We start from the raw sequence: 57,671 nt of genomic DNA, 5'->3' as shown, positions 1-57,671 counted from the left end.
CCATAAATGCCAGTAACCGTTGTCGACAGAAGAAGCGGGATACCATAGTCCTCTAGACACTGAACAATGTTTCGCGTAAGCCCACCTGGATACGGCATTCGCTCAACTACTGCCACAACCTCGACACCCTCAAGGGTTAGTCTTCTGGCCATTATCAACCCAATATCCCCCGAACCAAGTACAACTGCACGTCTTGACGGCAGATAGTTCTCCAGATTGACAAATCTCTGTGCCAGTCCAGCTGGCAGAACCCCAGAAGGTCTATCTCCTTGTATCAGCAATGACCCAAATGGTCTCTCTCTTGCACCGGTCGAAATCACGAGAGCCCTTGACTCTATTTTGAAGGCACCTTGTGGTGACAACACCAAAGCTTCCTTCCTCCGGACATCAATTTCCCGAACATATGATTCACCTATCACATCTACCCTTTCCTGACTCATCTCACTCTGTAGTCGAGCTGCAAACTCCGGACCAGTAAGTTCTTCATGATAAAACTGAAGTCCAAAACCATTGTGAATGCACTGATTCAAGACGCCGCCAACTACTGCCTCTCTTTCGAGCAGGGTTACTTTGACACCCTGTTTCGCTGCGCTGAAGGCACCGGCCATTCCTGCGGCTCCCCCGCCAATTACAAGTACGTCTGTGATGAGTCTCTTCATTGTCTCACCTTCTCGCTTACTATCCAGCTTCTTTCATTGTTCTGTCTAATCTCCGACAGGTCTTTTTTCAGCTCTCTGGCCAGAATTCTGGCAATACTTGAACTGCAAAATCCGCCTTGACATCTACCAAAACCAGCTCTTGTTCTAAACTTAATTCCATCCACAGTCCTCGCTCCATCTCTTATTGCCTGAATCACCTCTGTCTCAGATACCTCGTTGCACTGGCATACAATCCTTCCATAGGCGGGATCCTTGTCAATGAGTTGTGATGCTCGCTCAAACGAAAGCTCTTTTATTCTCTCTCTCTCTTTGATGCTAGAAACGAAATCATCTCTTTCGACCAGGCGAATTCCTGTTTCGGGGACTATTCTAGTCACAACATATTCTGCAATCGCCGGTGCTGCAGTTAATCCGGGAGACCTGATGGCTCCAACCGTGATGAAGTTCTCTAGTTCTTCTGCCTTTCTTATGTAGAAATCCTTCTGATCTGTCTCCGGTCTTAGTCCGGCAAAGGACTTGACATACCAGCCTGGATTGTCTATTCCGGGAATCAGATACTCCCCGGAATTTCTAACAGAGACCAGCCCCTCATAAGTAGTACTTACATCTTCAGGAGTAAATCCCGGCAACTCGACAGAAGTGGGACCAAGTAGAACACCTCCATCAACCGTTGGAACAACGAGTCTTCCTTTCCCTTCGGCAGTTGGGAGTGGAAAGATAATCCTTTTTACAAGCGAACTTGCTTTCTTATCCAAAAGAATGTACTCTCCCTTTCTCAATTTAACGGAAGGCACATCAACTCCGAAGCTTGATGCAACTCTCTCGAAGAATACCCCCGCAGCGTTTATCACTAAATCAGCCCTTAGCTTTCTTCCCGATCTTAGAAGAACCTTCTCAATCCTCCCATTTCTCATAGTACCGCCCACTACCTCATCGCTTGTGATTATTTTGCCTCCGTTTTCAGAGACGTTTATCGATGAAGAGATAGCTACCATCCATGGCTCGGTAATACCGGCACTGCTGCAAAGAAGTGCAAAGTTGAACTCATCAGAAATGTATGGTTCTAGACTCTTCAGTTCACTCTTCTCAACAATTCTGAGTCCTTCCACACCATTTCTGATGCCGTTTTCAAGGAGCTCCTCAAGTCTTGGCAGTTCGTCTCTGCCTCTGGCGACCACAAGTGACCCTGTCCTCTTAACAGGAAACTTTAGCTCTTCAGAAAGCCTGGTAAACATCGAATTCCCGGCGGCACAAAGTTTCGCTCTTAGAGTATCTGGCGGATCATCGTAACCACCATGCAAAATCGCCGAATTCGCCTTGGTAACGCCTTGACCTATATCCTCGGACTTCTCAACCAGAACGACTTCAATTTTGTATCTTGTGAGTTCTCGGGCAATTAGCGAACCGACAACTCCACCACCAATAACCACCGCCTGCATTCCGGCACCTCCAATAAGAAAACCACGCCATCAACTTATGGCGTGGTTTTCTCATAAACTCTACCACGTTTACTCGAATTATATCACAAATGTTTTTTCAGATTACGGATACCTGAAAAGCAAAGAGCACATAAGCGATCTACAGAACATGGTGTATCATCGATTAAGGGAGGTTTACTATGCTTAAGGGAATCATTGCAGCTTTATGGGATAGAAAAGAGAGGCCGGAAGCCGTTATACCGGAGACGGTTTTTTTTCTCAATGGAGGTTTGTTTGAAGTTCAAGAGAGAATAGACCAGTTCAAATCTGCTGGCAAAAGGGTATTTGTTGATATCGATTTCGTGTCTGGACTTTCTGGAGATGAAGACAGCGTTATCTACCTTAAGAAGAGCGGGGTAGATGGGATAATCACGGCTAAACTAAGGATTTTTAAGCAAGCCGTTAACGTTGGTTTGAATCAGAGCTTGTTGAGGTTCTTCGTTCTTGACTCGAGGGCCGTTGACAAAGGAATACAGCAAATCGTATCTAATGGTATAAGAAATATTGAGATACTCCCTGGAATTGTTGCGGCGAAAATCGCCCCAAAGATCAGAGCACACGCACCCGACATAACGATTGTCGCCGCTGGACTCATAGATACCGCTGAAGAGATTGAGACTCTCAAAAAACACGTGGATGCCGTTTCCACAAGTTCCACGACCCTATGGTCCTACAGATGGTAATTATCTGCTGATTCTTGGATCAAGCGCATCCCTAAGACCATCTCCGAGAATATTCAGGCTCAGTACGATTATGGCGATCATAAGACCGGGAAAGAGGACGATCCATGGTGCGCTAAGTAGATAAGATGTGCCTTGACCTACCATACCTCCCAAAGTAGGTTCTGGTGGAGGTAAACCAAGACCAAGAAACCCAAGAGATGCTTCTGTAAGAAGGGCAGTTGATACGTTTGTTGTGAAAGTGACTATGAGTATAGAGGAGATGTTTGGAAGGATGTCGGTCAACATTATTGAAATACCCTTCTTTCCCAACGCCTTTGATGCCTTTACATACAGACTGTCCTTCAGAGACAAAGTGGCTCCCCTAACAGTCCTTGCAAAAATCGGGACGTAGACCAACCCTATTGCGAATATCAGATTGGCCATGCTTGAACCAAATAGTGCAATAATGAAGAGAGCCAGTATTAACGAAGGGAAGGCAAAAAAACTGTCCATGATCCTCATGATTATCAGATCAGTCCAGCCGCCTATGTAGCCGGAAAGGAGTCCCAACAAGGTCCCTATAATAGCAGATAGTGCTATTGCGCTGGACGCAATGATCACACTCTTCTGAACTCCATATATTGATCTTGAGAACACGTCTCTTCCAAACTGGTCTCCACCAAACAGATGACTCCAGGTGGGTTTGCTCATGAAAGAATCCATATTCATCTTATACGGATCGTACGGAGCAAACAAACCAGGAAGCAGAGTCACCATGATTATAACTATGATAATCGCCATACTCACTATGTAAATTGGATTATTGATAAGTCTTCTGAATACATTAAGCAATCTCTCTCACCTACCGAAGTTCAACACGAGGATCGATGAGTGTGTATATTATGTCTACCGCTATGTTCAACATAACTATCAGAATACCTATAAAAAGAACAATTCCCTGAACAACTGGGTAGTCTCTTTCATTCACTACATTGAGAAGAAGTCTTCCCATTCCCGGAAGCGCAAACATATTCTCAATAACGATTGTCCCGCCAAGAAGATATCCAAGCTGAATGCCGGAAAGCGTTACCACAGGAACCAGAGCGTTTCTCAGTGAATGCTTAAAAATAACATTTCGCACACTTACCCCCTTTGCTCTTGCCGTCCTAACATAATCCTGATTCAGCACGTCCAGCATCGAGGTTCTCGTAATCCTTAAGATCTGGGCAGCAACCATCAAACCCAATGTGAGCGAAGGAAGAAACATCACTTGAAGATTGGAAATTAGATCTACTCCCGGTCTTACATAGCCAAAGAGATTGAAGCCGTGAAAGGTACCTGAGAAGAGAACTATGAAGATCGCCCCCACCCAAAAGGATGGGGACGAAAGACCGATGAGGCCGATTATCCTTACGAAATTGTCAATGAAACCATTTCTTTTGATTGCAGATATGATTCCCATTGGAATACCAAACAACATAGCGAATCCAAGAGAGAATAATGACAGTTCAAGAGTAACGGGAAATCTCTCTCTTATTAGTTCGGTTACGGTTCTTCCCGTTCTAAGTGAAGTTCCTAGATTGAAAGAAAGGAGGTTTCTCACCCATATTCCATACTGAACGACTAAAGGCTTATCTAGACCATATTCAGTATAGAGCTGCTCTATTTGGCTTTCACTAAGATAGTTCTGAGTTCCTAGCATCATGTCCACCACATCGCCGGGAACTATGTGGATTGCAATGAAAACCAAAAATGTTACTAAGAGAACAGTGGGGATTGCCGAAAGCAACCTCCTGACAATGTATCCGAACTCCATTCTCTACCTGCTTATTACTCTTTGCGAGTTTCTCTCAAGAAAACAAGACTCTCGTTAGCCAGAGATCTGAACCCTTGAACAGCGTTATTCGAAGCGAATATCGTGTTTGCCGAATACAGGAACAGAATCGGTGAGTCTTCCACAAGCTTTTTCTGGAGCTCTCCATAGATCTTCTGTCTTGCAACAATATCCGACTCGCTTCTTCCTCTGTCAAGGAGTTCATCGACCTCGGGATTGCTGTAAAGGAATACATTGGTTGATCCACCGGTTCTGAAGGTCCTGTTGAACTGAATATCCGGATCAATAGAACCACTGTTCATGGAAATGAAAGAATCGAAATCGCTTTCTCTCCATTTGCTAATGAAGATACCCCATTCCACAATGTTTATCTTTGCTGTGACGCCAACTTCCGCAAGCTGAGCTTGAATAACTTGGGCAACCTTGTCGAAGTTATATCTCTGGGCAGCAACTATCTCAAACTCAAAACCATTTGGATAGCCTGCCTCCGTTAGCAGCTGTTTCGCCTTTGCTGGGTTGTAAGTGTACTCCTCAAACTCATTTGGCTGGAGCGCCCAAAAATCAAGTTCCGGGTTTAGAGGACCTGTTATAGTTGCTTCGTCGAATGCAACCGCCTTGACGATCATCTCTCTGTTTACTGCATAATTCAGAGCATTCCTAACCTCTGGCTTACTTAGAGGACCTCTGGTTGTGTTGAACCCCAACAAGTAATAGCTTAGAACAGGTGTTCTATATATCTTGAATCTATCTGAGGGCAGTTGTCTCAAACTAAGCGGCTCGCTAATCTTTGCCAGATCGACATCTCCGTTTCTTAGCGCGGAGACCCGTGTTACCTCCTCAGGCATGATCATCATCTTTATTTCGCTTAGATAAGGAAGTCCCTCCACAAAGTACTCGGTGTTCTTTCTCAGCGTTATGTAGTTACCTGCTACAAATTCGGCCATAAAGAACGGGCCTGTTCCATTCGTCACGAGCTGAAGATTTGCTCCTGACTCTACAAAACTCTTCGAAAGTATTGCGCTATTGACACCTGCAAAGTTAGGTAAGAGAGAAGAGGCCATTGGAATCTTTAACTTGAACTCGACTTTGTTGCCTTCTATGGCCTTTATAGATTCGACTTCACCATAGTAAGTGGCTGCGGGAGCTTTCACTTCCGGGTCTCTAATCCTTTCAAATGTGAACAAAACATCTTCAACAGTTAGGGATTCTCCGTTGTGGAATTTGACTCCTTCTCTGATCTCGAACACGATGGTATAAGGATCGACAACTTCGAAGTCTACAGCAAGGTTAGGTATTAGGTTCATGTTCTCATCGTACTTCAGGAGACCGTCATAGACGTTTTCAAGAACTCTGTGCGAAGCAAAAGCAGTCACAAGAGTCGGATCGAATCCTACAGGTTCGGTTTCGATAGCCATCACCAATACGCCGCTTACTGCGAACAGCGCTACAGACAATACAGTTATTAGAAGCAATGCCAGATACTTTCTCACACTAACACCTCCCAAGTTTAGATGCTATTGATTTCTACTTTCCAACAAAATAGGATCATTTGGTCTTTCTACGTCGTATATTAACATCCTGTTTCCCGATTTCACTATCATAAGCCTCCCCGAGACTGAGATTTCATCGACCTGCGTAAGCTCCAGATCTCTTAGCACAACTGGTGATGCCGGAGTGCTTATGTCAACAATCGCTACTCCTTTGTCGGTTGAAGCGTAGAGAATATCGTCTGAGACTTCGATCTTCAAGACAATGTAGTACCTTCCAACGGTGCTCTTCAGCGATCTCAAAGTATCTATAAGTTTCAGTCCACCGTTTATGCCCGCTTCCCCGGAAAAGACAATGCCGTTCTTCTCGGCAACGGCTCTAGAATAACCTTCGAGAGAAAGATCGAAGCTTGAAGTGCGATCGACGTATCCCGTCCCTTCTCTCTGAAGAATCTTTATTCCTGAGAGAGCATCGGCCAAATAGATTCTTGAAAGGTCCTCAGTAACGAACAAATCTACCGGCGTTGTCCAATCTCTGTAAACAACATCCATCCCTTCGGGAATTCCGCTGCTATTAAGGGAGACTCTGACAACGACTCCAGCGCTCTTATTGTCTAGAATCCAAAGGTAACCTCCCTCAAGCACTATTTTGACCGGAGAGGTATTTGTTGCGATCGTTCCAATAACCTGTGCCTCACCCGAACTATAATCAATGGTTGTTAGTCTTCCCGTCCCTTCTATCACGTAGACAAGATTCCCTTTAACCACAACAGGCACTTCACCATCATAGTTATAACGAACCTCCATGATATCGAGGCCCGAAGTATCCAAAGAAACTATATTCAATGCCTCTCCGAAGTAGATCGCTGTTACACTTCTTTGATCATGAAGTTCCGGTTCTCCAGAAGACTGCGTTCTGAACTGAACTGTTGAAGTTGATGCAAGCAGACTCCCGTCCCTCCACAGTTCAACTTTCCAGTAATACGTACTGTCTTCCTTCAGTCGGTCCTGATACTGAAATGAGTTACCCGCTGTCGTAGCTACTAGAGACATCTGATCTTGATACTCGCCCAGATAAATTCTGAACTCTCCCGCCTGCGCTCCCGTAACCTTCCATGAGAAGACAGGTCTGATATCGGCAACTGAATCTGCAGCTGGAGCTTCTACCTGCAGATCGACTTGACTCGTTACCACATAAAGGGTCCTCGTCTCTGAGGTAACTGTGTTTTCGCCGTCCGTTGCCACAACGTACCATCTATAGATTCGATTCATGATTAGACCGGATATTCTGATTTGATTTGTCTGCATTGACTCTCTATAAAGCTCAAGATCAGATCCCGAACCAAAATACACCGAATACCTGAGCTGATCTCCGTCAGGATCATAGCCTGACCATGTCAAATCAACATAGGTTTCACCGATCGCCCTTCCATCGACGGGACTGATTAAAGACAGTTCTGGAGGTCTGTTTTCAACTGAGAATCGGAAAGTCTCGCTTCTTATTGTGGCTCCACTATTGTCTGTCAACTGAACGAACCATTCATATGTTCGTCCCGGAAGAAGCCTTCCTGTTTGATAACTGTCGCTCGAAACCGTGTAACGTGAAAGGCTACCCAGTTCTCCAAAATAGACTTCCTTCTGCCTTATCATTTCTGTATCACCGTCTAAAACCCATTTCAATGTTACTCCCGAAGCCGACACTTTTTCTCCGTTCCTCGGCGCTTCAAGCAACACTCCAAACGGCTGTCCGGAAATGAAACTGACCGGCTCGCCTGCATACTCGACGTTGTCTCTCAAGACAGATACAGCCCAGAAGTACTGTCTACCGTCCTCAAAAGATAGTTCGGGTCTGTATTTGTTGTCCTGAACAACTCTTCTGACAATGGGGTTATGATCTGAATCATAAAGTCGGAAGACGTATCCCGAACTCTGTTGTGAATATGACCAAGAGAACTCTCTGTCGTTCTCGAATACTCCACCGGAAGGATAAATGTAGTCTAGTCCCGAAACACGGCTTTTTATAGGTATTTCGAGAATCCCTTTTTCACCTCCGGGATCCTCTGCCACGATTGTCAACAAGTAATCCCTTCCGGAAATGAGATTGGTTATGACATATCTCTCAAGGTTATTTCCGATAGCTACCGGGCGCCCCAACGACTCTTCGGCAAGGTCGACATATACTCCCACCTCAAGGTCTTCTCCTTCAGGATCGTCCAGCTCCCATTCAACAACAAGAGGCGTCGTTGCCCCCTCCAGGAACATGCGAGAAGGTTGAAGAAGCTTAATGACTGGCTTCTGGTTGCCTGTAACAAACGATGAGTACCTGCTCTTGGAGCTCTTCCCACCATCATCAATAATCTCCACGGCCCACTCATATCTTCGCCCAGGTTCAAGCTCACCGATAGTGAAAGAACTCTCTGAGGCAGAATACACTTTCTCAACGAATTCGGTTCCGCGCAAGTAGATCTTTGTTGAAACGATTACCCCGTCCGGGTCGTTACCTTCCCATCTCAGGGTCAGATCCCTTGTAGAGACTTCCGAAGCACCGTCCATTGGGAATATGAGGCGCGGAACCTCGGGTGGGAGGTTTTCGGTCTCAAAAGACCAGATTTCTCCTGCAATCTCGGAACCGTCCTTGATCAAATCTACCCGCCAGAAGTACCTGGTGTTGCTCAATATATCCTGAGTAAGCTCAATATCCGGTCTATCGAGGACGCGTTCGATGACTGTGTTGTTCATCTCGATGTCATTTGCAAGAACAAACCTGTAAGAAAGGCCCTCTCTCTCTCCATCGATTTCCCAAATGAAACGGGTGTGCGAACGGGGTACTTCTTCTTCTCCAGGTCTGGGCGATACCGGTAGAACTACTGCCAGCGACTTATCTCCCGTTCTGAAGACCGCTTCTTCGCTTCTGACAAATGCGCCCCTAGAGTCAGTCGCAACAACATACCAACTGTACTCTTCGTTTTCTCCAAGATCTCGTACTACACGTTCTTGAGAATCTATAGGTCCAATTACTCTAGAATCATCTAGCGACTTCAGATGAAGCTCATAGCTTATCGAGTCGCCATCTTGATCCTCGCCGACCCACCTGAAAGAGACAGCCGATGGCTCTACCCCTTCCCGAGAAACCGGGTTAACAACGGCTACACTAGGAGCTCGGTTTCCCGGTACTATTTGCATCTCTTTGCTTGCCTCGCCACCATGATTGTCACTGGCTTTTATGACTAAACTGTAACTAGTCCCCTCGTCCAGAGCTGAAAGAAAAACGGATGTCATTCTGCCCGAAGCAATCCTGACAGGTTCTTCATCTTCAGCCCCGAAGAAGACCTCGGTTGTAACACTATCCCCATCGGGATCCACTACGCTCCAAGTTACCGGTATTGAGGACTGCCCGGGAGGCGCAAAGGGATACTTCATATCAATTACAGGAGCTCTGTTTGAAGTCCGGAAGATCCACTCTTCGCTCTTCTTCTCCTTACCTGATGCGTCCCTCACTACAACATACCAGCTGTAAGTTGTGTGTCCTTTAAGAGAAGGAATAACTATATCCGTTGAATTCGTGGTTCCGATGAGGGAATGCCTCGACTGACCTTCCGCAAGATAGACATCGAAATAAAGTGGTTCGGGATAGTACTCGAGAGGAAGTGAGGTCTTCCATGAGAGGCTCCTCCTTCCAGCATCGAAATCGCTAGCTCCGCTTCTTGGGTTTTCCGGCGTAACTGCAGGAAGATCTGCCCTCATCTGTGTTGTGAAACTCTCAGTATAAGAAGTAGATTCACCTCCATACGAGTCCTTCGCAACGACTTTCCAGTAATACTTCGTCGAGTAATCAAGTCTCTTTAGTAACGAAACGTCAACCATCGTTTCGTGCGTTCCTCTAATGAGAAGGTCCTTCTCATCTAATCTTGGCTCTCTGCCAAAATACACGTCGTATACTAACTCATCTCCATCAGGATCATTGGAACTCCAGTTAAGTGTAAGATCTTTTAGGGGGACATTTCCCAGGTTTCTGCTGGGTGGAATTAGCTCTGGTCTTCTAGGATAAGTATTCATGAGTACGAACGTCCAGATTTCACTTTCTGCAGATTTTCCGCCTTCTGTGTAAACCCTTACTTTCCACCAATACTGAGAATGAGGGTCAACCTCAAACTCATGAGAGAAGGAAAATATCCCCTCAGTAGGGGAGGTCAGATCACCCTGAAGGTCAAGTGCCAATCTGGTCAAACTATTTCTGTCCTTGCCAGCGAAGACTTCTGCTAAGAGGCCATGCCTTGGACGTTCATATACAGCTTCCCATCTTAATTCTACCTTTTCAGCATATTGGATTCTCTCTGCATTTTTCGGAATTGGCGAGACATTCGAGATAAGTATTTTCGGTTCTGGAACGGGCCAGAGGAAAAATGCTGCAACTACGGCAGCTACAATTACCAGGAGCAAAGTAATGATAATCGGCACTATCGTGGAACCTCTGTAATAGTGCAACGTGAATCCCTCCTCAGACTCTTAGTCCAATCTCGTGCGAAATAGAATTGTCGGCATTCCGCTCTATTGTATCCTCGGATAACCGCAGGCCACTAAGTTTCTTGATATGGTTCGACTGAACAAGAAACTCGTTAGAAATCATCTCTATAGTGATGTACCCCAGCTCAACTCTTCTTGCAAAACCGTTTTTAGGATTATCATCAATCATCTCTACGACGGGCTTCCATGTCCCGGCATTAGCGTAGAATTTCTCTTCTCCGTTGCTCGAAATCATCCGCAATACGTGGCGGTGATTATGACCCATCACAACACCTTTCAGTTCACCTGGAACGATAGGCGGGGCTTTGTCACCATACATCAGAAAGAACTCACTGTTCATGGCCTTTTGAAAGCCTTTCTTTCCCTCCGCACCAAGCAGTCTTCTCCCTTGCCTATATAGATTGTCAGTCTTCTTCAACTTTCTGACTGCCATCACGATTCTCACCATCAGACTTCCGAGTTTCATACCGCCGTGCCTGTTCACAAACAACCCCTCAACGACCTTCAAAACCGGCCAGTTAGCATCTATCCAACGTTGTGCATCATGGCTCTTCAAAAGAATAAGAAATTGCCTTGACCACTCCGCCTGTAAGTCCGAGTCGACCTCATACACTCTCCTTAAGTATTCAAGCCACTGAAATACATCGAGAGTAGGGTGCACATTCTGATAATCCCTTACCACCTGCTCGGGAAGCTCGGTTCTCATGAGACATTTGTCAAAGTTCTCCATCATGAACCGGGCCATATAGTCACCAAAAGGCTGCATAAGATTGCCGTTCTTCCTATCTCTGAAGAATCTGTTCACAATGTCGTACTGATTGCCGTGAATGGCCAAAGTCTTGAACTCTCTGTCAAGATAATAAGGCAGGATTTCAACCTTCTCTTCGTCTCCCAGTAACTCCTTCAACTTGTGACGGAGTCTCTCACTGAAAAGCAAAAGGGAATCATGGTTTCCAACAACGTATTTCACTCTTCCACTCTCGGCGAACTCTCTGAATGCTCTGAACACTTCCTGATGTTTGCTCTCAATAGCATCGACAATCGATACATCGATCTCTTTCAGCAATCTGTCAAAAGGCAACATCCGTCTGCTTCTAATAAACTCTGACATCAGCAACTCAAGACCATCACCAACAATTACGATCTCGCCGAAACCTTTGTCCTTGGAGCTGAGTATCAGCTCGATGAGATCCGAATCGAACTTGAAGTCATCCTTTAACGTTCCGTCACCTATGTGAAGATCACTCAGATATAGTTTTTTCACCATGGACCTCCTAATTTACATGATACCGCAAATCCTCTTTCAAGATTCAATATTTCGCGAAATTGCTGGTTCCAATATCGTTGTAAAGATGAGACAATATAACGATGGACAGGCTATGGTATTTGCTGGATCTTTCTCTAGCTTTGCCGCTCTTATTGAACGGTTTTGATGCGTTTATCGCAGCTCTTGGTGTATGTGTCTTTATTAGCTTTTCTATGCGCGGTTACGAGGGAATCACTTTTTCCGATCCAGATAAGCAGAAGGCTTCTTCCCTTGGATCCGTTGTTTTGTCTTGCTTATTCGGGGCTTTGTTGATTCGTTTATCACCATGGATAGCCCTACCTACTCTGACACTTACCGCTCTGAGATACTTCTTTCTATACAGGCTTTCTCACGAGAGCTTCAATGAAGAGAAGTTGATGCTTATTGAAAGAGAACCAATAGAAACCAAGAAAACCTACGACAGAATCAAGAGAGTACTTGACATAGTCCTCGGAGTCGCGATGCTCGTCCTGTTCGGCCCTGTCATCGGAGTAATTGTGCTGACCTCAGTTATCTCTAGCGGAAGACCTGTATTTATTTGCCAGAAGAGGATCGGAAAGGACTGCAGGGAATTCGAAATGTATAAGTTTAGAACTTTTGAAACAAAGGCGGGTAAAGATAGGATTACTCGCCTAGGCAGATTCTTGAGACCTCTAAGATTGGATGAACTTCCTCAGATAATCAACATCATAAAGGGAGACATGAGCTTAGTCGGGCCAAGGCCAGAGCTCCCATCATTTCACAGCCTCGGAATGGAGAACATACCCGATTACCCACTAAGACTCTTAGTCAAACCCGGACTCACAGGTTGGGCGCAGATCAATTACAAGTACACAACAACACTTGAAGAGTACAAAGTAAAAACTGCTTACGACCTCTATTATGTCAAGAACAGGTCGTTGATGCTAGACTTCAGGTGTCTCTTGAAAACACCCTTTGCAGTGTTTCTGGCTCTGCTGAGAAGCGATGGCTGAATAGAAACGAGGGGCACCTGGCCCCTCGGATTACCTTCTTCATCATAGCTACCCTTTGGCGATTTCCTCAAGCTCCTTCTTTCTCTCAATTACGCTCTTGCTGTTGTTCTTGTAATGAGTATGGAGTAGTTCGTGTGAGAGGTGTCCTAGGGGCTTCTCCAAATACTCTTCGTAAAGCTTTAGAATTCCCGGATTTTCATGAGATTTCCTGATTTTGGAAGACTTGTCAATACTATATATTGCTTCCATTCTCTTTTCCAAATAACCAGGAACACTCGATTTCGGTTGACCGCCGCCACCTATACAGCCACCTGGACATGCCATTATCTCGACAAAATGGTAGAAGGCTTCACCTGAACGTATCTTGTCCATCAACTTGACAACATTGCTTCCACCATGAGCAATCGCAACTTTTACTTTAGTGCCCTTCATTTCTATTTCAGCTTCCTTCACACCTTCGAATCCGCGAGCAAAGTCGAAGTCAAGTCTGGGCAACTCTTCCCCGGTGTATACCTCGTACGCGGTTCTCAAAGCCGCTTCCATGACGCCTCCAGTTGCTCCGAAGATAGCTGCAGCTCCTGTTGAGATCCCAAGAGGATTGTCGTATTCTTCCTCTTCAAGCGACTCGAAGGGTATCTTATGCATTTTGATAAGTTTCCCGAGCTCCCTGGTTACCAGAACTGCATCCGTCGATTGGGCACCTCTTACTTGAAGTGTATCTCTCCCCTTCTCATCTTTCTTAGCAGTACAAGGCATGATGGAGACCAGGTAAATGTCTTCCGGCCTTTTACCAATCTTCTCCGCGAAGAAAGTCTTGACAAGAGCACTCATCATTTCTTGAGGAGACTTGGCAGTTGAAAGGTTCTCGGTGTACTCCGGGTATAGTTTCTCCATCATGTTAACCCATCCAGGGCAACAAGAGGTGAACATCGGGAACTTTCCACCTTCCTTAACTCTTTCGAGTAGTTCAGAGCCTTCCTCCAGAATTGTCAGGTCAGCAGAGAAATTCGTATCGAACACATAGTCGAACCCTAGCTTTCTGAGTGCAGCAACCATCTTGCCGGTGCTAACGGTTCCGGGAAGTTCTCCAAACTCTTCAGCCAACGCAACGCGCACTGAAGGAGCCGTCTGCGCAATGAGAACTTTATCATGTCTCTTCAGTTCGGCAACAACATCTCTGAACTCCATCCTTTCGGTAATAGCTCCAACCGGGCATACCGCTGAACACTGACCACAATTTATACAGTCAGTAGCTGCAATAGGGGCTCCGAGAGCGGGTAAAGGCAGAACATGATATCCCCTATTTACAGGTGATAGAATTGATAGGCCCTGGAGTTCATCACATGCTCTAACGCATCTTCCACAATCAATACACTTGTTCATGTCTCTGAACAGCGATGGACTGGAAGTGTCATAAGAAACATTTCTGAGGGTCTTCGGGAACATGTCTTTAACATCGTATTGATATATCAGATCCTGAAACTCGCATCTACCATTCACATCACAGGTCATACAGTCATTGGGGTGATTTGAAAGCAGAAGACCAAGGTTGAATCTTACGGCCTTGTTCACTCTTTCAGAATTCGTCTTAATCTTCATTCCATCAGCGACCTGAGTTGCGCATGCGGGCGAGAGACTACGAGCTCCCTCAACCTCGACGACACAGACCCTGCATGATCCAACAACAGAGAGGGCAGGGTGATAACAGAGCGTTGGAATATCCATTCCAACTTCACGGCAAGCCTCAAGAATACTCTGATCCTCTTTCACGGAATAGTCCTTGCCGTTAATGGTAATTGTCACGGGCACCGAACAGCACCTCCATTCGAAATCTTCAGTTATTGAGAGAGAAGAAACTAGATTGTGATTTTTCTATCAAATAGATTCTAGCATATTGATCGCCCCTTATGCCAGGTATTAGGTTAAAATTTACCCACAGGGAAACAAATGAAAGGCAACATGGTTAGACGTGTTAAACAGTATGCGAGTCTCCGACTAACGATTGGGAGGAGTTCTCACTAAAGGTATTCAGAACCCATTCCATTTGGGCATGGAACAGGAATAAGACTATAATAGACTTGATTACTATTATGGTCTCTATGGAGGTTATGCGGTATGAGAAAATGGTTCTTCTGGGCGTTGTTGATGGTCGTGGTAGCAGTCGTATTTGCCATCAGATTGCTTCCTGATGTGCTTAACAAACCCCCTGTGATGAGCATTCCAGACATGATAATCAACGAGGGTGATATTCTTTCTATAGATCTACACGATTACTCAAGCGACGAAAAGATGGCGTCTCTCACCTACAGAAAGTTAGCGGGCCCTGGAGAAATCAGGGACACATTCTATACATTCTCGCCGAGTTATCAGCAGTCTGGAAAACACACAGTTACGATTTCGGTTGCTGACCAGAAAGAGCAAACTGCCGAATCCACATTTGTCATTACCGTTAGGGAAGTGAATCGTCCACCAGTGCTATCAGTGCCGGATCAGGTAATTGCGCACAACGAAACCGTTTCCATAGATCTTGATGAGTTCGCAGAAGATCCAGATTTGGATCCTCTTACGTACAGAATCTCTTCTGGCAACGGTCAGATAATTGGCAGCAGTTACACATACAAACCGGACTTTGCAACAAGAACAGAGGAAAGTATAACCATAACAGTTCTTGACGGTCGCGGAGGAAATGATGATTCAACATTCTTGATATTGAATAAGGCGTTCATTACAACTCCATCAACACCATCAGCTGACTCCACAACAATCGAGTCAGCAACAGCAGTCACCATTACTCCCGAAGGAACAGACGCTTCTTCGCGATTAGTAACAGCTGAAACAAGAAATCTTCCACCGGTGTCGAGCATCCCTGATCAGACTCTGGACCAGGGCAATACACTCGTTCTGGATCTCCGAACCTTCATAAGGGATCCGGAAAATGATCCAGTTTCGATAAGAATTAGTTCGGGCCCTGGTGAGGTAGAGAGATCACTCTATTCATACACAAGTACCGAGAATGACTCAGGCATAAAGACCGTTGTTCTACAGATTTCGGACGGTTTAAATACTGTTGAAGATAGCTTTCAAATCAGTATCGCCACTAAAAACAGAGTACCGGTAGCTTCGAACATTCCCGAGAGAACGATTGAAGTTAATGAACAACTTACGCTTAACCTCGGCAATTACTTCTCAGATCCTGACGGAGACATACTTTCATACCAGCTTGTCAGCGGTTCCGGAAGAATCGCCGGTAGTCAGTATACTTTTCAATCATCTGATCCAGGAAGATACTCAGCAACTATCAGAGCCTCCGATGGAAAGGGCGGATCGGTAGACAGAACAGTGACATTCAATGTAAGTCAAACAAATAACCCGCCTGTGATCTCAATTCTTCCGAGGAGGATTTCTGAGGGAGAAAGGCTGACGATTAACCTTTCAGATCACGCTTCCGATCCAGATAATGACCCGCTTAACTACTCACTAGTTTCAGGTCCGGGAACAATTCAGGGAAGAACTTACACTTTTGACGCAGACTATGGCAGCGCGGGAAGCTACGAAGCGGTTGTTTCAGTGAGCGATGGAAAGGGCGGATCGGCAAGAGCAACGGTAAGAATTGATGTCAGAGAGAGCAATAGACCCCCTGTTTTGAACATACCAGGGTTCACGATAGCAGAAGGTTCTAGACTTGTTGTTGATCTGAATGAATACTCATCTGATCCGGACAATGACAATCTATCATTTGAGATCGTTCAGGGAATGGGAACGATTGAAGGAAGCAGGCTGATAATTGAACCTGGGTACGAGGATTACGGCTTCTACACATTCGTCGTAAGTGCATCAGACGGTAAGGGAGGTACGGCAAATGCTTCTTTTGACGTGCTCGTTACAGATACGAACAGGCCGCCCGAATTCAATATTCCAGATCAAACCACAATAATCTCAAGAACTCTTCGGCTTGACTTGAGACAGTTCAGCAGCGACCCCGACGGAGACTATCTTAGATACGAACTAATCTATGGACCTGGAGTGTTGACCGGTAGCATCTACTCATTCATTCCTGAAACACTTGGATCAAGCACAGTTATGCTTAGAGCTAGTGATCTCAAAGGCGGGGAGGCTACAGCTGCTTTTACAATAACCGTAAGATAATATACTCACTGTTTGCCATCTTAGGTTGCCTTTCGGGTTCAAGGGATATTAATACCAACTAGACTTGATTATGAGCTATTATCTTGTTGGCGCTCTCTATTCCTTTCGCTTAGTACTGAAGTATGCTATAATAAGTTTGGTAGCGGGGGAGAAGATGAATACAGGAGGTTTGTTACATGATTGAAAAAGAATTGAAGAGAACTCCATCAGGAGATCAGAAGGGACTCGAACTCGAGACAGATAGAACCCTTAATCTAGTTGAGGTATCATTCGAGGACAGAAGAAAATAATCATTTGTTCTTGTCACTAGAAAACAGGTTTTGATGCTATTCATAACGAAGGCTGCGTATGCAGCCTTTTTCGCTAGATGATGCAACTGGAAATCCAACTAACGCCTTCTGAAGGGCTAACGTTACCCTTTATGCTCAGATCTACTTATTGTATAATGATTCAGAAAGGTTATCATTTTGACTTAAGGGGGCAAATCATGGAAATATCGAAACGCGGAATTCTTATGCCATCTTCTCCTATAAGAAAACTAGTGCCTTTTGCACAGAAAGCGAAGGAGAAAGGTGTGAAAGTCTATCATCTCAATATCGGTCAGCCTGACATTGAAACTCCAAGAGTGTTTTATGATTACATGAATAAGCTATCAGATTCTGTAGTCTCATACTCGCCTTCAGATGGAATAAGAGAGCTAAAGCAAGCTTTTTCAGACTATTTCCAGTCATGGGAAATAGACGTTTCGGCCGATGAGCTTCTTGTCACTTCGGGTGGCAGCGAGGCGATTCTTTTCGCCCTTGCTGCTGTCGCTGATCCTGGCGATGAGATTATGTTGATCGAGCCATTCTACGCAAATTACAAAGGCTTTGCCAACATGCTGGGACTCAATGTGAGGTCCGCTACGTCGAAAATATCAAACGGATATCGGCTGCCCGCTGACGAAGAACTATCAAAGGCCTTGACAAAAAGGACGAGGGCGATTCTATTCTCAAATCCTTCTAATCCCACGGGAGTAGTTTATACAGAGCGTGAGTTAAGGAGACTTATCGACTTCGCAAGAAGAAATGATCTATATATTATCTGCGACGAGGTGTATCGAGAAATCGTTTTTGATGAAATAAAGCCTTCTTCAATAATGACGCTTGATTCAGGACAGGACATAATTATCGTTGATAGTATTTCTAAGAGATTCAGCAGCTGTGGCGCAAGAATTGGTTGTGTGGCAACAAAAAACAGTGAGCTTTACAGAACAATGATGAAGTTTGCTCAGGCAAGATTATCTCCTCCAACCATTGCTCAGCTTGGAACAATTGGCCTTCTAACGCTTGGTAAAGAATACACTGATTCGGTGAGAAGAGAGTATGAACTCAGAAGAAATGTGGTCTTTAAAGAACTGAGCAAAATCGATGGAATAGAGATGCAAAAACCCTCTGGTGCTTTCTATATCTCGGTCAAGCTTCCTGTTGAAGACGCTGAAGAATTCGTCAAATGGATGCTTACAGACTTTTCCTATGATGGAAGCACTGTAATGGTGGCGCCGCTGGAGGGATTCTATTCGAGTGAAGGCATTGGACGAAAAGAAGTTAGGATTGCTTATGTTCTTTCTTCAGAAAAGATGAAGATCGCCATTGAAGTATTGGCTTTAGGTCTAAAGGAATATAATCGCTTGTTCGTTTCTGTCTAGTAGACTTTCCAAAAATCGAGCTCTATCGACTATTTCAGAACAAAGGAAGGAGTCCATGGCAGTTATGGATTCCTTTTCTCATTTTAGCGTTGCGGTAAGCATTTTGTCCTTGCTTATTACGAGAATTTTTTACAGGAAAGATGCCATAGATCTAATCTATGAGTATGAAGCATTTCAGACAAAGCAAGCTGGCACGAGCTCTTTTCAACCCTACTAGTTGATGCTACAGCGAGTGAGCAACTTCCCTCCGGTTTAGTGTGTCTGATATCATAGTTACGAAATGATGGGGGGAGGTGGATCATGAAAGTGAAAAACGCGTTATATGCTCAATCCGGGGGCGTTACATCCGTAATCAACGCATCAGCTTATGGGACGATTGTTGCGGCGCTTGAGAGTGAAGGAATCGACAGGATATTTGCCGGAATAAATGGTATCAAAGGAATCCTCAACGAAGAGCTTCTTGACTTGACGGAAGAAACACGGAGTGAGATAGACAGGATTCCCTACACTCCTGGCGCGGTATTCGGCTCTTGCAGAACGAAAATCGACAGCGATGAGGACTTCGATAGATTGTTCAGAGTCTTCGACGCTCATTCCATCCGTTACTTCTTCTATAACGGGGGCAATGATTCAATGGATACCGCCAACAAGATCGATAACAAAGCAAAAGAACTCGGCATTCCATTGCAAGTGATAGGAATACCCAAGACTGTTGATAATGATCTCATGGAAACCGATCACTGTCCTGGATATGGTTCCGCTGCAAGATTCACTGCGATTTCGATAATGGAGGCGACGAGAGATAAGAGATCAATGTACAGCGATTCCACAAAGGTTTTCATTATGGAGTCTATGGGGCGTCATTCAGGCTGGCTTGCTGCTTCAGGTTCACTTGCAAGTAGTGACCGATTCCACGGTCCTCAGATCATACTTTTCCCGGAAGTACCCTTCAACGAAGATGCCTTCATTGCAAAAGTAGATGATGTAATCGTAAGAGAGGGCTATTGTTCGATCGTTGCGTCAGAGGCTCTTAAGAGGCCTGATGGATCATACATATCTACTGCCGGATACTACGATTCCTTCGGAAATGTGCAGCTCGGGAAGATAGGGCAATACCTCGAAAAGACAATTCGCGATTCCTTGAAGTGCAAAGTGCATGTCGCTATCCCGGATTATCTTCAGAGGTCTTCAAGACACATTGCAAGCCTTATAGATTGGCAAGAAGCAGTTGAGGTAGGAGCACTAGCAGTCAGGGAAGCACTAGAAGGGGTAAGCGGAGTGATGGTCTCAATTCGCCGATTAAGTAATAGGCCCTATCTGAAGAAATACTGCACAGTTGATCTGGAGAGGATCGCCAACGGAACGAAAGACCTTCCTAAAGAATTCATCTCGGAAGACGGATTTCACGTTACTGAGGAGTTCAGATCCTATGCACTACCGCTCATACAGGGTGAAGCTCCAAATCTCTATCTACATGGTCTGCCCATATACGAGAATCTTGAAAGAAGAAAGGTGGAGAAGCTCCTCTGATATGAAGCTCCCCGTTCCGCATATGGCCGGGACGGGGGCCTTCTCAATTCGTAAGATCTCGGAAAAGTTGAAGATATTGATGTAGATGTCTCGTACTTAGGAAGTCTTTCTTCACTATTTCATATCCCTTGTTCCCCATTTCCTTTGCAAGACCGGGATCATCAAGTATTCTTCCAGTGTACTCAATGGTATCTTCAACGCTTTCAACGAGATAGCCGTTAATTCCGTGGTGAACCTGAAGAGGAATGCCTCCAACGTTTCCCCCAACTACGGGAGTCTTCTTCCACATTGCCTCGCTCACAGTCAAAGCAAAACCCTCGCGAAGTGATTTCTGAAGAACGACTTTGCTTACTCTTTGAGCTGCGTTCACCTCGATATCACTGATATTCTGGAAGTTCGAGAGAACCTTGATGTCGTAATCCATTCCACTGTATCTTAGAAGGTCTTCATAGATCTTCCAGCCCTCAGGATCATCTGAAGCCATCGACCCTATTAGCAGAAGCTGAAGCTCTCTAAACCTCTCCTTCAGCTTTCTATACGCATCTACAACTCCCAACGGATCCTTCCACGGATCGAACCTTGATACTTGAGTTATAACGGGTTTTCCACTCTCGATTCCGAGTTTTCTTAGTGCCTGTTGCATCTCTTCCTTCGACAGTTCCCTGTTCTTGTTGCTTAGAGGATCAATTGAAGGTGGAATTTCGTAGATCTTGTCGATTGAAATCCCGTCTTTAGCATAGTCTTTGAGTGTGAATACAGCTGCATTATAGTAAGACAGGAAGCCGTTTAGATAATCCCAGAAGACCCGATTGGGTGAGGAAGTATCTATGTGACATCTCCATACAAGCCTGCAACTTCCGAAGTCTGCAAAGGCAGGAAGACCTACCGGTTGAGGGTCATGTATCACCGCAATATCGTATTCACCTGGTTTTATGAAACTCGCGTTGTCTTTTGAAACGTTTTCAAAAAGGTCCCTATCTTCATCTGATAGTCGATCCTCCTTACCCTGAAGTGCGTTGTGCATCCTTTTTGTAAGGTCGAAAAACCGAGAAGGAGCGTCAATTACTTTCCAATCGACATTGAGGCCACAGTCTTTCATTAAAGGAATCAGAGTGTGTAGTATTTCCGCCACGCCTCCTCCAAAAGATGTTGCGTTGACATGCAAAACTCTCAGACCCCTGAGTTCGCTCGAAAGCTTAAGAATACTCTCCAATAGATCACTTTCTATAAAAGGCTCATAGTCCTTCAGACTCTTTCTCTGTACTTGCGTAGTCTTCACGTCCACACCTTCTTTCTGCTTTGGCAAAAGGTTAGCTGGTCCCGATTGGGACCAGCTAACCAAGTTAGACAGTTACTAGAAGCCCCAAACTACTTCAAAACCTGTTAGATCTTCCAGATCAAGAGCGAGTTCTTCAAGAGCGTTCTGAGCATCTGCTGTACCCAAGAGGATGTTATGAACCGCCTTGAAGAAGAGAGTAGACACTTCATTATATCGTGGCGCGGTCGCCGTTGAAGGTCTAGCAACGGCATTTATAAACACATCATACAATGAACCAAAAAACGGATTGGCTTTTAGCACTTCGTAATCCGCATAAAGAGCCCCAATTGTGGGGTTAAAGGAGCCTTCTACTGCCCTCATCTTCTGAACTTCATATCCAGCCATGAAGAGCGCCACATCGGCTGCAATTTCCGGATTTCTGCTGTACTTGCTAACCGAGAGCTGCCAACCGCCAAGCGTTGCCGCTCCGCTACCGCTCTTTCCTGCAGGTAGAGGAGAGACGTCAAACTTTCCTGCTACGGCGCTGTCCTCGCCTCTGCTTAGTGAATAAGCGTATGGCCAGTTTCTCATGAAAGCAGCGTTCCCTGTCTGCCATACCGCTCTTGCATCCTCTTCGGCAAATGTCAAGACACCACTTGGAGAAATCGTGCCTACCCAGCCGGCGGCCTTTTCAAGTATCTCAACGGCGTTTGCATTGGCAATTGTTATCTTCTTGTCGGCGCTGATAATCGTACCTGCATCGTTTGAAGCAAGCCATTCAAGAGCGTCACATGTTAAGCCCTCATAGGCGTTTCCCTGCCAAACAAATCCCCAAAAGTCGGGATTTGTTTTCCTCTCGCCTTCCTGTATTATTCTTGCTGTCTCTTCCAGTTCGTCCCAGGTCTTCGGCACAGCAAGCCCATACTTTTCAAGAAGGTCGGTCCTGTAGTAGAGAAGTCCGGCATCCGTGAACCATGGAATGGCAACCAGTTTTCCATCTACTGTGTTATTCTCAACTATTGCCGGAAAGTGCATCGATACAACCTTGTCGGCGTTGTACTCGTAAAGATCTACGAAGTGTTCTGCGAGGTCGCCGGGCCAGATTACGTCCACCTGATAAACGTCAATCTCGGGACTTCTTGCTTCGAGGAACTGGAGATAGAGACCTAGTCTGTCCTGTACCATATCTGGAGTGTCGAGAACTCTTACCGTGACATCCGGATGGATCTCCATATACATCTCAGCAGCCTTCCTTGTTAGCTCGAGTTCCTGACCGACAGCTCCTGCGGCTACCGTAATCACAGTTTGGGAAATGGCCATTAACGCGAATGATACTACCATGAGAGTTAAAAGTACCTTTTTCATAATACCCCTCCTTCAAAAGAGTTTTTTTGAGTTTCATCAATCCTCAAATCTCATTTAGTTACTTTGACTCTTCAAATCACCTCCCGTTAGCATTGAAACGAAACATTCATATAATTTCAGCATCGCTATCCCTTTACCGCCCCGGCAGTCAATCCTTGCACAATTCGTCTTTGGAAGATGAAAACAAGAACTACAACCGGTACTGTAACCACTACTGCGCCAGCCATGATCTCGCCAAAGGGAACCTGTCTCGAGACACTCCCTGTGAACAACGAAATCGCGACGGGAATTGTCCTTGCTTGAGGCGCAATAGTTGTGAATGTAAGAGCAAATATGTACTCGTTCCAAGCAGCTATAAATGCCAGTAATCCTGCTGTTACTAGGGCCGGCGCTGTCAAAGGCAGCAAGATCATATAGAAAGTTTGGAATGGAGTTGCACCGTCGACCCATGCCGACTGCATAATCTCCGTAGGAAGCTCTTTGAAAAAAGCTGTAAGAACCCATGTTGTAAAAGGCAAAGTAAAAATCATATAAGAGAGGATCAAACTCAATCTAGCACCTAGATTCAGCGTTGTGATTACCGCGTATAACCCAGAGAGTACAGTGATTTGAGGAAACATGGTTAGCGAAAGGATTAGATAGAGTGTTATCTTCTTCCCTTTGAACCTAAGTTTTCCCATTGCGTAGGCCGCAAAAGACCCAACTCCTAGAGCAAGAACTGTAGTTAGTCCTGCAACTATGGTGCTGTTCCACAAAGCTCTAACGAAGGTCCCGTCATTGAACACAGCAACATAATTCTGAAGTGTCGGCGAGAACTTTCCATTTCCGTCCACAGGAACAAAAGTAGCGGGGGTCATCTGTAGTTGAGCCTCAGACTTCAGCGAGGAGTTAACTGCCCAGTAGAACGGAAATAGCATGTAAAAGAATATGAACAGTACGAGTACCCAGAAAGCTACTCTCCCTATGAACCAGAGCAATCTATTCTTCTTCATTCTTCATCAACTCCCATAAGCCTCATGTAAATCACAGCGAAGATACCGATTAGGAAGAATATTATTACGCCTATTGCCGAAGCTAGTCCCATATTCCTGTTCCCGATCAGCTGATAATAATTGTATGAGGCCATAGAGTACATCCGGTTGCCCATCAAGACCTGAAATACGTCAAACACTCTTAGGGCGTCAAGCGTTCTGAAGATGAGCGCTACAGCTAACGTAGGCTTTAAAAGCGGCATTGTGATAGAGAGAAACTGTCTAATTCTACTTGCTCCATCAACCCTTCCAGCTTCATAGAGTTCTCTCGGGATAAGCTGCAATCCCGCAAGAATCAGAAGCGCCATGAACGGCGTTGTTTTCCAAACATCTACAGCTATGAGAGTGGGCATTTGCAGACCTGACATACTGAGGAACGAAAGATCTCCATCGCCCAAGCCCAGTCTACTAATGACCATGTTGAAAAGACCAGCTCTCGTTGGTTGAAGCATCCACTCCCATATCCTTGCTGAGACAACGGTAATAACGGCCCAGGGAACAAGCATTGTAGCTCTCATAATTCCTTTCCCCTTGAAGTTGCTGTTCACTACAAGTGCAACTCCAAGACCAAGAATAGTCTCTAGAAAGACCGAAATAACAGTGAAGACCAGCGTATTCCAGATCGCCTTCATGAACTCAGGATCTCTCGCACCTACTACATAACGCCGTCCGAAAAAAGAAAACTGAAACCACTCTCTGTACCTGATCGGACTTCTGGGCAAGACTCTAATCGCTCTTTCATATACTGGTCTACCCGTTGACTCGTCAATCAATGTTTCTCCGGTTGAATCATCTAACACTGCAGGTAGTTCCCGTATTGTAAGCCCGAGCAGACTCTTATAGTTTTCTAGCCCTATGAACTCAGGCGCCTCGTCCTTTCCCGAGGCGAAGACCTTGTCGGTGAGACTCGTGTAGAAAACCTGAAACAGGGGATAAAAAGCAACGGCCGCTAGGATCAGCAGAGCTGGAATAAGCAATTTGTAAGCGGTTCTCTGTTCCTTCTGAGCAAGTGATAGCTTATCTTTCCTGGCCATAAATCCTCCTCACTATTAGAGATAAATCAGGCCGTCCTCCTGCGTTTTAGCTTGGGCAGGAATCTAACCGGCTGAACATACTGTCCTGGTGCTTCTATCTTTTGGATTATCAGCTCCGCTGTTTTCTTCCCCATTTCTTCCATTGGCTGCTCGATTGTAGTCAAACCAGCTCTTTGAGTCCAACTCTGATTATCATATCCCACAAGGAAAAAATCCTTTCCAGGAATCTTCTTCATAGCAGCAGCAGTCTGAAGAACCTCAAGGGCAAAATTGTCGGCCAATGCGAAAATGCCGGGTTTAGTGTTTTCAGAAAGGATCCGTGCAATCTTTTCGTGAGCCGTTTCGAAGAAGAACGATGTGTAGACGAGCCTCTCTGGGTCAAAATCATATCCCTTGTCCCGGAGAATGTCGATAAAGCCCTCAATTCTCTTTTCGAAATTCTCAGTTGCTAGAATAGTGTTTTCTTCCTCAAAAGAGATCACAAAGAAATCTGATGAGCCACACTCAATGAGCAGCTCGGCAGCCATCCTTCCGCCCATGACATTATCCAGATAAACACAGTCGTACTCCTCGGATTGAGCCTCAAAAAAGACTATGTTTGTTCCGAAGTCAATACCGTTCTTAAGCAAGAATTCTGTGTTCATTGTACAAACTACAGCCCCATCTGAGTCATGAAGCAAAGCAAGATCTCTCCTAAGTCTGCTCAGTCTCCTTTCCGAAAACACAGGATAAATTACCATCTCGTAGTTTTTCATGTCGAGATAGTCATCAAACGACTTCATAACTCTCCAATGGAACTCAGTCCTGACTTCCGGCATCAGGAAGAGAATTCTTCTTGTCTTGCCTCCCGCCAGTGTTCTTGCCGTTTGATTCGGTTGATAACCTAATTTCTCAATCGCTCTAACAACCTTAATCCTGGTTGCCTCTTTAACAGAACCGCCATTTAGTACACGCGAAACGGTACCGGTTCCAACTCCGGAAAGAGCTGCAACATCCTTAATAGTTGGCTTCTTCAAAGAGATCGCTCCTATAATCAATAGGAATTTGGAATCGCTTCCATTATAACAATTCAATTAAGTCAGTCAAAACGTGAATATCCTTTATTTGAGTGAATGAAGAATAAATATCGAAGAAAAAGGCAAATTAGCTGTTGTATCCTGCAGATAAATCCTGAGATCTTTCCGTTGCTCACTGTTGCTTCTTGTTGGGCAATCGATTTACTTGATACGCTTCTTCCAACGATTTCAGTGCATTAGTTAAGATTACTGGATCTTATTATTCCTACGCAATCAAGGCCCCTATCCCAATAATTCCTTTCCCTCCGTGGACCAGGATTCCAGAGGATAACTCTCCTGCAAGCAAATTCTCAGAAAGCGAAGAGATTTTCGTTCTGACCCAATCAACCAGGGAGACCGTATTGCTGTCATCTCCAGAATGATACAGAGCAACACAAAGGACTTTCTTTCCTTTGACTGTGTCTAGCAGACGATCTACCATCTTTTCAACGGCCTTTTTCATCCCCCTGGCTTTGCCGGAGAGGGTGAAAACACCACTACTGTCGATTGTTCCTATAGGTTTCACATTGAGTATTTCTCCTACAGAACCCTCAAGCCTTCCTATTCTCCCGCTCTGTTTGAGATACTTCAATGTCGGCAAAGTGAAGAAGACTATGTTCTTGATTCCTGCGCAACTTCTAAGGTCTGATGCGATTACTCTCAAAGAGTCTCCACGTTCTTTCATCTTTATTGCCTTGTAGACAAGCATGGCTATTCCGCCCGAAAGTGACAAAGAATCTACCGATTCTATGACAACCGACTTGCGCTCGCTAGCAAACTGTTCACCTATCGTCTTGAATAAATTATGAGTTCCGCTAAGCCCACCGGAAAGATTGACAACAAGAAGTTCATCGTAACCTCTTGCATACATTGTCTCGAAGGCCTTCATCACGTCACCAGGGCTAGGGAGTGACGTTCTGGCAAAGTTGTCGTCAAGAAAGTCCGCAATTTCGGCCTTGCTTATTTCTACGCCCTCGCGAAAGGACTTTTCTCCCAGAACAACCATCACAGGAACGATGTACACATCTTCTCTTTCAGCCAGCTCCAAAGGAAGATCGACGATTGAGTCACAAATAATTCCTATCATTAATACGCTTCCTCCTCACCAACAACCACGTTTCTTTGCAAACCAAGACTTATTCTGCCATCTGAAGAGAATATCCTGGATTCAACAACATCCCCGGGGTTCAAATATCTCCCGCTCTTCTGCTGATCTCTAACAAAGATCTCCCATCTTTTGGACTCAGAAAGCTGACCAATGAACCACGAACGAAACCCCTTTTTTGTACTGAGTGCGGTCCCTTTCGGAGTACCCGTGAGAATAACGTCTCCAGGGTAAAGATCTGAAAACCGACTCAGCTCCGAAATCGTCTCTGCAGGGCTATAAATCATGCTAGATGTCGAAGCACTCTGCCTGACGGAACCATTTACACTCAGTTCGAGATTGAGATTCGCGACACATTCCGTCTCCTCTTCATCAAACATCGCCATGAACGGACCTATAGGGCAGAAAGTACGATAGCTTTTACCCTTAAAGAACTGAGACTGAGGTAACTGGACATCCCTCGCTGAAACATCATTCGCCATAACGATTCCACCTACGTAAGTAGTGAGTTGCGATGAGTCAACATCGATACTTCGGCTTATTTGAGCTCTGATGACAAGGCCCAGCTCCACTTCATAATCTAGAAGCCGTACCCCAAGTGGCCTAACAATTGGTGAACAAGGATCTGATATTGAAGCAGAGGATTTGTTGAAGAACATGTTGTACTTCTTGTCTTTCTGCCTTGTTCCCGTATCCAGAAGATGATCCAGATAGTTCTTTCCCTGGCAAATAACCCTGCATGGTTTTGTTATAGGAGATAGAACCTCAATCTCGGAGAGAACGATCTTTTCTTCGGAAGCAAGGTCCTTGAGTTGCTTGAGATCCTCAGATACCGAGCTAAGAAAGTCACCCGTCGTTGAACATTCCACATCCAGAGGACGGACAAAACCCTCTTCAACAACTCCCCAGAATTCTTGTCTCTTGCTACTTCTAAATCTTCCAACATGGACTATCACAAGCCCGCCTCCCTCATTTATTATAACCTGAGGCTTCGATCAATGTCTCCGTTTTTCCATTGGCTTCCCATTAATAACAGTCTGCACGGATTTACAGCGAGCAGCTCACAAAGTTAGCCCATAGGTAACCGTTGGCTTTGAGCGGGTATGGCTGTGCTAGAATTGTTCTGAGGTGATTGAATGAGTACTTTCGAGCTCCAGCGTGCGGTCCTTCTTCACTGTGACGAAGCGGCAACAGAGGTCCTTCGAAAATCATTCAAGGACACCACGGTAATCGACTGCCGTGGGTTGGAGAACTTAACTCTGAAGGAAATTCTGAATTCGGAATGTCCAAAGAAGGAGGCTCCCTTGACTTCCGGCGAGGTTCTATGTTATGTGATTTTTAGTGGGTTTGAGAACAGTTATATTGGTCAGATCATTAAACAAATCCGTCGGTATCTTGGGAGAGACTTGGTATTCGCAACCACCACTGAATCGAATATGAACTGGAAGATGAGTGATTTACTTTCTGAATTGGCGGAGGAACACAACTACTTTGTGAAAGCGAGGCGGGAAAAACTTGATGGATAACTTGTTCCATAAACTTGAGGATCTCTCAAAAGTTGAATTAGTAAATCTTCTGAATTCGATTTTTTCGGACTATGTTCTCAGAATGCACTGGACTCTGGAGAGTTTCGAGAGAGATGTGAGAGAGAACAACATATCGCTTTCGGAATCCTTCGTTATGGAAGTAAAGGGAGAGTATGCGGGAGTTGTGCTGTTGAGTTTCAGGGGCAAAAGAGCAAAAATCGACCTGATGGGAGTCTTGTCTTCTTTCAGAAGAGAAGGAATTGGCTTCCGAATGGTCGATGAGGCACTTAAAATCGCAAAGTGGAATGGTTGTGAGCAAATTGTTCTGGAGGTCCCGGAAAAGGATTCTGCAGCAATCGCCTTTTATGAAAAGTATGGCTTCAGGCACAAACGTAATCTGATCACTTTCTTCATCAAAAGACCCGGCACAAAGGGATTCTCACTCAAGAAATCCGATTCAAGCAGAATTATAGAGTGCGCTCTTTCTGCAATTAGCAACTTCAAGAGAAATCCCGAGTGGGAAAGAGAGCCTTCTAGCTTCACTCATCTAGAGCAGTACAACTTTGACTTCGTTGAGAATTCCGAGGGAAAGGAAAGAGGCTACTGCATCTGGCAGGAAAAGGATTCTCTCTTCTATGTGAGAGACGCTGGCCCAGTAAAGAGTTCCTCATATAGGGAAATAATAGGAGGGCTTTGCGGAATCGCTAAGGACAAAGGGCTCACTCCTCTCTTTCCTACCGTTCCGGATGACGATCCGCTATTTCTGGAAGCAACAGAACTCGATCCTGAGGTTTTGCTAAAGCAGAGCGAGATGATTTACAAGATTCATTGAACATCATGAAATTAGTGACTGCCTCATATACCCGAGAATATACTCCACCATCTTGAATCCGTCTTGAGGAGATTTGTGTATCAGGTGTTGAACAAGCCGGCTTCTGTCCAAGAGCACATACTCGGAATTTCTCCGAACAACAACTGTCGTGTCCCACTTACTCTTCGCCAGCAACTGAACTTCGCCGATAGAATTTGGAGATTTAAGCGAGAATAGAACAGAGTTTTCATTCTCTCTTCTTTTCGAGAGAATCATCTCTCCTTTGAGAAGAAAGATAGCACTGCCGGCTCTTTTCCCCTCCTCAACAACAATCTTGTCCGAATCGGTCTTTCTGATTTTCCGTGAGTCCCTTCTCAAATTCCTGAAGAGGTTTGAACTGTAATCGGGTCCCTTATAGAGGAACTTGAATCCCGATTCTAGAAGTCCCATGCGACAAGCAAAGAACCTAGCTATTCCAGCTATCTCGTCTGCCTCTCCTTCAACAATCTCCAGAATCGATGTCAATGCCAGATCTAAAGAGTTATTTAGAAAACAGCTTAATGAATAGTAGAGTTTCACCGGTCTTGACAAAGGTGAGTTCTGATACTGTTCCAGATAACTCTTCAGAACTTCCTGAGCAGATGGGTATTCCCTCCTCTCTATCAGCTTTATGCCCTTTCTGTAAAGAGACTTTTCGCCGAACAATAGTGGAGGGTATTCCTTCAACCAGTGCTGCTTCATGGATACCAAAATCGAAACCAAACCGTCAAGATCAAGACCCTTCGATTCGGAACATGATCTCAAATCTTCTTCGACATTCTGAAGGAACTTCTCGAGTCTCTCCGGCCTGGCAACCAGATATTCTCTGAGCTCATCCCTATCGCCAACAAGAATTGAAGAATCCCCTATGGAAAGAAGATCTCCGCTGTACTTTTCACCAACTATAGACATTGGGTCTGCTAGATCTCCTTCCATATAGACCTTGTCATCCGAATTGAATCCCTTAAGAATAAGGCCACCTGACGAGACAATATAATACAAGTCTGCCTTCTCACCACGACCTGCAAGTTTCGTATCTCCCTCTAGAACAATTTCCCTTATAATCCTTCATCGCCTTTCAGTCTTCCCAAAGTTTCAGTTCCTTAAGTCCGTTCTTAACTATCTTACTTGTATCCCTTGCAATAACGAGTTCTTCGTTCGTAGGAATCACAAAAACCTTGACTCTAGAGTCTGCAGTTGAAATCATTACTTCCTTTCCCCTGGCTCTGTTGTTTTCTTCGTCAAGAGATATCCCAAGGTGGCCAAGATACTTATTTATGATATTGGCTCTCAGATATGCGCTGTTTTCTCCGACTCCAGCTGTGAAGACTATTGCATCGACTCCGTTCATAGCGGCTGCATAAGCACCAATGTACTTAGCCAATCTGTGCTCATATACGTCATGAGCTCGTTTACACAGAGGTTCATTATCAATTGCGCGCATCTCAATGTCTCTCATATCACTGAACTGCCTGTCTGTGAGTCCGTACATACCGCTTTCCTTGTTTAGCAGATTGTTGACTTCGCCAGGTGAGAGCCCTTCTTGTTCTTGCAAGAAAGGCACTATTGCAGGATCAATATCTCCAGAGCGAGTTCCCATAACCAATCCCTCAAGAGGCGTGAACCCCATTGAAGTATCGAAAGATCTGCCATTCTTAACGGCTGTGATCGAAGCGCCATTGCCTATGTGAGCAGTTATTATCTTTAGCTCCTTGAGTGGTTTCCCTAGAATGGATGCAACCCTTTCCGAAACGTATCTGTGGCTTGTGCCATGGAAGCCGTATCTTCTTATTTTATACTTCCTATACAGACCATAAGGTATTGCGTAAAGGTAAGAGGATTCGGGCATTGATTGATGGAATGCCGTATCAAAGACGCCCACTTGAGGAACCGATGGAAGGATCTTCTTTGCAGCAACGATCCCTTCTATGTTCGCCGGATTATGAAGAGGTGCAAGGAAGTTGTTGGATTCTATTTCCTTTATCACTTCATCGTCAATGAGCACTGAAGAAGCAAATCTTTCACCACCGTGGACTACACGATGACCTACCGCTTCAATCTCGTTAATGTCTTTCACAACTCCAGTCTTCTCAGCCTGCAAAACTTCTATTATAAGTTCTAGGCCTTCAGTGTGGTCGGCAATGTCGTTCTCGAACTCAAACTTCTGGTCGCTCTTCTTGTGAGTCAGTTTGGATCCAGGAATTCCTATTCTTTCGAGTAGACCTTTTGCCAGAACATTTTCACTTGCGGCATCGAGAAGCTGGTACTTGATTGAGGACGAGCCGCAATTGATTACAAGAATCTTCATTTGACACCCCCGTTTATGCTTTATTAGAACATCCTAGAAGTCTCAACCTTTCCCTTATCACATTCTTGACCAGTTCTTTCGGTGTCTTGAAGTATTTCCTCGGATCAAACTCCCCAGGATTCTTTGCAAGAAACTCTCTCAACGAAGCGATGAAAGCCATTCTCAAATCTGTATCTGTGTTAACTTTGTTTATTCCGAATTTCACTGATTCAGCAAGAATCTCGCCAGGAACTCCCTTTGCCCCTTTGAAGTCAGCTCCATACTCCTCGGCCAGGTCCTTGACCTCCTTGGGAACGCTCGAAGCTCCATGTAGAACAAGAGGAATACCGGTAAGCTTCTTAACCATCTTCAGTCTCTCAAAGTCAAGTCTCGCTTCTCCTTTGAACTTAAAGGCCCCATGGCTAGTTCCTATAGCAGGAGCAAGAAAGTCCACCCCAGTCTCTTTAACAAACTGCTCTGCCTCCTTGGGATCGACAAGAGCCGCTTCATGGGACTCAACCACAACATTGTCCTCTATCCCAACCAATCTGCCGAGTTCCGCTTCAACCGATACTCCAAGACTGTGGGCAATTTCCACCATTTTCTTCGTCTCTATAACGTTCTTCTCAAAGGGAAATTCGGAAGCATCAATCATTATAGAAGAATAGCCTGCCTGAATGGCGGCCATGAGTATTTTGAAGTTCTTTCCATGATCGACATGTAGTGAAACTGGAATATCGACGGTCTCCGCATAACTCCTTACCATCGAAACAAAAAGCCTTGCTCCCAGCATAACATTGCCGTTTCCTGCATACTTGATTGCACCTTCAGAGGTTTCGATTATCACTGGAGAGCGCTCTTCAACTCCAGCATCGATAATCGCTTGAAGGAATTCTAGATTGTTGATATTTAGTGCTGGTACCGCGTAGGATTCTTTGTTAGCCCTATCAAGTATCAGTTTTGTGTTAACGTAAGGCATTTTTCTCCCTCCAATCTCGTCTCTAGATCAACATTTCATCAAGATTATACCAGCTCAAAACGGCTAAGTTCTATTCCATCGCCCGTTTTCCTCATAAACGTAACCTTCGAGTTGAAGGTTCGTTAACTCAACTATCAAATCTTTGCTAGGTAGTTTCGTTTTGAGAAGAAGCTCTCCAAACGTTAGGGAACCGGTTCCGAGAACTTCTAGAACCTCTGAATCTACACTCCCTTCGTGTAACTCTCCAATGTCAATCTCAGGGAATTCTTCAATTACGTCACCGAATTCCGCAACGAGCTTTGCACCATTCTTTATGAGCCAGTTTGTTCCCTCAGAGTTCTTTCGGTTGATATCCCCGGGAACAGCGTAGACATCTCTTCCATTTTCAAGCGCGAGCCTAGCGGTGATCAAGGAGCCACTTCGTATAGTCGCCTGTACCACTAAGACCGCCCTAGCTAGACCGGCAATTATTCTATTCCTTCTTGGGAAATTCTGTTTCAAGGGGGGCGTTCCAGGCAGATACTCCGAAATTACGCAACCTTTTTCCATGACCGATCTGATAAGAGAGCTGTTTGACGCAGGGTAATAGACGTCGATTCCCGTTCCCAAAACACCTACAGTCGTTCCAGATCCGTCAAGAGCACCAATGTGAGCTTCGGCATCTATTCCGACAGCAAGACCGCTGACTATCGTGATTCCTCTTTCGGAAAGCAACCTTGAGTACTCTCTGGCAACTGAAGTTCCGTACTTGTCGGCCTTCCTTGATCCGACAACCGCTAAGACGCTTTTTGAATCGAGCAATGAGACTTTTCCCCGAAAGAAAAGCACTGAAGGCGGTTCGAAGATGTGCTTCAGAGAATCGGGATACTCCTCATCCCTGTGAGTTATGAAGTTGCCGTATGTTGAAAGAGTTCTAATAACACTGGAGAAATTCCTTGCGAAATTCTTCAGTTTGTTTCTATTCAATTCTATTGGCGAACGAAAAAGCAGAGAGCTATCGAATCCAGAACTCTCTATCTTCTCCATTTCAGAAGGGTTGAAGTCGCCCGAAAGCGCAATTGCAGCATATTCTAGTCTATCCATCACAAAATGAAAGCACTGAGATCCTCGTCGGCCGCGATTTCGCCGATTCTTTCATCAACATACTTCAAATCAATAAGAACTTCATCACTAACGTCCGGAGCCTTAAACGATACCTCTTCTAGAACCTTCTCAACAACCGTGTATAATCTTCTAGCTCCTATGTTCTCTATACTTTCATTAAGATTGTGGGATACCCTGGCTATCTCATTGAGGCCATCTTCGGTGAACTTTACTTCTACACCTTCAGTTTCCAGCAAAGCAACGTATTGTTTCGTTATTGCATTCTTAGGCTCAACCAGGATTCTTAAGAAATCCCCCTGGGTCAACGCGTCAAGCTCAACTCTTATAGGAAACCTTCCCTGAAATTCAGGTATCAAATCAGAGGGTTTTGCCGCATGAAAAGCTCCTGCCGCAATGAAAAGTATGTAATCGGTTCTTATCTGGCCATGTTTGGTTGTGACAGTTGTTCCCTCAATGATCGGCAGTAAATCCCTCTGAACACCCTCGCGAGAGACATCTGGTCCATGGGAACCGCTTCGGAAAGTTATCTTGTCTATCTCATCAATGAATACAATTCCTCTATTTTGAACTCTTTCAATCGCTTCTGCTATGACCTTATCCATATCAAGAAGTTTTTCAGCTTCAACCGGTAAGAGTGCCCTTCGAGCATCGACAATTCTCATTCTCCTCTTTTTCGTCTTCTTCGGCACCATACCTCCCAGAACACCCGACATATCGATTCCCATGTCTTCCATACCGGGAATCATTATCATCGGTTGACTGTGATCCTCTATCTCAACCTCAATATCGAGATCTTCAAGATCTCCGCTTCTCAATCTCTCTCTATAGTCTTCCCTGCGGTCCTTTATTCTTTCAAGTTCCTCCTGACTGGGTTTAGACTGCTGTTGTCCCTGAAATAACTCAAGAATGTTCCTCGGTCCACTTCCTTTCGTCTGAGGACCGGGAACCAGGGCTTCAAGGATTCTCTCCTCAACCTGGAAGATCGCCTTCCCCTCAACCTCGCTGATCTTCTCCTGCTTGACCATATTGACCCCGACTTCAACGAGCTCCCTTATTATCGACTCAACATTCTTTCCAACATAACCAACTTCCGTGAACCTAGTTGCTTCGACCTTAGTAAACGGAGAACCAGTCAACTCCGCCAGTCTTCTTGCTATTTCAGTCTTGCCAACCCCCGTAGGGCCCATCATAAGTATGTTCTTTGGTATTACGTCTTTTCGCATCTCTTCAGGAAGTTTCTGTCTACGGATCCTATTTCTCATGGCTACTGCGACAGCTCTCTTAGCCTTGTCTTGACCTACTATATACTTATCGAGTTCTTCGACTATTCTCTTTGGAGTCAACTCATCCAATTCTTCTCTCTTCATTACTTATCTCCTCCAAGTGTTTCCAGAGTGAAATTCGTGTTGGTGTAGATGCATATCTCACTGGCTATAGTCATTGACCTCCTTGCTATCTCTTCTGCATCGAGATCGCTATTCCTCATCAGAGCTCTTGCAGCAGCAAGTGCGTAAGAACCGCCAGAACCAATTGCCAGCACTTCTTCGTCGGGCTCTATCACTTCGCCATTTCCAGATACGAGAAGAATGCTCTCTTTGTCAGCAACGAGTAGAAGAGCCTGAAGGTTCTTAAGAATCTTGTTTGTTCTCCACTCCTTAGCAAGATTCACGGCTGCTCTCTTAAGATTTGAGTTGACTTCCTTGAGCTTTTCCTCGAATTTCTCGAAGAGAGTCATTGCGTCGGCTACAGAACCCGCGAAACCCGCTAATACCGCTCCATCGCCAAGCTTCCTTACTTTTCTGGCTGTGCCTTTCATCACTGTATCTCCGATCGTGATCTGACCATCTCCTACCATAACAGTATTTCCGTTTCTTCTCAGAACCAGTATCGTTGTACCGTGCATCGTCTTCATGATTACCTCCTGTTCCTCTTCTCAGCAGACTCAATCACTCCCCGAACAATGTCCTCGAAAGACATACCCGCAGCCCTGGCAGACATAGGAAGATCGCTCAGGTCAGTCATTCCAGGTATAGTATTTACCTCGAGAAAGAAGAAAATCTCATCCCTCAGTATTCCATCAATTCTGGCAAGATCCTTGCATCCGAGAAGATCGTAGATTGCAGCAGACTTTTCGATAATCGTTTCATACACGTCATTATTCATTGGAGCCGGGACCACAAAATCCGTCAACCCTGCCGTGTATTTAGCTTCATAATCATAAAAACGTCTCTTCGGTCTTATCTCTAGAATCGGAAGAACCATATGGTCATCTTCCGAATCAATGATAGATATGGTGATTTCTCTTCCTTCTACGTATTCTTCAAGGAGAAGAAAATCGTAAGTGCCAAGAAGTTCCCTTGTTCTTTCCTTCAATACCGCAAGGTCGTCACAGATGAATACGCCGATGCTCGATCCTTCTCTTACCGGCTTCACCACACAGGGAAATGTCTCCCACCCCTCAAGATCGACCTCGCCGCCAATTCTTCTCCATACGGGCAGATCGACGATATCCCTGACAAGCCTGTATGTAATCTCCTTGTCGAAGCAAATTGAACTGGTCCTGGAATCAGAGCCGGTGTAGGGCATTTCTGCCAGCTCTAGCATACCCTGAAGCGTCCCATCTTCACCGAACTTACCATGTAGAGCCAAAAACATGAGGTCTACCTTTAAAGTAAGAAGAGCAGGAATCGTCTCCCTTCTGAGATCAAAGGGCACTACTTCCACACCGAGCTTCTCAAGAGAAGTTACTACGTTCATTCCGCTCTTAATCGAAACGTTTCTCTCATTAGAAAGCCCGCCGTAAACAACGGCAACCCTTCGCTGCATCAAGCTTCTCCCACCTCGAATTCCTTCTTGCAGTTTTCACAGTACTTGACTCTCTTTCCGCCTCGCTTCACCTTGAGGAAGAGATTGGAGCCACAGATCTCGCACTTCTCTTCTGTAGGTTCGTTCCAGAACATTTCCCCACAACTGGAACACTTGTAGTAGTTTTTCCCCTTCTTGCTTCTAAGCTTTTCAACAACCCCGCCGCATTTCGGGCAATGTGCATCAATCCTGACGTTCCTTGTGTACTTGCATTTCGGATAGGCAGAACAGGCAATGAATTCTCCGTATCTTCCTTTTCTCTTAACCAAATTGGATCCGCATTCGGGACAGCTTTCATCTATCTCAACTTCTAATTTCTGATTCGGGGCAACATCTTTCAGAAGAACTTTTCCATCGATAACACAGGTGAAGGACGTCATGTCCACAGACTCGTTTTTGTCGCAAGACTGACACTTAAGATATCCGCCGTACCTTCCGAATACAACCTTGAAGGCTCCGCCGCAAGAACACTCCCTATCGGTCTCGAATTCGATTCTTAGCTCTCCCTTCTTGATCTTCTTGTCAATCTGATCAAGATCTATTCTAAAACCTTCATAGAAATCGTGAACAACATCTCGCCACTTTTTTGATCCGTTTTCAACACCATCGAGTTCTTCTTCCATGTTTGCTGTGAAATTCGTGTTAACAACATCCGGAAAATACTCGTTTAAGAACTCATTAACAATAGAGCCCAGCAATGTCGGTCTTAGTTCTCTAGATTGTCTCAGCACATATTTCCTGTCGAGAAGTGTGGAAATTATCGTTGCATATGTTGACGGACGCCCTATACCTCTCTTCTCAAGTTCTTTAACCAGGGAGGCCTCACTGAATCTGGAAGGCGGTTTGGTTGTATCCTCTTCCCATTCTAGTTTGGAAGGCTTGACTAATTCTCCCTTTTTGTAGTCGTGGCCAATTTCGCTCTTTGAGGATCTTGAGATAATCCTTTCAAACCCGTCGAATAGTTTTCTTTCTCCGGTCAAACTCAGAATGTACTTGCCGCTTTCGTCAGCCAATTCAACATCTGTCACCGCATACTCTGCACTCGCCATCTGAGAAGCAATGAATCTATTCCATATTAGGACATAGAGACGGAGATTATCTCCTGACAGTAGCTTCTTGGCCATCTCCGGATCATTTTCGGGATATGTTGGTCTGATCGCTTCATGAGCATCCTGAATTTTCTTACCTTTACCGCCTGATCTAACGGGACCGACGTATTCGCTTCCGAAGCTGTTGCTGATTATCTCTACTGCCTTATCTCTTGCCTGACTCGAAATCCTTGTGGAGTCTGTTCTCATGTATGTGATGAAGGCTATCTGGCCCTGATCCGTCTCAATTCCTTCATACAGCTGTTGAGCAACTTTCATGGTCTTGCTGGCGCTCCATCCTAGCTCCCCATTCGCGCTTTGTTGAAGAGTTGAAGTAATAAAAGGCATCGGAGCGCTTCTCTTGGAAGTTCGTTTCTTAACATCCTTAACACGGAGAACGCTTTTCGAGAGCTCTTCAATGATCTCATCTCTCTTTTCTTCAGTAGTCACGGATTTGTTGTTAAACTTCTTTCCTTCAATTTGCGAAAGAGCGAACCGATCCTCGGCAGTCTTAGCAAAAATCTTGAAAAATCTGTGCGGAACAAAGACTGCGATCTTCTTCTCAAGCTCAACCATTAACTTCAGAGCCACCGACTGAACTCTGCCGGCGCTCAAACCCTTAGTCATAGTTCTCCATAGAAGCGGGCTTATCTTGTAGCCCACAATTCTGTCCAGAACCCTTCTAGCTACTTGAGCTTCAACCTTTGACATGTCGATATTTCTTGGACTAAGAATTGCGCTCTTTATTGCAGATTCAGTAATCTCGTTGAAGACTATCCTGTTCTTTTCATCTCTGGGAAGGCCAAGAAGCTCTGAAATATGCCACGCAATAGCCTCTCCTTCACGGTCAAGGTCAGAAGCCAGAAAGACTTTCTTGCCTTTTGACTTCTTTTTGAGTTCCTGTACAACTTTTTCCTTCCCTTTCAGGACTTCATATGTGGGTTCGAAATTCTCAGGATTCAATCCGAGATTAGATTCGGGGAGATCCCTAACATGTCCCTTTGAAGCTGCAACTTCGTAGTTTTTTCCCAAGTATCTACCAATCGTCTTCGCCTTTGCGGGCGACTCAACTATAACAAGCTTGTCAGGCAAGATATCACTCCCAATTCCTCAGTCACCTGATCTTCTGTTCTTCATGAAGACCCTTCTATTCAGAAAACGATCATAGTTGCTCCAAGAAGCCGTTGACCCGTTGAATTCTCTCTCTTCAATCTCACGAAACTGGGCAACTTTGGAATCGAGGTCGTCGGCCATGTGAAGAACAATCGCTTCAGTTGTCTTTGGAATAACAGGGGAACCCCACTCCATCTCTCCGTGATGAGATAGAAGAAGATGTTTGATCTCGGTTTGAAGATAGCGCGGGAAGCCCTGTATCTTCGCTATTGCTCTGCCTACCATCTCAATTCCCATAGCGATATGACCAACAAGCTCACCGTCGTTAGTTCGATCGATTCCGGCAGGCGTTACCGCGTATTCATAAACTTTGCCTATATCATGCAGCAATGCACCTGCTATCAGAAGATCCCCGTCTATAGAATCACTGTACTTCGTTGCGAAGAAAACGCAAAGCTCTGCAACAGACATTGTATGCTCCAGAAGACCACCCTTGTAAGCATGGTGTACCTTTGCCGCTGCAGGGGAGATAATGAACTTCTCAATGAACTTCTTATCGTTTTCGAAGATATCTCTCAGCAAGGCCTTGATATGCTCTTCACTCATATTGTTTATAAGACCCAAAAGTTCATCATACATCTGCGGGATATCTTTGGTTGTTACAGCCATGAATCTTTCGGGATCATACTGTCCGATTTCTAGAACTTGAATACCTTCCGAATCAAGATTCAGCTGCTGCCTATCTTCATATACAACTACCCGCCCCGAGATTCTTACAACGGTTCCCTGTTCCAGAGTGTCATCGTTGTGCTCTGCGTTGAACCAATCGATAGCTCTTATCGCGCCTGTCTTGTCAGAAAGAGTGAGAAGAAGGAATTTCTTCCCATCTCGAGCCTCCTGAATTCTCTTAGAATGAACCTTAAATATTGAAAGGACAGAACTTCCCGGGCGCAGGTCTGAAACAAACGGAAGACCGTCCTTATTAGTTTTATCCTGGTCGTCATTTATCTGACTAAGAATCTCATTTCCTATTATGTCGCGGAGTTTCATAATCTTCTCCTTTCCAATAGATCCTGGGAACTCTAGAAGTGATAGAGCAAACCACTTCGTAATTTATGGTACCGCACAGTTCTGCAATTTCCTCCGCAGTTATCGTCTCTTCTTTCTGTGAACCGATTATAACTACTTCGTCTCCCACCGACAGCTTACTATCGACATGTGATACGTCAACCACAAATTGATCCATGCAAACCCTACCCAGGACTCTACATCTCCTGCCCGCAATAATAACACAACCTCTGTTAGAGAGCAGTCTATTAAAGCCGTCTGCATAGCCAACAGGAATAGTGGCAACAAGCATCTCTCGTCCGGCAACAAAGGTTCTTCCATAACTAACCGAATCACCGGCTCGAATCTTCTTTAGGAAGGAAATGCAGGTTTTCCACTCGATTATCGGCTTGAGATTGTAGTCAATAACGCTCGATGGCTGAAGACCATATGTTGCAATACCCACTCTAACATAATCGTAGTCTTTGTTATCAAGAAAGATGGTACCGGCACTATTCGAAATGTGAACCACGAAGTCCCTGCCCCTGCTCTTACCAATGCCCTGGAGGAACTTTCTGAACTCCTCACTCTGCTCGGAAACGAAATCGCTATCCTTTTCATCGGCGGTAGCAAAGTGTGTGTAAGCACCCGTTATCTTAATTCCATTAGCGACCGCCGACTCATATAACTTGATCGATTCTTCCCATTTCATCCCAAGCCGTCTCATCCCTGTATCTACTGCAATCTCAAAATCAGGAAGGGTTTCGTTGAGGCCAGAAATGCTATCAAGCTGACCGGAGGAAAAGAGCGACAATGTAAGACCGTACTCCTTTGCAGCAAGTATCTCTTCATTATCCACATAGTTCAGGACAAGAATCGGAAGAGATATTCCGCTCTCTCGAAGCTTTATCCCCTCTTCAAGAAAAGCAACTGCAAGCCTTTCAACGCCAGCTTCCTCGGCTACTTTGGACAGCTGTTCAGCGCCATGGCCGTACGCATCTGCTTTCACAACTGCCATCAGTCTCGCTGGATATGCTTTCCCAGCTAAATAAAGAAGATTCTGTCTATAGGCAGACAGATTTACTAAGGCGTAGGTCTTTCTACTATTCATGGAATACCTTTTTGGCAAAACACGCTCGGTATGCTATAACTAAATTGCTCTTGTGACTTTCCCAGCTTTAAGGCACTTCACACAAACATTAATTCTCTTTACCTCACCATCAACTACGGCACGGACTTTGTGAACATTCGGCTTCCACCAGCGCTTGGCCTTTTTATTTGAGTGAGAGACCATATTTCCGGTTCTTGGTGCCTTACCACAAACTTCACAAACTTTGGACATTTGATTTGTCCTCCTCTCGATTCGCAATACAATTCATTATAGTAAAGAAAGATCAGCTTTTCAACTCGCTTGGGAGGTTTCACTTCTTGAAATGTCGTTGACTTTCATGTTTGTCACAAGCATAATCTTAGTTATGAAGAAGATAATACCTGCGATTCTGTCAATCACATACGTGATTGCAACAGTCTACTTTTATTTGAGACCGGGAGTACAAACTTTTGTAGTTGGAAGCGACAAGTTCCTTCATTTCGTAGGATTCTTCTCCGGAGGTGTTCTTCTGATTCTGATTTCAAGAATCGGAGCCAGCCGTCTGAACAGGCTTGCCCTTGGGTTCTTCTTGGTGATTGGACCTTTAGTCCTCGAATCTCTTCAAATCATATCTCCTTACAGACAGTTCGACACTCTGGATATCTTGTTCAACTACCTTGGCTGGATTGTTCCTGCAACCGTTTTTTCGATTGTTGAACGCTGCATGGTTCTACTGAAAAACAGAGATTCTCATTGATAAAACCACTTGATCAGCAACGTCCAACTTTCAACGCAGACCTTCAAATTATTCTTCTAATAAGCTAAGATGATATACTTCTTTTTGATCGTGAGGGGAGGTGTAATTCTTGAAAGAGAGAAACTCAGTGAAGTTGCTATCAATCTTTCTGATATCGTTTATGATAAGCCTTTCGCCCATGGTCGTTATGGCAGAGCCATCTATTATGGTTAATACTCATTATGTTTCTCCGGATGCTACACCTTCCGGGTTTCCAGCCCTCATAGTAGGGACTGTGAACAACTTTGATCTCCTTATTTTGAAAGAAGGTCTTCTTGAAAGAGTAGTTTTGGAAGGAATCGAGATTCCGAAGTATGACTGGTCAAGACTTCATAGCAGAGCGCTTCTTAGTCTTCTAAGAAGTACAATAGGGTCTTGGGCAAGGATCCAGAAGATATCTTCTGAAGAACCTTCTTCTGCTTACGTATGGATCTCGATCGAAGATGAAGTCTATCTACTTCAATCAATAATCGTATCAAGCGGTCTTGCTATTTCCGTTGCAGATGGAGAAATCGAACTGAGTTATGCCGAGGAATACGCTTCCAAGGAGAAACTGGGTATCTGGGCAGATGAAGCAAACTCTCTGGAATCACGAATAGAAGAAGATTATGGGCAAGAAGATCAGCCGCCTGTCCAAGACTCGTCAGTCCAGAATGCAAAACTCGTGATTTCAGAAATCAAGATCTTCGATAACGGCGAGTATGCCCTTATAGTCCTAGCCGCTGAAGAGAGAGGAAGTTCAGAAGGTTATTCAATCTCGATAGTCTCAAAGTCAGATAGAAGTGTTGATGAGGATGTCTTCTTCTTCGCTTCAGGAAAAGAGGCTGAAGTCCACGAGCAAATAACAATACTTGTAACACTTGACAGATCACGAACCGTTTCTTATGAGTATGATTTTCTCTGGGAAAGCTTCCTTGATCCTAGAGGAGGCTACCTGAGGGTAAGGGCTCCAAGTGGTAGCGAAACCCTTTTCGAATATGAATACGATAGAAGAATTAGTGGCTTCATTGTAACCCCACTTAACTGAGGGAGGCTTTATAATGAAAAGAGTGTTGTTCTTCTTGGTAATTATCTTCGGAACAACGATTTTTGCTTTTACAGGAGAAAGCATGGGGAAAAGTTCAGCTGATTACAGCGCAGAAACTGTAATTATAATCCACTATCATAGGTACGATAACAACTACGACGGTTGGAATCTCTGGGTATGGCCCGATAAACCAAAGAGCATGGATGGAAAGTCATATTCTTTCGACAAAATCGACGATTTCGGAGTCACTTCGATAGTAAGGCTTCCCGACAAACATTCGAGACTCGGATTCATTGTTAGACTTCGCGAGTGGGAAAAAAAGGACATAGCCGTTGATAGATTTGTAGATATTCCTGAATCCGGTGTAGTAGAGATTTGGGTAGTTGAGGGTGAAGAAGAATTCTTGTTCGATCCGGAAAAGATAGATCTTACACCAAAAGTTAAGATCGCTTTCCTGGATTCATTGACTGAGATTCTGGCCTCTCTATCCGCCCCGGTTGACACTAAAACGGCAGCTCCAAAAGTTACCTTGAACGGCTCTGTTCTCAAAATCGAGAGGTTTGAGAAGGCTGATCCGACAGACATATCAACCACAAACTACGTGAAGATTGTGCTTTCCGAACCGATTGCCGCTGAAAACGTGAACAAACAACTCTCTCTAGAGATCGAAGGGTTTCTGTCAAGCGAAGTGATCATTAGAAAGGCGCTGGATGATCCACAGTTTTACTACGACAAAGAACTTGGATCAATCTACTCGGAGAGTAAAACAGTATTCAGAGTTTGGTCTCCCGTATCTTCTTCGGCTACAGTCATACTCTTTGAAGACCTCTATTCCGAAGTCTACACAGAGGTCCCCATGAGCAAAATCGAGGCAGGTGTGTGGGAAGCGACGGTTGAGGGTGATCAGCATTTAAAAGCCTACAAGTACCGGTTTTTCTCTTACGGTAAGGAAAGAGAGACTGTAGACATCTACTCTAGAGCAGTAACTAGAAACAGCGAGAGATCAGTCGTAATCGATCATAACAAGGCAGTGTTCGATGGCTGGACAGGCCATAAAATCCCGCCTTTTGCGAAGCCGGAGGACGCGGTTATTTACGAGATCCATGTTGGCGATATGACATCAGACTCAAATACCGACATAGAGAGTAAAGGAAAGTACCTGGGACTAACCGAAAGAGGAAAGACTGGGCCTGATGGGGTCACCGCCGGACTGGATCATATAATTGAACTTGGCGTAACTCACGTTCATATTATGCCATTCAATGACATTCACTATATCGATGAGGGCGTTGACGGACAATACGGCTGGGGGTATGATCCATATCTATACATGGTTCCGGAAGGACACTATAGCACAGATCCCTATGACCCACTAAGCAGGATTGCTGAGTCGAAAATGATGATCAAAGCCTTCCACGATAATGGAATCAGGGTGATTCTTGATACAGTATATAACCATACTGCAACAACAGGTTCTTCCTCACCATTTGACCAGACTGTTCCCTATTACTTCTACAGAACGGACAGAACAGGCGACTATCTTAATGGAACTGGGGTTGGAAACGAAATAGCTACCGAAAGGCCGATGATGAGGAAGCATATTCTCGATACAGTAAAGATGTGGGTCCAAGATTACCGAATCGACGGTTTTAGGTTTGATCTGATGGGTTTGATAGACCGCGACACTGTTCTTGCAATAGACAGAGAACTACATGCTATTGATGAATCGATTCTCCTATACGGTGAACCTTGGGGAGGCTGGGGAGCAACGATCACCTTTGGCAAGGGAGATCAGAGGGGTACCGGAGTAGCGGTCTTCAATGATAATCTTCGCGATGCGATAAGAGGTAGCGTTTTCGATCCAAAGGTAAAGGGTTTTGCACTTGGAAGCCGCGCAAAAGAACGAAGGATAATGCGTGGAATTGTAGGTAGTATTGATTACAGCAACGATATTAAGGACTTTGCTGATGACCCGGCAGAGACAATAAACTATGTTTCGGCTCATGACAATCAGACACTCTGGGACAAGAACAGTGCAGCGATGCCCGATGCCCCAAAAGAGCTCCTGATTAGTGCTCAGAAGCTTTCAAACGCCATTGTTATTCTTTCGCAGGGGATTCCGTTCCTACATGGAGGAGTTGATTTTGCGCGCACGAAATACGGAAACGAGAACAGTTACAACGCTGGGGTAGAGCTGAACAAGATGGACTATTCCAGAAAAGCGGAATTCATTGACCTGTTCGAGTACTACAAGGCTCTGATACACCTGAGGAACAATCATCCCGCATTCAGGATGGGCTCAGCCGAAGAAATAAGCAAAAATCTCAAATTCCTAGACGCTCCTAGGAACATAGTCGCTTTCACTATAGATGGCAGAGCGGTAGGCGATTCTTGGGATGAAATTCTCGTAATCTTCAACGGTAATCTTGAACCAAGCGAGATAAACTTACCAGATGAAAGCTGGAATCTTGTTGCTGACAAAGACAGAGTCTCAGAAGATGCGTTTGAAAGGCTGTCCGGAAAGGTAATACTTGCACCGGTATCCACTTATATCCTTCACAAGTGATTTCGGAGGTGTGTTATGTACAGCTGCAAGATAATCAGAATACTTGAGTCAGGCTTCTTTGAGGAAATCTCTCGGTCAATAGAAATCTCAAAGAGAATTCTTGAAGACCATGATTTCACGTATACCGGCTCCACTGATGTCGCTCCAGTAATGAGCGACCTGAAAGAAGCGATATATGCAGACTCCTGTTCAAACGATGTTGTTCTGGTTCTTGGAGGAACTGGTCTATACAGAGAAGACATTGGTCCTGAGGTTGTCTTATCTCTTGTAGACAAGAGAGCAACAGGAATCGAGACTGCCATGTTGAGAAACGCAATTGTTGCCGATCCATCTCTGTGTCTTTACAGGGTGGGAGCAGGAACGATAAAAGACTCAATAGTACTTTCTGTACCAGGATATCATGAGACAGTTCATTACTATCTGGAGGCTGTTCTGGATTACCTGAAACCTTTTTTTGATGGACTGAGGGCGCCGGAGAAGATTCTTGGCAATGATGTCAATGTAAATTTGTGATACGGTGAGCAATCACGAGAAAATCGCTTCTTATTGTCATTTCGGATTTTTGATATAGATCTTTACTAAGTCTTGAGTGTAAGGGAGTACTGAATTCATATGATGTTTTCAAAAGTTAGTGGAAAATACGTTTCTGTTGAGGGTGTAATCGGGGTTGGTAAAACTACCCTGGTCAAATTGCTATCTCAGAAGTACACGATGCCCACTGTACTGGAAGTAGTCGAGGAAAATCCTTTTCTCACGAACTTCTACGAAGACATGGACAGGTGGGCCTTTCAAACTCAACTCTTCTTCTTGATAAGCCGATTTGATCAACAGTCACTACTGAAAAAGGCGGCTTCTCAAGGCCAAGGAGTAATCTCCGACTATGCATTTGTGAAGGATCACTTGTTCGCTTCGCTAACTCTGAAAGGCGAACAGCTAAGACTCTATGAGAAGATCTTCAATGCTCTTAAAGAGCAGGTCCTCCATCCCGACCTCATAGTCTATCTCTTTGCTGAGGTAGACATTTTGATGAACAGAATCGCTTTGAGGGACAGACCCTTCGAGAGAAGAATGGACAGAACTTACATAGCAATGCTTGGAGACGCGTATGAAGAATATATGAAAGACGTGAAGGAAAGCAAAGTGCTCAGGATAGATACGTCAAACATCGACTTTGTGAGGAACCATGATGACCTTAACACTATTTTCAACAGAATAGAGGCATGTTTATGATTATTGGAATTTGCGGAAACATTGGAGCAGGAAAATCATCTCTCACCTCGCTTCTTGAGGAGACTCTGGGATTCAGAGGGGTCTACGAAGCAGTGGATGAAAACCCGTTTCTGAAGGATTTTTACTCCAACATGGAGCGATGGGCCTTCCACTCGCAACTATTTTTTTTGATAAAGAGATTCGACTTCCTCAAGAGAGTCGTGACAGAGGGCGCAGTGATTCTTCAAGACAGAACTATATATGAGGACGTTGAGATATTTGCTCGCAATCTTCAGCTTATGGGTTATATCGATGAAAGGGACTGGCAATTATACATGGACACTTACCAGACACTTTCTGAACATCTGACGGCCCCAGACGGAATTGTCTATCTTAAGTGCTCGAAGAACGTGTTGTTGAAGAGAATAAGGAAGAGAGGGCGTGGTTTCGAGAGTGGTGTCAGCGAGGACTACATCGAAAGACTGAATGGTCTTTACAGCGAATGGATCAACAGCGTCACCTTCTGTCGTAAGTTAGTTATTGACGGAGATAGATATGATTTCATAGAGAGTCCTCAAGACAGAGAAGACGTTCTTCACCTGATTTCAAGGTTCACGGCTGAGCTTGTGGCAGGAGTGCAGTCTAGGTTGTTTTCCAGATAGCTTCAATTGAAGATACATCTATGTATTCTATTCCTGCAGCCGTGCAAACACCGTCCATGGTAATATCGTTCCCAATCATCACGCAGTTCTTTGCCTCGAGGTTATTTATCTCAAGAATCTCACGATAGTATCTAACATCGGGTTTCACATAATGAGAGTTTTCCATTGTAGTTACATAATCGATGAATCCGCTTTCTAATCCTACCCACTGTAATCTTTTGTTAATAGCCTTCTCGGGGAATATCGGATTTGTAGCGATAATAATCTCGCTTCCTGCCCTTTTCAGGTTTTTAAGTGACTTAACAACCCTTTCGCGCGGTACAATCAGTTCCTGAAGCCTATTGTACTCACTGTCATAGAAGTTGTTGAAGAACAGTTCATACCATTTCCTGTTCCTGTCAAACTGCCCCATAGAATCGGTGAACTTCTCCATGAAATGATCGTAGTTATTTACTAGTCCGTCTCTTTCACCGAAAAGACTCTTCAGCGATGTGTGCAGAGATGCCATGAATCTTTCGAAATCGACTCTACCCTCAGCAAAGTCTGCTATTAGCTGAAAATAACGTCTGGCAAAATCCTCGTCAGAAACAGAACTTAGCGTCCCATCAAGATCAAACAGATATGTTGTTAACCTTTTCAAATCTCCACTCCTATCGCAAGTTTCTTTTTCGCAAATGCCTGTAAGAAATCACAATTTCCGGCAGTCCCTATAGAAACATTTCACATTTTAAGATTATCATGATCGGACATATACTGCCAGACCTTCCACCTTGACAGTGAAGATCTCTTCACTTTCAGTTCAGACATTGACCCGGCAAGACCAGCAAGAATAGAGGATAATGAACAGAGCTCTTCGCTGAGCAAGCTGAAGTGAGTGACACAGTCAAGAGACGAGTAACTTCATTCATGCTCTCAGATAATGGCATCATCACTCTTTCTGAGCAATATAGGAGAAGAGTTCCTTCAACGTATGACTCAAATACACGTAACAAATGTTACCGAGTAAAGCTGTCACTTTTGGTAGAGTATTAATGAACAAACGGGAGGTGTCGATATGGGAAGGAAGATAACAGATAGCGTTACATGGGTCGGCAAGATCGATTGGGAACTTAAGAAGTTTCACGGAGAAGATTATTCGACTCACAGAGGGTCAAGTTACAACTCTTACCTAATATGGGACGAGAAGACAGCCCTGATAGATACAGTATGGGCACCCTTTGCAGAGGAATTTGTGGAGAACCTGAAGAAGGAGATTGATCTGTCCGAGATTGACTATGTCATTGCGAACCATGGGGAGATTGATCACAGCGGCGGTCTCGTTGCACTAATGAGAGAGATTCCAGACACGCCAATCTACTGCACGGCTAATGCGGTGAAGTCTCTTAAAGGGCAGTTCCATAAGGACTGGAATTTCGTGACAGTGAAGACGGGCGACACTCTCACTCTCGGCAAGAAGACCCTAACCTTTGTGGAAGCGCCTATGCTTCACTGGCCAGATTCAATGTTCGAGTACCTTGACGGAGATGCGATACTGTTTAGTAATGACGCATTTGGACAGCACTACGCCACAGAGCTTCTGTACAACGATCTTGTGGATCAAGCCGAGCTGTATCAAGAGGCAGTGAAGTATTATGCCAACATTCTAACTCCTTTCAGCAAGCTCGTAATCAGAAAGATAGAAGAAGTTCTTTCCTTCAATTTACCGGTGAACATGATATGCCCTAGCCATGGGATTATCTGGAGAGAAGATCCGACACAGATAGTCAAAAAGTATCTGCAGTGGGCAAACGACTACCAGGAAGATCAGGTGACTATCGTCTACGATACTATGTGGGAAGGCACGAAGATGATGGCTGAAGCCATTGCCGATGGTATAGGAAGAGTAAGCAAAAACACGGCTTTGAAACTCTACAACGCTGGTAAAACAGACAAAAACGACATTGTAACAGAGATATTCAAGTCGAAGGCTGTTCTCTTTGGCTCTCCGACAGTCAATAAGGGAATCCTCGCACCTCTTTCCGGCATGCTTCATGAAGTGAAGGGACTGGCTTTTAAGAACAAGAAGGCAGCGGTGTTCGGCACTTATGGATGGAGTGGAGAATCAGTAGAAGTCCTGGGAAAGATGGTGGAAGAAGCCGGATTTGAAGTAGTCCAGGCTGGCCTGAAGAAAATGTGGTCCCCCGACGACGCAAACTTGACCGACTGCAGAGAGTTCGGTTCTGAATTTGCTTCTAAGCTCTGATATACCCCTAAGCTTTGAGTAGTGTTCTCAATTTGTGAAACGTTTCGTCTTCCAGGAGGTAGTAAGATTTTTTCAGTGCCGCCTCCTGGTATGCTTCTAGAAATGCGACTGCGTCGCCAATTGTCTCCACAAGTCTTTTCTTGCCTACCTCTTTCTCTATTTCCATGGCCATTTTCATCCCCACCGGAACCAAACTACCGATACCGAACCAACTTCTCTCCATAATCATTCTAGCTTCATCGTCGAAATACTCTTCTGCACAAGACTAAGGAAGACTTCCTGAAGCAACTCGAGATGTTTCTCAAAACCTTCCATGACTTTCGATCTCGACAGTGTAACACGTCTCATCGCAGGTATCTTCGATGAATCACTAACAAGGTTCGCTATTTCTTCGTACTCCATACTCACAAATCTCTACACGAGCTGATCAAGAGGAGTCTCGTCAAACACAATCCTTTCGTCAGTGATAGAGTTTCTTCCGATGTGATGTGCCTCATGAGCCAAAACTTCCTCAATCGCATCGAAACCTATATCCAAGGCAAAAACAGGATCGAACTAGACTCCCCTATGATCGGCATTCGCATTGTAAGGCATCGGAATGAGATAGACGTTAAAACCCTCAAAAGACACTTGATCCGGAAGGTACATCTTCGCCTTTGAGATGGCTGAAGATCTTATCTTTGATTCGTTTTTCACAATTAGGTCCAGAAAGACCCTCAACTCGGGCCTTCTCTCCCTGATCTTGTCCAACTATGTTATGAGCTCTGTGCAATCCTTCGAAAGACCCGAAAGTGTCCTCCCTCCGGGAAATGGCAGCAAGCAAGCATTCCTTTGTCTCAGAAGCGTGCACATGAAACTGTGTAAACATGTTCGAAAGAGGTGAATCGAGAACCTTACTCGCTTTCTCCTTGCAAGAACCTCTACCGGAATCTACCAGATCAATGAGAGCGAAGATCTCCTCTGTATGAATCCAGCTCAATTGAATCCCCCCCGTGAAGTCGTCAATAGGCAAGAGATACTATACCATCAATCTTGGCGAGGCATAGAAGCTAGCGGGTCAGTCCCACACCTCTGTGTACCTGAAACAATGCACTAAGTGATCGTTCACCAACCCGGTTGCCTGCATAAGAGCATAGACGATTGTCGGCCCAACGAAAGTAAATCCGCGCTGTTTGAGTGAGCGAGATATCTCAGCGGACTTTTCAGTAAGAGGCGGAATCTCAGAAAGACTTTCCCATTTGTTGACTATAGGTCTATTTCCGACAAAACCCCAGATGTAAGTATCGAAAGCGCCAAATTCAGCTTCAATCTCTAAAAATCTCTTTGCGTTGTTTATTGCCGATTCAATCTTTCTCCTGTTCCTGATTATACCCGCGTTCTTGAACAACTCTTCGACTTCGCCACTTCCAAAATCAGCCACCACACGAGGAACGAATCCAGCAAAGGCTTCTCTATAGCTCTCTCGCTTTTTGAGCACAGTGTGCCAATTAAGACCAGCCTGGGCCCCTTCAAGAATTAAGAACTCAAACCACTTCTTGTCGTCATGAACTGGAACTCCCCATTCTCTATCATGATATTCAATATACAATTCGTCTACTTCTGACCATGGACAGCGTTCAATTTCCGACATAGTAATCACTCCGTCACCCAAATACTTTTTCCAAATGACTCGGCTGGGGCATCTGTTGAAGATTCACGCCAAGAAGAGAAGAGATCATTTTCATGTGATCATCTAGTTTTTGAAAGAACAGGTTCATCTATCTATACATATTCACCTTCTGAATCGAATATCTCCCCGACAACCGCTTTGGCCTGTTCGTAGGATTTCGTTCTAGGATCTCTCAACAGTATTTCGATTATAAGTTCGGGATTTCTTTCGTTGAATGCCTCAAGTGCCCACTCCATTCTCAGTATTCTTGGTTTCAGATACCATTGAACAACTCTCTCAGGCAAGGCAGGTTCAATCTCTTCTATATGGATTCCATCACTATCAACGATTGCCGGAACTTCAACGGCAACATCGTCATCAATCCCTTTAATCGCACCCTGATTAAGAGTGTTGACAATGAATCTCGCAGAGTTTCCGTTGACAATCGCATCAATAAAAGGTATATGCTGCTCACCGCTCATTGAATTCCTATCATATAGTTGGGCAGCTTCTCTTGTGAAATCGCCCGAAAGACCTTTCGATCCCTCGATTATAAGCTTCTCCAGACTCGCTCCGGGAAACTGTTCGATAGCTTTCGAAAGCGCTATGGTTGCGTTCGTGACTTCACCCAGCTGCTCCTTGTACCACTTCCACCCCAGTTCTGAGTCGGGACTGCCCCACGGACTTCCATACCACTTCTCCAGAGTATCTTGATCATAATGGTACTTCCAGCTGCTGTTTCGAACCGTGTCTCCAATAGGAACCAGACCATAGAATGAATACATGTCAATCGTCGCGGGAGACATCTGAACATTGAAAGGATTAGACGGCCTGAACTCACTCGCATCGAATTTCGAAGCGTATTTCTCGAATAATGGATACAAGTCCTCTCCTCTTCTTCTAAACCTATTGAGCCATATTCCGTGGTTGACACCGGCAACCTGCCAGTCTAATTCATCTTTGTGAACACCAAGGGTCTCTGCAACTTCCATAACATCGTAATGACCGTGACAGAATCCGATCATTCTGATCTTTGATTTTCTTCTTATGAGCGTGGTCCCTTCGAATACCGGGTTAGCCGCCTGAAGCATCCATGCTTCCGGCGCCAGTCTTTCCATGGTCTCGGCAATCTTCAAAAAGAACGAAAGCTGATTCCAATTTGTCAGTGTGTAGTAGTCTGAAACCATGTTGAATTCCTGTGTGTCTATCCCTCTATAGTAACCATGCTTCTCTCCGATTGTCCTGATTCTGTCCAGGAATCCGTGTCCACCTACTAGAGCCGTATTAATCACGAAGTCGCTTCCCGCGACCGCTTCTTCTAGCTCCGTTGTCTTCGAAAAGTTGAGATCAGTTTTCATCTCTGCAGCTAATTTCGAGGCTAGAACATGCACCGCTTCAAGTCTTCCCTCATCAATGTCCATTAGAGTTACCTTGCTTTTGTGAAGTCCCTTTGTCTTGCAAATATCGCTCACTAGCCTAAGCGAAAACACTGCGCTTCCTGCACCTATTATGCAGATATTCACTGCAGACAAACCAATCCCTCCCAGTCGTCGTTTAGATAAATGATACCACTAATTAACTGCTGCTCAGAAACTCAAGACCATGTAGACAACTTATGGACAGTTAAACAAACAAATGCGTCGCTCGGTCAAATTGCTGTAGATGTTCCAGAAAGACGTGTCTCATTCAGGACCTTTTAAAACCTTTTTCAAAGCAAATGCTTATTGCAATATTAACCGTAGTATAATATCTAGTGAGCTGTATTCGGTTTGAGGGACGAAGAAGACTATCAATCGGCTTTATGCCGAATAACAGGGGGTGTTTAGATGAAAAAGTGTTTGTTGGCAGTTCTTCTTTTGTCCGTAAGTCTGCTTTTTTCTTCGGGAAGTGTTGAGATCTTCAGCTGGTGGACCGGTGGAGGGGAAGAGGAAGGACTAGCCGCAATCTACGATGTCTTCAAAGCTAAGTATCCAGACGTAGAGATAATCAACGCAACGGTTGCCGGCGGAGCAGGGACGAATGCTAAGGCAGTCTTGAAGACCAGAATGCTCGGTGGTAATCCTCCCGATTCATTCCAGGTCCATGGGGGCATGGAATTGATCGACACGTACGTTGTTACGGGAATGATGGAACCTCTTACCGCCATTCTCGAAAGCTGGGGAATACTTGACAAGTTCCCTGAGGACATTATGACCATCTGTAGCTACGAAGGCGAGGTTTACTCGATTCCCGTTAACGTGCACAGAGGAAACGTGGTCTTCATAAACAATGAAATCCTCCACAAGGTTGGAATCGACGAAGTGCCTACCGATGTACCCGGCTTCCTTGAAGTATGTGCAAAGATTAAGGAAGCAGGGTATATACCCCTATCGCTAGGAGACAAGGACAAGTGGGAAGCTGGGCATCTCTTTGAGACGATCTTGCTTTCAACTCTCGGACCTGATGGTTATAATGGTTTGTGGAACGGCGCGACAAGCTTCAGTGACCCAGGGGTTGAAAGAGCAATAGTCGTGTTTGAAGAATTGATCAAGTATGTGAATGAAGATCATGCCGCTCTCACCTGGCAGGACGCAACAAGAATGGTCTTTGAAGGAAAGGTAGCGTTCAATGTAATGGGAGACTGGGCAGAAGGTTACCTGAAGACGCTTGGCTGGACACCGGGAGTAGAGTTCAGCTGGATGGCAGTTCCAGGAACAGAGGGCTCCTTCATGGTTGTTACGGATACTTTTGGACTGCCTATGAACGCACCAAATAGAGAGAATGCTCTCAAGTGGTTAGAAATTGTCGCTTCGGTAGAAGGGCAGGATGCCTTCAACCCGATAAAGGGTTCGATTCCGGCAAGACTCGATGCAGACAAGTCTCTCTATGATCCCTATCTAATCTGGTCGATGGAGGATTTCTCGACCAACGCTCTATGTCCCTCTATTGCCCATGGATCAGCCGCTCCGGAAGGGTTCGTAACGGAGTTGAACGATGCAGTGAACATCTTCATAACCACAAAGGACAGAGCGGCCTTGATGAGAGCAATAAGAAATGCCGCTGAAGACTATATTGATTAATCCTTGTTAGTAGGGGCCTGCAAGTAGCAGGCCCCTTATTTGGGGGTGTTCTAAATCAAGAGGAAGACAAGACGTGGAATTATCTCCTTCCTGATTCTTTCACCAACATTCGCAGCAATAGGAATCTTCGTCTATTTTTTCATCGGTCAGACGATCAGAACATCTGTTTCCAACTGGAACAGTTTCGCGAGACTCCTTAAAGGCGAATTTGAATTTGTCGGATTAAGAAATTACTTGAGACTCTTCGAAGATCCGAGGTTCCAGACGGATCTATGGAACACCCTGTATTTCACTCTTTTCTTCATATTGGGATGCTTGATTCTAGGGATAATTCTTGCTACACTCATCGATCGAAACCTCAAGGCATCCAGTATCTTCAGAAACATATATCTCTTCCCGATGGCGCTATCGTTTGTAGTAACCGGTGCCGTCTGGAGATGGATATTCGCTCCTGGAATACTTCCAAATAGCCCTCAGGGCATGAACCTTCTTCTCGATATTTTTGGGCTCGATCTCTTGCAGTGGAAGTGGTTCACAAGTACGGAGAGCTTCCTGAACTTCAATGTTGCGCTTATTCCTGTAATAGTTGCCGCTGTCTGGCAAATGTCAGGATATACTATGGCAATGTACCTTGCAGGGTTGCGCGGAATATCGCAAGATCTGATCGAGGCAGCTGAAGTGGACGGAGCGACGGGCTGGCAGATCTTCTGGAAAATCAAATTTCCTATTCTCAGGCCGATCACTTTGAGTGCGATGATCATTCTCGGTCACATATCGTTGAAGATATTTGATCTGGTCTATGCGATGACCGGAAGCGGGCCAAACAACGTAACCGATATGCCTGCGCTGTATATGTTTGAAACGACTTTCAGAGCAAACAAATACGCAACTGGATCGGCAATAGCTATCATTATGCTCTTGTTGGTAGCCGTTGTAATTATCCCATATCTTGCCTCGGCTTTCAGAAAGGAGAAGAGGGTATGATCAAGAAAATCGTCACTTACATTCTTCTGGTTGTATTTGCATTGTTCTTTCTGATGCCAATCTATGTCCTTCTGGCGACAAGTCTCAAACCTCTCAGAGAAGTCGGCCTGGAGAAAATGTGGTTCCTGCCTAAGGAACCCTCTCTTGATGGCTTCGCAAAGGCTTTCAACCGTCTCGCTCCTAACCTGAGGAATTCATTCATTTTGGTGATTCCTGCAACGCTCTTATCAGCCATAATTGGCTCTATTAACGGTTACGTTTTATCGAAACTGAAATTCAGAGGTTCCGATTTGCTTTTCGCTCTAGTTCTCTTCGGGATGTTTATTCCTTACCAGAGTGTCCTCTTCCCTCTTATTCGTTTCCTGCAAGACATAGGTCTTTACGGCTCACTTTGGGGATTGATTTTGGTCCATGTAGTTTATGGATTGCCAATAACAACTTTGATCTTCCGCAATTACTACAGTGAAGTACCTACGGAGCTAATTGAAGCGGCTGGAATAGATGGCGCCGGTATATTCAGGACCTACCTGAAAGTTCTCTTTCCAATTTCTCTACCCGGCTTCGTAGTAGTTGTGATCTGGCAGTTCACTAATATCTGGAACGAGTTTCTCTTCGCGGTAACTGTAACGAGTGATCCCACAAAGCAGCCAATTACAGTCGCTTTGGTCAATCTTGCCGGGAGTCAGGTTGTTGAATGGAATGTTCAGATGGCTGGAGCGCTGCTGGCTGCTCTACCAACGCTGGTTGTCTATGTACTGCTTGGTAAATACTTCCTGAGAGGACTTCTTGCGGGCTCTGTCAAAGGCTAGAGAACTCTAGGCGATCCTTCTCAGTTAACACTCAGAGCTCTGTCGAGAAGATGCTGTCTATTCTGTGCCGAAATCTCGGCAAGCTCATCTTCAAATCCACATTCCTCACCATCTTTTGAAGCTTTCAGGTAAAGGTGAAGCTGTCTTCCAACAACATTGCTCATCGTGAAGCCTGCTTTGTCTTCCATGGTCTTACGGAAGCTTTCTGTAACTTCCTCTCCAAATTCGTCCAGCAGATGGGCATATGTCATCCCGAAGATAAGAAACTCGGCGAACATATCCTCCCGGGAAGGATGCTTCTCTCCGTAAGACTCGAGAATTCCAAGTGCGAAAGGTGAGTGCTCGAGTCTTTTGACGAGTTCGGCAATCCGCGAGAGAAAGAGGTCTGCAAGCGGGTGACAGAACTCGTTAAAAGCAACGATTCTAGACCAGACGAAGTTCTCAAGATAACTGGAGAATTCTTCATCGGGCGCCGTGACCCCTGGCTCATAGGGCCACTTCTCGGTCGCTCTACCTGGATATCTTGCAATACTGTAGAGCCAGTCAGATCCAGATGCACCAAGAGAAACAAGTTCAGGGAAAAGCGGATTTGGAGCGAAAATAAGTTCTTTGTAATTATTCCAAAAAACCGCCACTAACTCTCTCAATACTATTACCGATCAAAGCTTCGATAGCGTCTTTCTCAACCTCATTCTATAGCGTCTTCTGGCTTTCCTGGAGTTTCTCCAGAGTTCCGAACTCGAGAACCCCCTAATCTCCCTGTTCAAACCGCTCCTATGCAAACCCGGTTCGTATCTTTCGAGAAATGGCGGAAATCCAATTGGCTTGAGACCAGGTCATGAATGGCTAAGAATGTAAGTGAAGAAGAAATAGGACGGTGTTCCATCTCTCAATAACCTTTCAAGCTCATGAAAGCGTACCTTATTGCCTAGAATGAAGTTCTCTGTATCCAAACAGAGAGGGTGGTGTCTGTGGGGCTTCTGATTTGCACTTTGATTCAGCTCTGATGTCATAAGGACTATTGCCATCACTTGGATCTGCTTGTCACTTTCGACCTTCATCTTCCATCTCATCTTCAGAGTGTGTCTTTATGAAACAGAAAGAATCTTGATACAGACACCAATTATCGAATCATACCAAAGATTGCAATCAAAGCAAAACTGACTCTTTGTGTAGATTTCATTACTGCATTGAGTCCCGACAATTGACGCCATCAAAAACCATCCTGGTAATTGTAGGATATCCCGGGCTCTAGATCCGAAACTGACGCAATCAGAGTTTGTAACAGCCATTCAGCTCCACACTCAGCTCAACACCGTCTCTTCTCGAAATGAAAAAACTATCCAAGATCGTCGAGAACCACGATCACCAGATACAGTCTAAAATGACTTATGGAGATCAGATTTGAAGAGTTGAACCATCGGCGTAATAAAGGAATACATCCTTTGTTCTCTCTTGAGTTTATCACTTAATCTTCTGAAAACAGCTAAACAAGCGAAAGTATTTTTAGAAACGAAGAATTTTGCCACTACAAACTCTGTATTCAGAGAGTGAGTTCTTGTTGAGGCGTTACCTTGTCGGGTTG

The 57,671-nt window shown here is 44.8% G+C and carries 50 protein-coding genes and 1 pseudogene (1 of these 51 running past the window's edge); 17 read left to right on the top strand and 34 right to left on the bottom strand.

The window, feature by feature from the left end; translation table 11 throughout:
* A protein-coding gene (locus V512_RS11300) for an FAD-dependent oxidoreductase (protein WP_099830565.1) crosses the window boundary here: on the bottom strand, window positions 1–659 show its 5' portion. 580 nt of this gene lie to the left of the window's left edge; only the first 659 of its 1,239 coding nucleotides appear in the window; the start codon lies at window positions 657–659; its stop codon lies beyond the left edge, outside the window.
* A complete protein-coding gene (locus tag V512_RS11295; RefSeq protein ID WP_099830564.1) occupies window positions 656–2,098 on the bottom strand; it encodes an NAD(P)/FAD-dependent oxidoreductase in 1,443 nt (480 codons plus the stop codon). The genes V512_RS11300 and V512_RS11295 overlap by 4 nt, the downstream gene beginning before the upstream one ends.
* A 179-nt stretch (window positions 2,099–2,277) precedes the next feature.
* Between V512_RS11295 and V512_RS11290 the strand changes: the two genes are divergently transcribed.
* Complete coding sequence (locus V512_RS11290) at window positions 2,278–2,820, top strand: glycerol-3-phosphate responsive antiterminator (RefSeq protein ID WP_099830563.1); 543 nt, start codon at window positions 2,278–2,280, stop codon at window positions 2,818–2,820.
* Here the strand turns inward: V512_RS11290 and V512_RS11285 are convergent, their stop codons facing one another.
* The 5 genes from V512_RS11285 to V512_RS11265 are packed head-to-tail and all read right to left on the bottom strand — an operon-like array spanning window position 2,821 to window position 11,911.
* Window positions 2,821–3,651, bottom strand: coding sequence for an ABC transporter permease (locus V512_RS11285; protein ID WP_099830562.1), 831 nt, complete (start codon window positions 3,649–3,651; stop codon window positions 2,821–2,823).
* Window positions 3,652–3,661: 10 nt separating this feature from the next.
* Entirely contained in the window at window positions 3,662–4,615 is a 954-nt protein-coding gene (locus V512_RS11280; RefSeq protein WP_099830561.1) for an ABC transporter permease, read from the bottom strand.
* A 14-nt stretch (window positions 4,616–4,629) separates the two neighbouring features.
* On the bottom strand, window positions 4,630–6,123 hold the full coding sequence (locus tag V512_RS11275; protein WP_099830560.1) for an ABC transporter substrate-binding protein: 1,494 nt from the start codon (window positions 6,121–6,123) through the stop codon (window positions 4,630–4,632).
* Window positions 6,124–6,147: 24 nt separating this feature from the next.
* Window positions 6,148–10,605, bottom strand: coding sequence for a hypothetical protein (locus V512_RS11270; RefSeq protein WP_099830559.1), 4,458 nt, complete (start codon window positions 10,603–10,605; stop codon window positions 6,148–6,150).
* A 13-nt stretch (window positions 10,606–10,618) separates the two neighbouring features.
* On the bottom strand, window positions 10,619–11,911 hold the full coding sequence (locus V512_RS11265; RefSeq protein ID WP_243392402.1) for a hypothetical protein: 1,293 nt from the start codon (window positions 11,909–11,911) through the stop codon (window positions 10,619–10,621).
* Window positions 11,912–12,012: 101 nt separating this feature from the next.
* On the opposite strand from V512_RS11265, the gene V512_RS11260 reads away from it, so the two are divergent.
* The gene (locus tag V512_RS11260) at window positions 12,013–12,924 is read left to right on the top strand and encodes a sugar transferase (RefSeq protein WP_099830557.1); all 912 of its coding nucleotides are present in this window, start codon (window positions 12,013–12,015) and stop codon (window positions 12,922–12,924) included.
* A gap of 48 nt (window positions 12,925–12,972) precedes the next feature.
* Here V512_RS11260 and V512_RS11255 read toward each other — a convergent pair whose 3' ends face one another.
* Window positions 12,973–14,733: an NADH-dependent [FeFe] hydrogenase, group A6 gene (locus V512_RS11255; RefSeq protein ID WP_099830556.1), complete on the bottom strand. Its 1,761-nt coding sequence runs from the start codon at window positions 14,731–14,733 to the stop codon at window positions 12,973–12,975.
* A gap of 306 nt (window positions 14,734–15,039) precedes the next feature.
* Here V512_RS11255 and V512_RS11250 point away from each other — a divergent pair, with 306 nt between their 5' ends.
* From V512_RS11250 to V512_RS11240, 3 genes are all read left to right on the top strand, one after another.
* Complete coding sequence (locus tag V512_RS11250; RefSeq protein ID WP_099830555.1) at window positions 15,040–17,070, top strand: Ig-like domain-containing protein; 2,031 nt, start codon at window positions 15,040–15,042, stop codon at window positions 17,068–17,070.
* 487 nt (window positions 17,071–17,557) lie between these two features.
* On the top strand, window positions 17,558–18,757 hold the full coding sequence (locus V512_RS11245) for a pyridoxal phosphate-dependent aminotransferase (RefSeq protein WP_099830554.1): 1,200 nt from the start codon (window positions 17,558–17,560) through the stop codon (window positions 18,755–18,757).
* 306 nt (window positions 18,758–19,063) lie between these two features.
* Window positions 19,064–20,287, top strand: a complete 1,224-nt coding sequence (locus V512_RS11240) for a 6-phosphofructokinase (protein WP_099830601.1) — start codon at window positions 19,064–19,066, stop codon at window positions 20,285–20,287.
* A gap of 43 nt (window positions 20,288–20,330) precedes the next feature.
* On the opposite strand, the gene V512_RS11235 is transcribed toward V512_RS11240, so the two are convergent.
* The 7 genes from V512_RS11235 to V512_RS11205 all read right to left on the bottom strand — a co-directional run bounded on the left by V512_RS11235 (window position 20,331) and on the right by V512_RS11205 (window position 28,091).
* Window positions 20,331–21,566 carry a glycosyltransferase gene (locus V512_RS11235; RefSeq protein WP_099830553.1) on the bottom strand — a complete coding sequence of 412 codons (1,236 nt, stop codon included), beginning with the start codon at window positions 21,564–21,566 and terminating at the stop codon, window positions 20,331–20,333.
* A gap of 75 nt (window positions 21,567–21,641) precedes the next feature.
* Window positions 21,642–22,910, bottom strand: coding sequence for an ABC transporter substrate-binding protein (locus V512_RS11230; protein WP_099830552.1), 1,269 nt, complete (start codon window positions 22,908–22,910; stop codon window positions 21,642–21,644).
* A 125-nt stretch (window positions 22,911–23,035) separates the two neighbouring features.
* Window positions 23,036–23,902, bottom strand: a complete 867-nt coding sequence (locus V512_RS11225) for a carbohydrate ABC transporter permease (RefSeq protein ID WP_099830551.1) — start codon at window positions 23,900–23,902, stop codon at window positions 23,036–23,038.
* Entirely contained in the window at window positions 23,899–24,975 is a 1,077-nt protein-coding gene (locus V512_RS11220; RefSeq protein WP_099830550.1) for a sugar ABC transporter permease, read from the bottom strand. The genes V512_RS11225 and V512_RS11220 overlap by 4 nt, the downstream gene beginning before the upstream one ends.
* Window positions 24,976–25,001: 26 nt before the next feature.
* Window positions 25,002–25,991 (bottom strand): LacI family DNA-binding transcriptional regulator, encoded by a 990-nt coding sequence (locus V512_RS11215; protein ID WP_099830549.1) that lies wholly within the window; start codon window positions 25,989–25,991, stop codon window positions 25,002–25,004.
* Between the two features lie 265 nt (window positions 25,992–26,256).
* Window positions 26,257–27,117, bottom strand: a complete 861-nt coding sequence (locus tag V512_RS11210) for a DegV family protein (protein WP_099830548.1) — start codon at window positions 27,115–27,117, stop codon at window positions 26,257–26,259.
* A complete protein-coding gene (locus tag V512_RS11205) occupies window positions 27,117–28,091 on the bottom strand; it encodes a fumarylacetoacetate hydrolase family protein (protein ID WP_165775397.1) in 975 nt (324 codons plus the stop codon). Before V512_RS11205 ends, V512_RS11210 begins: the two co-directional genes overlap by 1 nt.
* 180 nt (window positions 28,092–28,271) lie before the next feature.
* Between V512_RS11205 and V512_RS11200 the strand changes: the two genes are divergently transcribed.
* Window positions 28,272–28,661, top strand: a complete 390-nt coding sequence (locus tag V512_RS11200; protein WP_099830546.1) for a DUF3783 domain-containing protein — start codon at window positions 28,272–28,274, stop codon at window positions 28,659–28,661.
* Window positions 28,654–29,493, top strand: a complete 840-nt coding sequence (locus V512_RS11195) for a GNAT family N-acetyltransferase (RefSeq protein WP_243392407.1) — start codon at window positions 28,654–28,656, stop codon at window positions 29,491–29,493. Before V512_RS11200 ends, V512_RS11195 begins: the two co-directional genes overlap by 8 nt.
* Before the next feature lie 3 nt (window positions 29,494–29,496).
* Here the strand turns inward: V512_RS11195 and V512_RS11190 are convergent, their stop codons facing one another.
* From V512_RS11190 to rpmB, 11 genes are all read right to left on the bottom strand, one after another.
* Complete coding sequence (locus V512_RS11190) at window positions 29,497–30,513, bottom strand: cyclic nucleotide-binding domain-containing protein (protein ID WP_243392400.1); 1,017 nt, start codon at window positions 30,511–30,513, stop codon at window positions 29,497–29,499.
* A 76-nt stretch (window positions 30,514–30,589) separates the two neighbouring features.
* On the bottom strand, window positions 30,590–31,819 hold the full coding sequence (locus V512_RS11185; RefSeq protein WP_099830544.1) for an acetate kinase: 1,230 nt from the start codon (window positions 31,817–31,819) through the stop codon (window positions 30,590–30,592).
* Window positions 31,820–31,832: 13 nt separating this feature from the next.
* On the bottom strand, window positions 31,833–32,777 hold the full coding sequence (gene fba, locus V512_RS11180; protein ID WP_099830543.1) for a class II fructose-1,6-bisphosphate aldolase: 945 nt from the start codon (window positions 32,775–32,777) through the stop codon (window positions 31,833–31,835).
* Window positions 32,778–32,840: 63 nt separating this feature from the next.
* Complete coding sequence (dprA, locus tag V512_RS11175) at window positions 32,841–33,860, bottom strand: DNA-processing protein DprA (RefSeq protein ID WP_099830542.1); 1,020 nt, start codon at window positions 33,858–33,860, stop codon at window positions 32,841–32,843.
* Window positions 33,860–35,248: an ATP-dependent protease ATPase subunit HslU gene (gene hslU / locus V512_RS11170; RefSeq protein WP_099830541.1), complete on the bottom strand. Its 1,389-nt coding sequence runs from the start codon at window positions 35,246–35,248 to the stop codon at window positions 33,860–33,862. Before hslU ends, dprA begins: the two co-directional genes overlap by 1 nt.
* Window positions 35,248–35,793: an ATP-dependent protease subunit HslV gene (hslV, locus tag V512_RS11165; RefSeq protein WP_099830540.1), complete on the bottom strand. Its 546-nt coding sequence runs from the start codon at window positions 35,791–35,793 to the stop codon at window positions 35,248–35,250. Before hslV ends, hslU begins: the two co-directional genes overlap by 1 nt.
* A 2-nt stretch (window positions 35,794–35,795) precedes the next feature.
* The gene (locus V512_RS11160) at window positions 35,796–36,707 is read right to left on the bottom strand and encodes a D-alanine--D-alanine ligase (protein ID WP_099830539.1); all 912 of its coding nucleotides are present in this window, start codon (window positions 36,705–36,707) and stop codon (window positions 35,796–35,798) included.
* A complete protein-coding gene (gene topA, locus V512_RS11155; protein ID WP_099830538.1) occupies window positions 36,707–38,926 on the bottom strand; it encodes a type I DNA topoisomerase in 2,220 nt (739 codons plus the stop codon). The genes V512_RS11160 and topA overlap by 1 nt, the downstream gene beginning before the upstream one ends.
* An 18-nt stretch (window positions 38,927–38,944) precedes the next feature.
* Window positions 38,945–39,997 (bottom strand): HD domain-containing protein, encoded by a 1,053-nt coding sequence (locus V512_RS11150; RefSeq protein WP_099830537.1) that lies wholly within the window; start codon window positions 39,995–39,997, stop codon window positions 38,945–38,947.
* On the bottom strand, window positions 39,969–41,105 hold the full coding sequence (gene alr / locus V512_RS11145) for an alanine racemase (RefSeq protein ID WP_099830536.1): 1,137 nt from the start codon (window positions 41,103–41,105) through the stop codon (window positions 39,969–39,971). Before alr ends, V512_RS11150 begins: the two co-directional genes overlap by 29 nt.
* Before the next feature lie 39 nt (window positions 41,106–41,144).
* Entirely contained in the window at window positions 41,145–41,336 is a 192-nt protein-coding gene (gene rpmB / locus V512_RS11140; protein WP_099830535.1) for a 50S ribosomal protein L28, read from the bottom strand.
* 91 nt (window positions 41,337–41,427) lie between these two features.
* Between rpmB and V512_RS11135 the strand changes: the two genes are divergently transcribed.
* The 6 genes from V512_RS11135 to V512_RS11110 all read left to right on the top strand — a co-directional run bounded on the left by V512_RS11135 (window position 41,428) and on the right by V512_RS11110 (window position 47,344).
* Entirely contained in the window at window positions 41,428–41,841 is a 414-nt protein-coding gene (locus V512_RS11135; protein ID WP_243392399.1) for an antibiotic resistance protein VanZ, read from the top strand.
* A gap of 109 nt (window positions 41,842–41,950) precedes the next feature.
* Window positions 41,951–42,907, top strand: a complete 957-nt coding sequence (locus V512_RS11130) for a hypothetical protein (protein ID WP_099830534.1) — start codon at window positions 41,951–41,953, stop codon at window positions 42,905–42,907.
* A gap of 13 nt (window positions 42,908–42,920) precedes the next feature.
* The gene (gene pulA / locus V512_RS11125; RefSeq protein WP_099830533.1) at window positions 42,921–45,473 is read left to right on the top strand and encodes a type I pullulanase; all 2,553 of its coding nucleotides are present in this window, start codon (window positions 42,921–42,923) and stop codon (window positions 45,471–45,473) included.
* Between the two features lie 15 nt (window positions 45,474–45,488).
* On the top strand, window positions 45,489–45,986 hold the full coding sequence (locus V512_RS11120; RefSeq protein ID WP_099830532.1) for a molybdopterin-binding protein: 498 nt from the start codon (window positions 45,489–45,491) through the stop codon (window positions 45,984–45,986).
* A gap of 99 nt (window positions 45,987–46,085) precedes the next feature.
* Window positions 46,086–46,703 (top strand): deoxynucleoside kinase, encoded by a 618-nt coding sequence (locus V512_RS11115; RefSeq protein WP_099830531.1) that lies wholly within the window; start codon window positions 46,086–46,088, stop codon window positions 46,701–46,703.
* Window positions 46,700–47,344 (top strand): deoxynucleoside kinase, encoded by a 645-nt coding sequence (locus V512_RS11110; protein WP_099830530.1) that lies wholly within the window; start codon window positions 46,700–46,702, stop codon window positions 47,342–47,344. Before V512_RS11115 ends, V512_RS11110 begins: the two co-directional genes overlap by 4 nt.
* Here the strand turns inward: V512_RS11110 and V512_RS11105 are convergent.
* Entirely contained in the window at window positions 47,325–47,984 is a 660-nt protein-coding gene (locus V512_RS11105) for an HAD family hydrolase (protein ID WP_099830529.1), read from the bottom strand. The two genes, V512_RS11110 and V512_RS11105, sit on opposite strands and share 20 nt — an antisense overlap.
* 414 nt (window positions 47,985–48,398) lie before the next feature.
* On the opposite strand from V512_RS11105, the gene V512_RS11100 reads away from it, so the two are divergent.
* Window positions 48,399–49,586 carry an anaerobic nitric oxide reductase flavorubredoxin gene (locus tag V512_RS11100; protein WP_099830528.1) on the top strand — a complete coding sequence of 396 codons (1,188 nt, stop codon included), beginning with the start codon at window positions 48,399–48,401 and terminating at the stop codon, window positions 49,584–49,586.
* Between the two features lie 7 nt (window positions 49,587–49,593).
* Here V512_RS11100 and V512_RS15160 read toward each other — a convergent pair whose 3' ends face one another.
* From V512_RS15160 to aglA, 5 genes and pseudogenes are all read right to left on the bottom strand, one after another.
* The gene (locus V512_RS15160; protein ID WP_243392398.1) at window positions 49,594–49,809 is read right to left on the bottom strand and encodes a DUF5700 domain-containing putative Zn-dependent protease; all 216 of its coding nucleotides are present in this window, start codon (window positions 49,807–49,809) and stop codon (window positions 49,594–49,596) included.
* A gap of 2 nt (window positions 49,810–49,811) precedes the next feature.
* Window positions 49,812–49,988, bottom strand: a complete 177-nt coding sequence (locus V512_RS15155; protein WP_243392397.1) for a hypothetical protein — start codon at window positions 49,986–49,988, stop codon at window positions 49,812–49,814.
* Window positions 49,989–50,000: 12 nt separating this feature from the next.
* Window positions 50,001–50,282: pseudogene (locus V512_RS15400) on the bottom strand (DUF5700 domain-containing putative Zn-dependent protease).
* A gap of 361 nt (window positions 50,283–50,643) precedes the next feature.
* Window positions 50,644–51,207: a DNA-3-methyladenine glycosylase I gene (locus V512_RS11090; protein ID WP_180977929.1), complete on the bottom strand. Its 564-nt coding sequence runs from the start codon at window positions 51,205–51,207 to the stop codon at window positions 50,644–50,646.
* Window positions 51,208–51,347: 140 nt separating this feature from the next.
* Entirely contained in the window at window positions 51,348–52,766 is a 1,419-nt protein-coding gene (aglA, locus tag V512_RS11085; RefSeq protein WP_099830526.1) for an alpha-glucosidase AglA, read from the bottom strand.
* 294 nt (window positions 52,767–53,060) lie between these two features.
* Here aglA and V512_RS11080 point away from each other — a divergent pair, with 294 nt between their 5' ends.
* From V512_RS11080 to V512_RS11070, 3 genes are read left to right on the top strand one after another with little or no spacing between them, the layout of a single operon-like run.
* Entirely contained in the window at window positions 53,061–54,293 is a 1,233-nt protein-coding gene (locus V512_RS11080) for an ABC transporter substrate-binding protein (RefSeq protein WP_099830525.1), read from the top strand.
* 54 nt (window positions 54,294–54,347) lie between these two features.
* Window positions 54,348–55,277 carry a sugar ABC transporter permease gene (locus V512_RS11075; protein ID WP_099830524.1) on the top strand — a complete coding sequence of 310 codons (930 nt, stop codon included), beginning with the start codon at window positions 54,348–54,350 and terminating at the stop codon, window positions 55,275–55,277.
* Window positions 55,274–56,086 carry a carbohydrate ABC transporter permease gene (locus tag V512_RS11070; RefSeq protein WP_099830523.1) on the top strand — a complete coding sequence of 271 codons (813 nt, stop codon included), beginning with the start codon at window positions 55,274–55,276 and terminating at the stop codon, window positions 56,084–56,086. Before V512_RS11075 ends, V512_RS11070 begins: the two co-directional genes overlap by 4 nt.
* A 20-nt stretch (window positions 56,087–56,106) precedes the next feature.
* On the opposite strand, the gene V512_RS11065 is transcribed toward V512_RS11070, so the two are convergent.
* Window positions 56,107–56,721, bottom strand: a complete 615-nt coding sequence (locus V512_RS11065) for a hypothetical protein (protein ID WP_099830522.1) — start codon at window positions 56,719–56,721, stop codon at window positions 56,107–56,109.
* A gap of 201 nt (window positions 56,722–56,922) precedes the next feature.
* The gene (locus tag V512_RS11060; RefSeq protein ID WP_099830521.1) at window positions 56,923–57,147 is read right to left on the bottom strand and encodes a hypothetical protein; all 225 of its coding nucleotides are present in this window, start codon (window positions 57,145–57,147) and stop codon (window positions 56,923–56,925) included.
* Between the last annotated feature and the right edge of the window lie 524 nt (window positions 57,148–57,671).

This window comes from Mesotoga sp. Brook.08.105.5.1, assembly GCF_002752635.1.
In the GTDB taxonomy this organism is placed as follows: Bacteria; Thermotogota; Thermotogae; order Petrotogales; family Kosmotogaceae; genus Mesotoga.
This window is presented reverse-complemented; position numbering and strand designations above follow the sequence as displayed.

Bases quoted from the DNA above. Each gene is read 5' to 3' on its own strand.
- V512_RS11295 (WP_099830564.1), bottom strand. From the start codon at position 2,098: ATGCAGGCGGTGGTTATTGGTGGTGGAGTTGTCGGTTCGCTAATTGCC.
- V512_RS11290 (WP_099830563.1), top strand. From the start codon at position 2,278: ATGCTTAAGGGAATCATTGCAGCTTTATGGGATAGAAAAGAGAGGCCG.
- V512_RS11280 (WP_099830561.1), bottom strand. From the start codon at position 4,615: ATGGAGTTCGGATACATTGTCAGGAGGTTGCTTTCGGCAATCCCCACT.
- V512_RS11265 (WP_243392402.1), bottom strand. From the start codon at position 11,911: ATGGTGAAAAAACTATATCTGAGTGATCTTCACATAGGTGACGGAACG.
- V512_RS11260 (WP_099830557.1), top strand. From the start codon at position 12,013: ATGGACAGGCTATGGTATTTGCTGGATCTTTCTCTAGCTTTGCCGCTC.
- V512_RS11250 (WP_099830555.1), top strand. From the start codon at position 15,040: ATGAGAAAATGGTTCTTCTGGGCGTTGTTGATGGTCGTGGTAGCAGTC.
- V512_RS11245 (WP_099830554.1), top strand. From the start codon at position 17,558: ATGGAAATATCGAAACGCGGAATTCTTATGCCATCTTCTCCTATAAGA.
- V512_RS11230 (WP_099830552.1), bottom strand. From the start codon at position 22,910: ATGAAAAAGGTACTTTTAACTCTCATGGTAGTATCATTCGCGTTAATG.
- V512_RS11225 (WP_099830551.1), bottom strand. From the start codon at position 23,902: ATGAAGAAGAATAGATTGCTCTGGTTCATAGGGAGAGTAGCTTTCTGG.
- V512_RS11220 (WP_099830550.1), bottom strand. From the start codon at position 24,975: ATGGCCAGGAAAGATAAGCTATCACTTGCTCAGAAGGAACAGAGAACC.
- V512_RS11210 (WP_099830548.1), bottom strand. From the start codon at position 27,117: ATGATAGGAATTATTTGTGACTCAATCGTCGATCTTCCTTTGGAGCTG.
- V512_RS11200 (WP_099830546.1), top strand. From the start codon at position 28,272: ATGAGTACTTTCGAGCTCCAGCGTGCGGTCCTTCTTCACTGTGACGAA.
- V512_RS11195 (WP_243392407.1), top strand. From the start codon at position 28,654: ATGGATAACTTGTTCCATAAACTTGAGGATCTCTCAAAAGTTGAATTA.
- V512_RS11185 (WP_099830544.1), bottom strand. From the start codon at position 31,819: ATGAAGATTCTTGTAATCAATTGCGGCTCGTCCTCAATCAAGTACCAG.
- fba (WP_099830543.1), bottom strand. From the start codon at position 32,777: ATGCCTTACGTTAACACAAAACTGATACTTGATAGGGCTAACAAAGAA.
- dprA (WP_099830542.1), bottom strand. From the start codon at position 33,860: ATGGATAGACTAGAATATGCTGCAATTGCGCTTTCGGGCGACTTCAAC.
- hslU (WP_099830541.1), bottom strand. From the start codon at position 35,248: ATGAAGAGAGAAGAATTGGATGAGTTGACTCCAAAGAGAATAGTCGAA.
- hslV (WP_099830540.1), bottom strand. From the start codon at position 35,793: ATGAAGACGATGCACGGTACAACGATACTGGTTCTGAGAAGAAACGGA.
- V512_RS11160 (WP_099830539.1), bottom strand. From the start codon at position 36,707: ATGCAGCGAAGGGTTGCCGTTGTTTACGGCGGGCTTTCTAATGAGAGA.
- V512_RS11150 (WP_099830537.1), bottom strand. From the start codon at position 39,997: ATGAAACTCCGCGACATAATAGGAAATGAGATTCTTAGTCAGATAAAT.
- alr (WP_099830536.1), bottom strand. From the start codon at position 41,105: ATGAATAGTAGAAAGACCTACGCCTTAGTAAATCTGTCTGCCTATAGA.
- rpmB (WP_099830535.1), bottom strand. From the start codon at position 41,336: ATGTCCAAAGTTTGTGAAGTTTGTGGTAAGGCACCAAGAACCGGAAAT.
- V512_RS11135 (WP_243392399.1), top strand. From the start codon at position 41,428: ATGTCGTTGACTTTCATGTTTGTCACAAGCATAATCTTAGTTATGAAG.
- pulA (WP_099830533.1), top strand. From the start codon at position 42,921: ATGAAAAGAGTGTTGTTCTTCTTGGTAATTATCTTCGGAACAACGATT.
- V512_RS11120 (WP_099830532.1), top strand. From the start codon at position 45,489: ATGTACAGCTGCAAGATAATCAGAATACTTGAGTCAGGCTTCTTTGAG.
- V512_RS11115 (WP_099830531.1), top strand. From the start codon at position 46,086: ATGATGTTTTCAAAAGTTAGTGGAAAATACGTTTCTGTTGAGGGTGTA.
- V512_RS11110 (WP_099830530.1), top strand. From the start codon at position 46,700: ATGATTATTGGAATTTGCGGAAACATTGGAGCAGGAAAATCATCTCTC.
- V512_RS11100 (WP_099830528.1), top strand. From the start codon at position 48,399: ATGGGAAGGAAGATAACAGATAGCGTTACATGGGTCGGCAAGATCGAT.
- V512_RS15160 (WP_243392398.1), bottom strand. From the start codon at position 49,809: ATGGAGAGAAGTTGGTTCGGTATCGGTAGTTTGGTTCCGGTGGGGATG.
- V512_RS15155 (WP_243392397.1), bottom strand. From the start codon at position 49,988: ATGGAGTACGAAGAAATAGCGAACCTTGTTAGTGATTCATCGAAGATA.
- V512_RS11080 (WP_099830525.1), top strand. From the start codon at position 53,061: ATGAAAAAGTGTTTGTTGGCAGTTCTTCTTTTGTCCGTAAGTCTGCTT.
- V512_RS11070 (WP_099830523.1), top strand. From the start codon at position 55,274: ATGATCAAGAAAATCGTCACTTACATTCTTCTGGTTGTATTTGCATTG.
- V512_RS11060 (WP_099830521.1), bottom strand. From the start codon at position 57,147: ATGAAGGTCGAAAGTGACAAGCAGATCCAAGTGATGGCAATAGTCCTT.